This window comes from Arcticibacterium sp. GJ41-1 (genome assembly GCF_055808875.1).
Genome location: NZ_CM147888.1, coordinates 7501 through 65171, shown reverse-complemented (window position 1 = coordinate 65171; position 57671 = coordinate 7501). Strand labels below are relative to the sequence as shown.

General features: G+C 37.3%; 43 protein-coding genes (2 of these 43 only partly in view). 17 read left to right on the top strand and 26 right to left on the bottom strand.

The genetic code is table 11. The features are described 5' to 3' along the window. Window positions 1-776: the 5' portion of an L-fucose:H+ symporter permease gene (fucP, locus tag AC0L6O_RS00245; RefSeq protein WP_473305450.1), read on the bottom strand. 493 nt of this gene lie to the left of the window's left edge; only the first 776 of its 1269 coding nucleotides appear in the window; its start codon is at window positions 774-776; its stop codon lies off the left edge, out of view. Window positions 777-1000: 224 nt separating this feature from the next. On the opposite strand from fucP, the gene AC0L6O_RS00240 reads away from it, so the two are divergent. Continuing rightward, a complete protein-coding gene (locus AC0L6O_RS00240) occupies window positions 1001-1651 on the top strand; it encodes a hypothetical protein (protein WP_473305448.1) in 651 nt (216 codons plus the stop codon). A 220-nt stretch (window positions 1652-1871) separates the two neighbouring features. Here AC0L6O_RS00240 and purB read toward each other — a convergent pair whose 3' ends face one another. Further along, window positions 1872-3215 (bottom strand): adenylosuccinate lyase, encoded by a 1344-nt coding sequence (gene purB, locus AC0L6O_RS00235; RefSeq protein ID WP_473305446.1) that lies wholly within the window; start codon window positions 3213-3215, stop codon window positions 1872-1874. A gap of 66 nt (window positions 3216-3281) precedes the next feature. Between purB and AC0L6O_RS00230 the strand changes: the two genes are divergently transcribed. Next, complete coding sequence (locus AC0L6O_RS00230; RefSeq protein WP_473305445.1) at window positions 3282-3995, top strand: MIP/aquaporin family protein; 714 nt, start codon at window positions 3282-3284, stop codon at window positions 3993-3995. Between the two features lie 80 nt (window positions 3996-4075). After that, complete coding sequence (gene xylA, locus AC0L6O_RS00225; protein WP_473305443.1) at window positions 4076-5416, top strand: xylose isomerase; 1341 nt, start codon at window positions 4076-4078, stop codon at window positions 5414-5416. A gap of 65 nt (window positions 5417-5481) precedes the next feature. Here the strand turns inward: xylA and AC0L6O_RS00220 are convergent, their stop codons facing one another. The 4 genes from AC0L6O_RS00220 to recG all read right to left on the bottom strand — a co-directional run bounded on the left by AC0L6O_RS00220 (window position 5482) and on the right by recG (window position 10207). Continuing rightward, window positions 5482-5844: an SxtJ family membrane protein gene (locus AC0L6O_RS00220; protein ID WP_473305441.1), complete on the bottom strand. Its 363-nt coding sequence runs from the start codon at window positions 5842-5844 to the stop codon at window positions 5482-5484. 1 nt (window position 5845) lies between these two features. Next, window positions 5846-5995, bottom strand: coding sequence for a DUF5989 family protein (locus tag AC0L6O_RS00215; protein ID WP_473305439.1), 150 nt, complete (start codon window positions 5993-5995; stop codon window positions 5846-5848). A gap of 64 nt (window positions 5996-6059) precedes the next feature. Next, window positions 6060-7925, bottom strand: a complete 1866-nt coding sequence (locus AC0L6O_RS00210; RefSeq protein ID WP_473308486.1) for a carbamoyltransferase family protein — start codon at window positions 7923-7925, stop codon at window positions 6060-6062. A gap of 188 nt (window positions 7926-8113) precedes the next feature. Further along, the gene (recG, locus tag AC0L6O_RS00205; protein ID WP_473305437.1) at window positions 8114-10207 is read right to left on the bottom strand and encodes an ATP-dependent DNA helicase RecG; all 2094 of its coding nucleotides are present in this window, start codon (window positions 10205-10207) and stop codon (window positions 8114-8116) included. Window positions 10208-10259: 52 nt separating this feature from the next. On the opposite strand from recG, the gene AC0L6O_RS00200 reads away from it, so the two are divergent. After that, window positions 10260-12032 carry a MutS-related protein gene (locus tag AC0L6O_RS00200; protein WP_473305435.1) on the top strand — a complete coding sequence of 591 codons (1773 nt, stop codon included), beginning with the start codon at window positions 10260-10262 and terminating at the stop codon, window positions 12030-12032. 24 nt (window positions 12033-12056) lie between these two features. After that, on the top strand, window positions 12057-14282 hold the full coding sequence (locus AC0L6O_RS00195) for an FUSC family protein (RefSeq protein ID WP_473305433.1): 2226 nt from the start codon (window positions 12057-12059) through the stop codon (window positions 14280-14282). On the opposite strand, the gene AC0L6O_RS00190 is transcribed toward AC0L6O_RS00195, so the two are convergent. The 9 genes from AC0L6O_RS00190 to AC0L6O_RS00150 form a co-directional block, all read right to left on the bottom strand. Next, window positions 14279-15730: a UDP-N-acetylmuramoyl-L-alanyl-D-glutamate--2,6-diaminopimelate ligase gene (locus AC0L6O_RS00190; protein ID WP_473305431.1), complete on the bottom strand. Its 1452-nt coding sequence runs from the start codon at window positions 15728-15730 to the stop codon at window positions 14279-14281. The two genes, AC0L6O_RS00195 and AC0L6O_RS00190, sit on opposite strands and share 4 nt — an antisense overlap. Before the next feature lie 16 nt (window positions 15731-15746). Further along, a complete protein-coding gene (locus AC0L6O_RS00185; protein ID WP_473305429.1) occupies window positions 15747-17246 on the bottom strand; it encodes a polysaccharide biosynthesis protein in 1500 nt (499 codons plus the stop codon). A 92-nt stretch (window positions 17247-17338) separates the two neighbouring features. Continuing rightward, the gene (locus AC0L6O_RS00180; protein WP_473305428.1) at window positions 17339-20614 is read right to left on the bottom strand and encodes a VCBS repeat-containing protein; all 3276 of its coding nucleotides are present in this window, start codon (window positions 20612-20614) and stop codon (window positions 17339-17341) included. Further along, on the bottom strand, window positions 20611-23877 hold the full coding sequence (locus AC0L6O_RS00175; RefSeq protein ID WP_473305427.1) for a VCBS repeat-containing protein: 3267 nt from the start codon (window positions 23875-23877) through the stop codon (window positions 20611-20613). The genes AC0L6O_RS00180 and AC0L6O_RS00175 overlap by 4 nt, the downstream gene beginning before the upstream one ends. Window positions 23878-23880: 3 nt before the next feature. Then, entirely contained in the window at window positions 23881-24450 is a 570-nt protein-coding gene (locus AC0L6O_RS00170; RefSeq protein WP_473305425.1) for a hypothetical protein, read from the bottom strand. Window positions 24451-24534: 84 nt separating this feature from the next. After that, on the bottom strand, window positions 24535-26031 hold the full coding sequence (locus AC0L6O_RS00165) for a RagB/SusD family nutrient uptake outer membrane protein (RefSeq protein WP_473305423.1): 1497 nt from the start codon (window positions 26029-26031) through the stop codon (window positions 24535-24537). A 24-nt stretch (window positions 26032-26055) separates the two neighbouring features. Beyond that, entirely contained in the window at window positions 26056-29064 is a 3009-nt protein-coding gene (locus AC0L6O_RS00160) for a SusC/RagA family TonB-linked outer membrane protein (RefSeq protein ID WP_473305422.1), read from the bottom strand. A 332-nt stretch (window positions 29065-29396) separates the two neighbouring features. After that, window positions 29397-30713 carry an MFS transporter gene (locus AC0L6O_RS00155; protein WP_473305420.1) on the bottom strand — a complete coding sequence of 439 codons (1317 nt, stop codon included), beginning with the start codon at window positions 30711-30713 and terminating at the stop codon, window positions 29397-29399. Further along, on the bottom strand, window positions 30706-31341 hold the full coding sequence (locus AC0L6O_RS00150; protein ID WP_473305419.1) for a uridine kinase family protein: 636 nt from the start codon (window positions 31339-31341) through the stop codon (window positions 30706-30708). The genes AC0L6O_RS00155 and AC0L6O_RS00150 overlap by 8 nt, the downstream gene beginning before the upstream one ends. Before the next feature lie 349 nt (window positions 31342-31690). On the opposite strand from AC0L6O_RS00150, the gene AC0L6O_RS00145 reads away from it, so the two are divergent. Together AC0L6O_RS00145 and AC0L6O_RS00140 are read left to right on the top strand one after the other, a co-directional pair. Next, window positions 31691-32692 (top strand): LacI family DNA-binding transcriptional regulator, encoded by a 1002-nt coding sequence (locus AC0L6O_RS00145; protein WP_473305417.1) that lies wholly within the window; start codon window positions 31691-31693, stop codon window positions 32690-32692. 93 nt (window positions 32693-32785) lie between these two features. After that, window positions 32786-35755 (top strand): FAD-binding and (Fe-S)-binding domain-containing protein, encoded by a 2970-nt coding sequence (locus AC0L6O_RS00140; RefSeq protein WP_473305415.1) that lies wholly within the window; start codon window positions 32786-32788, stop codon window positions 35753-35755. A gap of 108 nt (window positions 35756-35863) precedes the next feature. Here AC0L6O_RS00140 and AC0L6O_RS00135 read toward each other — a convergent pair whose 3' ends face one another. The 5 genes from AC0L6O_RS00135 to AC0L6O_RS00115 all read right to left on the bottom strand — a co-directional run bounded on the left by AC0L6O_RS00135 (window position 35864) and on the right by AC0L6O_RS00115 (window position 39353). Next, window positions 35864-36175 (bottom strand): type II toxin-antitoxin system RelE/ParE family toxin, encoded by a 312-nt coding sequence (locus tag AC0L6O_RS00135; protein ID WP_473305414.1) that lies wholly within the window; start codon window positions 36173-36175, stop codon window positions 35864-35866. Beyond that, window positions 36165-36452, bottom strand: coding sequence for a ribbon-helix-helix domain-containing protein (locus AC0L6O_RS00130; RefSeq protein WP_473305412.1), 288 nt, complete (start codon window positions 36450-36452; stop codon window positions 36165-36167). Before AC0L6O_RS00130 ends, AC0L6O_RS00135 begins: the two co-directional genes overlap by 11 nt. Before the next feature lie 113 nt (window positions 36453-36565). Further along, entirely contained in the window at window positions 36566-36973 is a 408-nt protein-coding gene (locus tag AC0L6O_RS00125; protein WP_473305411.1) for a hypothetical protein, read from the bottom strand. 87 nt (window positions 36974-37060) lie between these two features. Next, complete coding sequence (locus AC0L6O_RS00120; RefSeq protein WP_473305409.1) at window positions 37061-37678, bottom strand: hypothetical protein; 618 nt, start codon at window positions 37676-37678, stop codon at window positions 37061-37063. A gap of 103 nt (window positions 37679-37781) precedes the next feature. Beyond that, on the bottom strand, window positions 37782-39353 hold the full coding sequence (locus AC0L6O_RS00115) for a glycoside hydrolase family 32 protein (RefSeq protein ID WP_473305408.1): 1572 nt from the start codon (window positions 39351-39353) through the stop codon (window positions 37782-37784). A 270-nt stretch (window positions 39354-39623) separates the two neighbouring features. On the opposite strand from AC0L6O_RS00115, the gene AC0L6O_RS00110 reads away from it, so the two are divergent. The 3 genes from AC0L6O_RS00110 to AC0L6O_RS00100 are packed head-to-tail and all read left to right on the top strand — an operon-like array spanning window position 39624 to window position 43773. Beyond that, window positions 39624-40796: an ATP-binding protein gene (locus AC0L6O_RS00110; protein ID WP_473305406.1), complete on the top strand. Its 1173-nt coding sequence runs from the start codon at window positions 39624-39626 to the stop codon at window positions 40794-40796. Further along, window positions 40793-42250 (top strand): leucyl aminopeptidase family protein, encoded by a 1458-nt coding sequence (locus tag AC0L6O_RS00105; protein ID WP_473305404.1) that lies wholly within the window; start codon window positions 40793-40795, stop codon window positions 42248-42250. Before AC0L6O_RS00110 ends, AC0L6O_RS00105 begins: the two co-directional genes overlap by 4 nt. Before the next feature lie 14 nt (window positions 42251-42264). Further along, window positions 42265-43773 (top strand): hypothetical protein, encoded by a 1509-nt coding sequence (locus tag AC0L6O_RS00100; protein WP_473305402.1) that lies wholly within the window; start codon window positions 42265-42267, stop codon window positions 43771-43773. A gap of 10 nt (window positions 43774-43783) precedes the next feature. On the opposite strand, the gene AC0L6O_RS00095 is transcribed toward AC0L6O_RS00100, so the two are convergent. Further along, the gene (locus tag AC0L6O_RS00095) at window positions 43784-44272 is read right to left on the bottom strand and encodes a methylated-DNA--[protein]-cysteine S-methyltransferase (protein ID WP_473305400.1); all 489 of its coding nucleotides are present in this window, start codon (window positions 44270-44272) and stop codon (window positions 43784-43786) included. Window positions 44273-44346: 74 nt separating this feature from the next. On the opposite strand from AC0L6O_RS00095, the gene AC0L6O_RS00090 reads away from it, so the two are divergent. The 4 genes from AC0L6O_RS00090 to AC0L6O_RS00075 all read left to right on the top strand — a co-directional run bounded on the left by AC0L6O_RS00090 (window position 44347) and on the right by AC0L6O_RS00075 (window position 49063). Continuing rightward, on the top strand, window positions 44347-45636 hold the full coding sequence (locus AC0L6O_RS00090; RefSeq protein WP_473305398.1) for a UDP-N-acetylmuramoyl-tripeptide--D-alanyl-D-alanine ligase: 1290 nt from the start codon (window positions 44347-44349) through the stop codon (window positions 45634-45636). Between the two features lie 195 nt (window positions 45637-45831). Next, window positions 45832-47148: an adenosylhomocysteinase gene (ahcY, locus tag AC0L6O_RS00085; protein ID WP_473305397.1), complete on the top strand. Its 1317-nt coding sequence runs from the start codon at window positions 45832-45834 to the stop codon at window positions 47146-47148. Window positions 47149-47259: 111 nt separating this feature from the next. Beyond that, entirely contained in the window at window positions 47260-48489 is a 1230-nt protein-coding gene (locus AC0L6O_RS00080; RefSeq protein WP_473305395.1) for an endo-1,4-beta-xylanase, read from the top strand. Between the two features lie 10 nt (window positions 48490-48499). Further along, window positions 48500-49063 carry a GNAT family N-acetyltransferase gene (locus AC0L6O_RS00075; RefSeq protein ID WP_473305393.1) on the top strand — a complete coding sequence of 188 codons (564 nt, stop codon included), beginning with the start codon at window positions 48500-48502 and terminating at the stop codon, window positions 49061-49063. Between the two features lie 776 nt (window positions 49064-49839). Here AC0L6O_RS00075 and bshC read toward each other — a convergent pair. Beyond that, the gene (bshC, locus tag AC0L6O_RS00070; RefSeq protein WP_473305391.1) at window positions 49840-51390 is read right to left on the bottom strand and encodes a bacillithiol biosynthesis cysteine-adding enzyme BshC; all 1551 of its coding nucleotides are present in this window, start codon (window positions 51388-51390) and stop codon (window positions 49840-49842) included. 106 nt (window positions 51391-51496) lie between these two features. Between bshC and mnmC2 the strand changes: the two genes are divergently transcribed. The 3 genes from mnmC2 (at window position 51497) to AC0L6O_RS00055 (ending at window position 53623) form a co-directional block, all read left to right on the top strand. Next, window positions 51497-52123 carry a tRNA (5-methylaminomethyl-2-thiouridine)(34)-methyltransferase MnmC2 gene (mnmC2, locus tag AC0L6O_RS00065; protein ID WP_473305389.1) on the top strand — a complete coding sequence of 209 codons (627 nt, stop codon included), beginning with the start codon at window positions 51497-51499 and terminating at the stop codon, window positions 52121-52123. A gap of 58 nt (window positions 52124-52181) precedes the next feature. Further along, window positions 52182-52973 carry a (Fe-S)-binding protein gene (locus AC0L6O_RS00060; RefSeq protein WP_473305387.1) on the top strand — a complete coding sequence of 264 codons (792 nt, stop codon included), beginning with the start codon at window positions 52182-52184 and terminating at the stop codon, window positions 52971-52973. Window positions 52974-53122: 149 nt separating this feature from the next. Beyond that, the gene (locus AC0L6O_RS00055; RefSeq protein ID WP_473305385.1) at window positions 53123-53623 is read left to right on the top strand and encodes a hypothetical protein; all 501 of its coding nucleotides are present in this window, start codon (window positions 53123-53125) and stop codon (window positions 53621-53623) included. 41 nt (window positions 53624-53664) lie between these two features. Here AC0L6O_RS00055 and prfB read toward each other — a convergent pair. The 4 genes from prfB to atpA all read right to left on the bottom strand — a co-directional run. Next, window positions 53665-54742, bottom strand: a protein-coding gene (prfB, locus tag AC0L6O_RS00050; protein ID WP_111373339.1) for a peptide chain release factor 2 whose coding sequence is annotated in 2 segments (ribosomal slippage) — window positions 53665-54690 and window positions 54692-54742 — 1077 coding nt in all. Because the reading frame shifts where the segments join, the coding sequence is not laid out codon by codon here. 124 nt (window positions 54743-54866) lie between these two features. Next, entirely contained in the window at window positions 54867-55748 is an 882-nt protein-coding gene (atpG, locus tag AC0L6O_RS00045; RefSeq protein WP_473305383.1) for an ATP synthase F1 subunit gamma, read from the bottom strand. A gap of 18 nt (window positions 55749-55766) precedes the next feature. Further along, complete coding sequence (locus tag AC0L6O_RS00040) at window positions 55767-56369, bottom strand: class I SAM-dependent methyltransferase (protein ID WP_473305381.1); 603 nt, start codon at window positions 56367-56369, stop codon at window positions 55767-55769. An 89-nt stretch (window positions 56370-56458) separates the two neighbouring features. Further along, window positions 56459-57671: the 3' portion of a F0F1 ATP synthase subunit alpha gene (gene atpA / locus AC0L6O_RS00035; protein ID WP_473305380.1), read on the bottom strand. Its footprint extends 365 nt past the window's final position; the window shows 1213 of its 1578 coding nt (coding positions 366-1578); the start codon falls outside the window, past its right edge — the gene reads right to left on this strand; it ends in the stop codon at window positions 56459-56461.

Below are 57671 nucleotides of genomic sequence, written 5' to 3'. Positions count from 1 at the left end.
GTCCACATGGCTATTTGAGCACCTACATAAAAAGCTTGTGCTATTACACCTTCTTTATACCTTCCGTTTTTCATTAATCGCTGAAAAGTGCCTTTGATATCTAACCCTTTAGAGGTGTCCGCTTCTTTGTATTCTGGCATTTTATAGATCAAGAACAGTACAAACATGATTATCAGAACTAAACCGATAATGACGTAAGGACCTTTGACTATTTCTAAGTCGGCCATTTTTACTGCGTCAAAGTCGGTAGCAGAAAGTTCGCCACGCTCTTGCGTGCCCATTTTGTTCATTTTTCCTAAAATGAAATTAGTAGCAATGTATGCACCAGTAATAGAACCAATAGGATTAAAAGCTTGAGCTAGATTTAATCTTTGCGTACTGGTTTCTTCTTCTCCCATGGCAAGAATGTATGGGTTGGCACTGGTTTCTAAGAAACTTAAACCACAAGTCATGATAAAATAGGCGACTAAGAAAACTTGGAAAACGCCTAGCTGTGCTGCGGGAATAAATGCCAAACAGCCTAAACCATAAAGAGCAAGTCCTATTAAAAGCCCTTTCTTATAGGAGTATTTTTTGATGAAAATAGCGGCGGGAATAGCCATTAAGCAGTATCCACCATAAAAAGCTACCTGCACAAAGGTGCTGATGGTTTGGCTTTGATTAAAAATGGTACCAAAGGCTTTTACCAAAGGATTGGTAATGTCATTGGCAAAACCCCACAAGGCAAAAAGACTTGTGGTGAGAATAAAAGGGATGATGGGAGTTTTCTTTAGCATTTTATATAAGGGTTGTTAATGCTAAAATAGAAATTCTATTTGACTAGAAAGCTGTTCTCTTATGAATCTGCTCAATTTGCATCAGGAAATGCAAAAGGAGTAATAGAGGACGTGTCTTTGTGTGTAAATTATTTTTCTTTAATTTCTAAATTAGATGGTATTGTCATTTTCCTTAAATGAGAAAATATAGGAATATATTTTATGGTAATTATTATTTTATCCAAATGAAATTAAGAGCACTCAGTTGTATAGTAGTAGCGAGTCATTTACTGATTAATTCGCATGTTAATGCTCAGAAGACTGCACCTTTCTCCTCATCAATTAATTTTGTCAAGAAATATTCCATTAATAATGTCTCAGGAGTAAAATCTAAAAGACTTTATTATCGGGAGGATTTTATTTTATCAATTGACACTTACCTCACTGCGAAAACTGTAAACTTAAAAAATCATGATCTTAACTTAAATTATGGATTAAATATTGGTCGATTTGGCGGTTTCAACAATAAGTCGATTTATGAAAGAGGAAATTCAGGGTGGCTTTTGAACCCTTCAATAAACCTAAACTATAACTTAATTAAGTGGGAAAGGTTTAATTTGGATATTTTATTAAATACTAACTTTTTGATAAATCAAAAAGCTTTAAATAAGGTATCTGAGTTTGAAAAATATCGATTTGTAAATTCTTCAATGGGGCTTTTACTTTCTCTGCCCGGTAGAAGTAATACTATTGCACTTAAAATAGAGAATTCTATTAATGTATTTAGTGTTTTGCCTATTGATAACCCGTCGATAAGTAGAAAAAACTATTGGACAAGTATTGGCTTAAATTACTATTGGAATAAACGAAAGAATAGGACTAAAAAAGTAAAATGAGATTTGTTTTTCACTGTGCGGAAGGAAATATCGTTCTCATGTATTAAGAGATAGAGGGAAATAGAAAGTTATTAGGCTAATTAGAGCGGTTCTAAAAGGAAGTCACTCACCGTCATAACTTCGAAGGCTTTGCTGATGAAGTGATTTTATTGGAAAATGGAATCATAAAAAAAGCCGAAACCCAAAAGGCTTCGGCTTGATATAAACATTTGAGATTCTGCTAAACCCCAGTAAAAGTAAAAGGCGTAATAGCCTTTAGTTCGTATTTTACTTTGTCAGAAATGTCTAAAGACTCTATAAATTCTTTGATTGACTTTTCTGTAATCTTTTCGTTTTTACGCGTTAAGTCTTTCAATGCTTCGTAAGGCTTTGGGAAACCTTCTCTTCTTAATACCGTTTGAATGGCCTCAGCCACTACTGCCCAGTTGTTTTCCAAATCTCTATCGATGGCTTCTTTGTTCAGCTGTAATTTGCCAATTCCTTTTTCTAAGGATTTAAGAGCAATTACGGCATGGCCAATAGGAACACCTACGTTTCTAAGAACAGTAGAGTCCGTCAAGTCTCTTTGAAGTCTTGATATTGGTAATTTTGCTGCAAAGTGCTCTAGTAAAGCATTAGCCACACCTAAGTTTCCTTCTGCATTTTCAAAATCGATAGGGTTTACCTTATGAGGCATGGCCGATGAGCCAATTTCACCTGCTTTGATTTTTTGTTTGAAATACTCCATCATTACATAGGTCCAGATATCTCTTGAGAAATCTATCAATATGTTGTTGATACGTTTCAAAGCGTCAGAATATGCTGCAAAATTATCGTAATGCTCTATTTGTGTCGTCTTCTGGCTTCTGTTAAGGCCAAGAATATTGTTCACAAAGTTATTTCCAAAGGCTACCCAGTCGTGCTCAGGATAGGCTACGTGATGGGCATTGAAGTTTCCTGTGGCTCCGCCAAACTTAGCAGAAAACGGAATACTTTTTAATTGGTCAAACTGTACCGATAATCTTTCAACAAAAACGGCCATTTCTTTTCCTAATCTGGTAGGGGAGGCTGGCTGACCATGTGTTTTTGCTAACATTGAAATGTCTTCCCATTCTTTTGACAGGGCGGAAAGGTTTTCAATGATTCCGTTTATCGCAGGAAAAAGAACTTCTTCCGAAGCATCTTTAAGAGACCATGGAATAGAGGTATTATTAATATCTTGAGAGGTAAGTCCAAAATGAATAAACTCAGAAAACTGAGAAATTTCCATCTTTTCAAACCTTGCTTTTATAAAGTACTCCACGGCTTTTACGTCGTGATTTGTAACTTTTTCGGTCTCTTTAATTTCTAAAGCATCTGCCTCCGAGAAATTGTTATATATGTCTCTAAGAGCAGGGAAGAGTGCTTTGTTGAAGTCTGCCAGCTGTGGCAAAGGCTTTTCACAAAGAGCTATGAAATACTCAATTTCAACTTTTACACGATAGTGAATAAGTCCAAACTCAGAAAAGAAAGGAGCAAGACTCTCCGTATGGCGTCTATATCGACCGTCTACAGGAGAAATGGCCGTAAGGGAATTTAATTGCATGCTATTATTATTAAGTCGCGAAATTACTAAATTGCCAAGAATAACAACCCTAAACTTAAAATTGAAATGGAGACAACCAACTTTATCGGCGAGTTAGTCGGAACATTTATGCTGATACTTTTTGGCGGAGGTGTGAATGCTAATACTTCTTTAGCAAAAACTTATGGAAATAATTCAGGCTGGATTGTGACAGCTACAGGTTGGGGTTTCGGCGTTGCTCTTGCAGTTTTTGTGGCACAAAAATTTGGCAGCGAAGGTGCTCACTTAAACCCTGCTGTAACTATTGGTTTAGCAGTTCATGCTGGCGAGTATGCTAATGTGGCTTCTTTTATTCTTGCTCAGTTCATTGGTGCATTTTTGGGTGCTACTATGGTTTGGCTGATGTATTTACCACACTGGAAAGAAACGGACGACCAGGCAACTAAACTTGGTATTTTTTGTACAGGTCCAGCTGTACCACATACTTTAGGAAATATCTTGAGTGAGGTTATCGGCACATTTGTATTGATAGTAGGTGTGATGTCTATTTACGCAGAAGCTGATTCTGGACTGAAGCCAGTTTTGGTTGGGATTTTAGTTTGGGGCATTGGTCTTTCTTTAGGAGGAGCTACAGGATATGCCATAAATCCAGCCAGAGATTTAGGACCTCGTATAGCCCATGCCGTACTTCCAATTGCAGGAAAAGGTGGGAATAACTGGTCTTACGCATGGATTCCGGTAGTCGGTCCTATTATTGGTTGTATAATCGGGGCATATTTTTTATGTGCTTTTGGACTATAAATTGGTTGATATTATTTAGGAATAAATTATTAATTGTATATTTGACACTTATTATTTCATAACACTAAAAAACATTTGTAATGAGCCATTTGAACCTGACCCTAGGTGACAAAGAATTTTTTCCTTTTATAAAGGAGCCAATTAAGTTTGAAGGAAAAGAATCGGATAACCCGATGGCCTTTAAATTTTATGATGAAAATAGAGTGGTAGCTGGTAAAACCATGCGTGACCACTTGAAGTTTGCTGTAGCTTACTGGCATACGTTCTGCGGAACTGGCGGTGACCCATTTGGTCCTGGAACAAAGGCTTTTCCATGGGATAGCAATGCTAACGCAATGACTGCTGCTCATGAAAAAATGGATGCGGCTTTTGAATTTTTTACTAAGCTAGGTGCTGGCTGGTGGTGTTTCCACGATGTGGATATGTCTCCAGAAGGTAATTCTTTGAAAGAATATGAGAGCAACATGGCCACTATAGTACAATACGCTAAGCAGAAACAAGCTGCTTCTGGTGTAAAGTTACTTTGGGGTACTGCTAACCTTTTCTCAAACCCAAGATACATGAATGGTGCATCTACTAACCCTAATTTTGAGGTTGTAGCTCATTCTGGATTACAAGTAAAAACTTGTATTGACGCTACTATCGAGCTTGGTGGTACTGGATATACTTTTTGGGGTGGTAGAGAAGGATATATGTCTCTTTTGAATACTAATACTAAAAGAGAGTTAGACCACTTAGGTCAGTTTTTAAGAACAGCTTCAGAATACGGAAGAAAGCAAGGCTTTACAGGTAAATATTATATAGAGCCTAAGCCAGCTGAGCCATCTAAGCACCAGTATGATTTTGATGCTCAAACTGTAATTGGCTTTTTGAAAGCTCAAGGTTTAGATAAAGATTTTGCTATAAACGCGGAGGTTAATCACGCTACATTGGCAGGTCATACTTTTGCTCACGAATTACAAATGTCTGCTGATGCTGGCATGTTGGGTTCTATTGATGCTAACCGGGGAGATTACCAAAACGGATGGGACACAGACCAATTCCCAGTGGACCTTTATGAGGTTACGGAGTCTATGTTGGTTATCTTAGAAAATGGAGGATTCACTACTGGTGGAATTAACTTTGATGCTAAGACTAGAAGAAACTCAACAGACTTAGAGGATATTTTCATTGCTCACATTGGTGGAATGGATGTTTTTGCTCGTGCTCTTTTGATTGCGGACAACATTTTGACAAAATCTCCTTACAAGAAATTAAGAGCAGACAGATATGCTTCTTTTGATTCTGGTAATGGGGCTAAGTTTGAAAAAGGTGAATTGAGCCTTGAAGATTTAGCTAAGATTGCTCATGAAGTAGGCGAGCCAGCTCAAATTAGCGGTAAGCAAGAGTACTATGAGATGATTATCAATCAGTACATTTGATACTGCGTTTGGATAAGATTTTAAAGAGGCTGTCTCAAAAGTGTGAGACAGCCTCTTTTTCTTTTTTACCAGATGTTTTTAAGGTCTTCAGCCTTGTATTGATGATTTCTTTCAGCAAAAGTAGTTTTTGAAGGCTTTTTAAGGTTAAGCGAACCACCTCCATTAAACAGTTTCATAAGTAGAGCCACAGGGGTCAATACTAAAAAGAAAATTATAGTAAGGAGGATAGAGCCATTGATTCGGCCAAGTACCTCGGCAAACTTAAGCCAAGCCTTGCTTATTAAGTTTGCAAAAGCAGAAGAGAGCAAGCCAAGAAGTCCAATGACTCCAGCGGCATATAATAAGCCTTGAATATCAAAGATGAAAAAGAGGGCTAGAAAGCCAACTACAATGGAAAGGATAATCTCCGAGTTGTTTTGTTTTTCCATATTAAAAGAGCGTATAAATAAACGGAGCTAGTGATGAACCGCCGCCAATAACAATCAGGACACCGATTAAGAGTAACACCAAGATTACAGGTGCTAACCACCATTTTTTTCTTTCTTTTAGAAAATTGAGTAAGTCTTTTAAAAATTCCATGGTTGTGTTCTTCTTTCCTCAAAAAAGAAGATTTTATAGTTGCCCATTTGAGGTGGGTAAAAGTTTAATCTAAAGTAAATTCTTCTTGCCAATTATCTTTTTCAAGCCATTCTGGTTGTTCCGCTTTGCTAAACAAATGATTTCCTATCACAAGATAGTCCATTTCTGTTCTCATTAGGCATTTATAGGCGTCTAAAGGTGTACAAACAATAGGTTCACCACGAACATTGAAACTTGTGTTTACCACTACTCCTACACCAGTTTCTGCCTTGAAATCTGTTATTAATTGATGATACCTCGGGTTGGTCTCCTTATGGACAGTTTGAATTCTGGCAGAATAGTCAATATGTGTTATCGATGGAAGGTCTGACCTTAGGAAGTAAAGTTTTTCCATTAAAGGCAGTTCATCATAGTTTTCTGGAACTTGATTTCTTCGGCTTTCTTTGACTCCATGCACTAATAGCATGTAAGGGGAGGTAGATTTGCATTCAAAGTATTCTTCCACATCATCGGCTAATACTGAGGGGGCAAAGGGCCTGAAGCCTTCTCTATATTTAATTTTTAGGTTCAGCTTTTTTTGCATTTCCGGATTCCTTGGGTCCGCAAGGATGCTTCTTCCACCAAGAGCTCTAGGTCCAAACTCCATTTTGCCCTGAAACCAACCAATGATGTTTCCTTCACTTATTAGTTTGGCTACTTGCTTTGATATATCATCAAAATTTTCTGAGAAATGATATTTGGCTTTAAATTTCTTAGCCATCAATTCTATATCAAGACCAGAATATTCAGGGCCCAGATAGGAGCCTTTCATGGCATCTAGCTTTGAGGTATCAATAAGCCTTTCTTGTTCAAAAAAGAGATGATGTGCCGCTAATGCAGCTCCCAATGCACCTCCGGCATCGCCAGCGGCAGGTTGTATATAAACATTCTCAAATATCTCTGCATTTTGAAGTTTACCGTTGACTACACAATTGAGTGCTACACCACCAGCAAGTACCAGATTTTTGCTTTTTGTGAGCTTTTGAGCCTCCTTAGCCATAAGGATAACTATTTCTTCAGTAACTTCTTGAATAGCTATGGCTAAATCACAGTGATGTTGTTCTAGGTTCGATTCGGCCGGCCTTTTAGGAAAGCCAAAGAGTGTCTCCCATTTGTCATCATAAACCATTCTGAGTCCTGTGGCATAACTGAAGTACTTTTGATTAAGCCAGATGGAGCCATCTTCGTAAATTTCAATTAACTCTGAGGTAATTGTTTTTTTATAATGTTTTACTTCTTCTGAATTTGAACGGCCATATGGGGCTAGTCCCATAAGTTTGTATTCTCCTGAGTTTACCTTGAAGCCTAAGAAATATGTAAAAGCGGAGTAAAGTAAACCTATAGAATGTGGAAACTTTAACTCTTTTAAAATCTCTATTTCCTTTCCTTTTCCATAACCAATGGATGCTGTAGCCCATTCACCCACTCCGTCTAGTGTCATTATAGCGGCATCTTGATATGGGGAAGGATAAAAAGCACTGGCTGCGTGTGATAAATGATGTTCAGGGAAAAGAAACTTTACTTTTGAACTATCATATTCGCCTATCTGAGAGAGTCCTTTTTTTAATGTTCTTTTCAAAAACATCTTTTCTTTAAGCCAAACAGGAATGGCAGTTAAGAAAGAACGAAGTCCATTTGGAGAAAAGGCATAATAAGTCTCTAAGAGCCTTTCCATTTTTAATAGAGGCTTATCATAAAAGACAATGGCATCAAGGTCTTTTAACTCTAGCCCACTATATTGAAGGCAGTATTTAATAGCATTTTCCGGGAAGCTAGCATCCTGCTTTTTCCTTGTAAACCTTTCTTCTTGGGCTGCGGCGATTATTTCACCATCTTCTATTAAAGCTGCTGCGGAATCATGGTAATAAGCAGACACTCCTAAAATTTTCAACATTGGCTAATTTAAATTAGTCGATTAATTGATTGCAAATAAGGAGAGTTTAGAACGTTGATTGCCTAGCCTTAATATTAAAAAATCTAGTTTTTTATTTTTCGGCTATCTCTATCAAATTAGACGGTTAATATAGGGTCTAATTTTCACTCTTAATCTCAAAATCTGATAAACGAAGATAATAGAATTTAACTAATACGACTCCAGTTAAGTCTTGGAGTTTTTCTTTTGTCGACGAAAGCCTTAATCATAGCGTGCTGCTCCAGTGCCAGTTCTGGGTCTTGGTCTAGAATTTCAAGGGCAGATTCTCTAGCAAACTTTAATATGGCTCCATCAGTAGCTAAATTGGCAATTTTTAAGTCAACTAGTCCACTTTGTTGCGTGCCTGACATGTCTCCCGGCCCTCTAAGTTCTAAGTCAACTTCCGATATTTTAAAACCATCATTTGTTTCTACCATGGTTTCTATTCGCTTTTTAGATTCTCTAGAGAGTTTGAAGTCGGTCATTAAAATGCAGTAAGATTGTTCTGCTCCACGGCCTACTCGTCCTCTTAATTGATGTAATTGGGCTAGTCCAAAACGTTCAGCGTTCTCGATAATCATTAAGCTGGCATTGGGTACATTGACTCCTACTTCTATTACAGTGGTGGCTACCATGATGTCGGTTTCGCCTTTTACAAAACGCTGCATTTCATAGTCCTTGTCTTTGGCTTTCATTTTGCCATGAACTATGCTCAAAGCATTATCAGGAAAAGCTCTTGCTATGCTTTCGTAGCCATCCATCAGGTTTTTAAAGTCCATCTGTTCCGACTCTTCTATAAGTGGGTAAACGATGTAGACTTGCCTTCCTTTCAGTATCTCTTCCCTTATAAATTGAAAAACCTCCAATCTTTTAGAATCATAGCGGTGAACAGTTTTGATAGGTTTTCTACCTGCAGGAAGCTCGTCAATTACCGATACATCCAAGTCACCATAAAGTGTCATGGCTAGTGTTCTTGGAATAGGGGTAGCAGTCATTACCAAAATGTGTGGGTGAATTCGTTTATTCTTATTCCAAAGTTTAGCCCTTTGAGCTACGCCAAAACGATGTTGTTCGTCAATGACGCAAAGGCCGAGGTTTTGAAATTGCACTTTGTCTTCTATCAAAGCATGGGTCCCAATGATAATATTTATGCTTCCATTTAGAAGTCCTTCATGGATGACCGTTCTTTCTTTTTTCTTCGTTGAACCTGTCAATAAGGCTATTTTTAGCCCTATTTCTTCAGCAAAAACTTTTAAACCATGATAATGTTGAATGGCAAGAATTTCTGTAGGAGCCATAAGGCAACACTGAGCATTACAGTCTACAGCCATCAGCATACAAATAAAACTCACGATGGTTTTACCGGAACCCACATCTCCTTGAAGAAGGCGGTTCATTTGCATCTTAGATTTAAAGTCGAAGAAAATTTCTTTAATAACTTTCTTTTGAGCGTTAGTCAATTCAAAAGGAAGGTGGTCGGTATAAAACTTGGTGAGTAATTCTGTTTTTGTAAAGAGGTGCCCTTCAAATTCGTTCTTGCGAAGTAGCTTTTGATTGATTAATGAAAGCTGATTGTAAAAAAGCTCTTCAAACTTTAATCTTCTTAGAGCGTGCCTTACGTGGGAGTAGTTTTTTGGGTGATGAATTAGTTGATAAGCCTGAAAACGCGGTATCATCTTATATTTCACCAATAAGCTTTCTGGTAAGTTCTCTGGGATGTTCGTCCCAATGTCTCTAAGTGCGTTTTGTGTTATTTGACCAATAACCCTGCTGTCAATAAATTTTTTCCGAAGTTTTTCGGTCAAAGAATAAACAGGTTTTAAACCCGTAGGTTTTTCTAAGGCAGGTGTTAGAGCCGTTATTTCTGGATGACTAAAATTAAAAGAATGACCAAATATGGTAGGTTTGCCATAAAGAATATAGTCTGCTCCCGTGACTAATTTCTTCTCCACCCATTTGATGCCTTGAAACCAAATAAGGTCTACAGAGCCAGTTCCGTCGGTAAATTTGGCTACTAAGCGTTCTTTACGACCAGTTCCTGCTTTACTTACGCTCGTTATTTTTCCTTTTAATTGAATATTGTCAAGGTCTTCAGAAAGTGAAGAGATTTGATAGAACTTGCTTCTGTCCTCATATCGGAAGGGATAATGCTCTATAAGTTCGGCATAAGTGAATATTCCCAACTCCGTATTTAGAAGGCTGGCTCTTGTGGTACCAACACCTGGGAGGAAGTCAATTTTTTTGTCTAAAACGGAGTGCATAGAACAAAAATAGAAAGGCTTTGGTAATTTCACGTAGAATATGAAAAAGAGCATGACAAAATATTACAAAGAACGCTTAGTAGAAGAAGAAGCTAGCTTAGCGGAACTTGAGAAAAAAAGCAGCACAACGTCCAACATTCGCTTGTTTGCCATCATTGCAGGAGCGGTATTACTTTATTTCCTTTTTAAAACTTCAGCAATTATTGCTTTTGGAGCCATTTTAGGAATATTAGCTGGATTTTACTTTTTGGTGAGATACCATGAAAGTATTCAGGAGAAGGTAGAATTAAAGAAAGTTTTAATTGATGTGTTAAGAAATGAATTAGAAGTATGCACAGGAGGCAAAAATAAATATGCCGAAGGGGCGGACTTCTATGATGAGAAACATGACTATACCGCAGATTTAGATGTTTTCGGTAATTTTTCTCTTTTTCATTTGACCAATAGGGCTAAAACCAGGCTTGGTCAAAAGAAATTGGCAAATGCTTTTTTAGAAACGCATAAGTCTGGAATTATTCAAAAAAGGCAAGCAGCTTCAAAAGAGCTTTTAGGTAAAACTATTTGGCGTCAGAGCTTTCAGGCTTCCCTGTTTGAATTAAGTGGTTCGTCGGTGACGGAGTTAAGTACCTTAGGAGAGCCTCCTGCCATTAAGCTAGAAGGATTGATTAAATACTATACTTTCCTTAAATGGTTTTTTGTGGGTAGTGTGGCAGCAGTCTTTTATTTCTATGGAGTGACCAATGGGATGATTGCTTTGTTTGGATTGCTGGCACTTAATTACTCTTTGGTAGGGATTAATAAAAAAGTTACGGAGCCATATTTCAATAAGATAAAGGGTTTGAGCCGAGACATGGCAAAGTATAAAACTGCCACGCAACTTGTTTTGGAGGAAAACTGGGAGACGGAGTTATTGAAAAATGCTCAAGGTCTATTGCCAGTTGATGGTAAAAACCCCATTGAAGAGTTTCAGTTGATATCAACCAAAATTGATATGAAGAACAACCAGTTTGCGTCATTCTTTCTTTATGCTTTTTCTCCATTTGATTTGGTACAGCTGGTGAAACTTAGAGGATGGGTTAAAGAGAACCCTAGTTTCTTTGAAGAAATCTTTGAGTGCTTAGGCACTTTTGAGCAGTTTGCTAGTGTGGCAACTTTGGCTTTTAACAGACCAGGTTGGACTTTTCCAGAGCTTAATGATGATGCGGGTGTAAGCGTAAATGCAGTAGAAATAGGGCATCCATTAATGCCCGAATCTGTAAGTAATAGTTATGTTTTAAGTCCTCAGAATAGATTGAGCCTTATTACCGGCTCAAACATGTCGGGGAAAAGTACCTTTTTAAGAACTCTTGGTTCAAATATTTTACTTGCCTATGCAGGGGCTCCTGTTTTTGCGGAGCGTTTTGCCTTAAACTCGGAAATTAAGTTGTTTGCTTATATGCGAATTAAGGATTCTTTGGAGCAAAACTCATCAACGTTTAAAGCAGAAATTGACCGAATCAAGATTTTGCTAGAGGCGATGGATACTGAGCCAAAGGCTTTGTTACTGGTAGATGAAATGTTGAGAGGAACGAACTCAGAAGATAAACTGAAAGGCTCAATTGCCTTTTTAGAAAGAGTGATAAAATCGAACTCTTATGCCTTAGTGGCAACACATGATTTAAGAATGACAGATATAGCTGACAAATATCCAGAATCTAGCAAAAACTACTTCTTTGAGTACGACGCTAAAGACGGTGAATTAACTTTTGATTATAAGCTAAAACCTGGCATTTGTGAAAGTTTTAATGCGTCCGAGTTACTTAGGAGTGTAGGTTTAGATGTTTAAAAGTGGTGAAGACTGTTTAAAAACGTGCAAAAGTTAATTAACCAAATATATCAATTCGACTACCTGAAAGGGGCGGTACTTACATTCGCCTTAGTGCTTCCGCTTTATTTGGGGATTCATTTTGACCAAATGGGTTATGGCTTAGCCTTTGCTTTAGGCGTGTTTTTTACCTTTTTACCTAATACGGATGGTAGCAATAAGCACCGCATTTTAGGGATAATTTTTGCTCTTGGCCTGAGTTTATTGATTACTGTTTTATGTCACTTTACTAGAGTGGCTTCCGAATGGCTGTTTTATATCTTTTTTGGTGTTTGCATATTTTGGGTGAGTATGCTTTCGGTGTATGGTTTTAGAGCATCTATGGTGGCTTTCTCTGGTCATTTTGCTATGATTATGAGCTTTGCTCTGCTAAAAACGGATTTGTCAATAGGTGTAAAACTTGGACTTATATTTTGTGGAGGTATTTGGTATTTGCTTTGGGCAAGCCTTTCGCACTGGATTTTTGAAAATAAAAGCACGGCTCAGAAATTAGCAGAGTGTGTGGAGTCGACAGCAGATTTTCTTAAAGTGAAATATCAGTTGCTTTGGAATGAGCCAGATAATAGGTTAGAGCAGGAACAAAAACTATTGAAACTTCAGATTGGTCTTAATGAAAAGCATGAGTTGCTCAGAGAACTTCTTTTTAAGAAAAGGATGGATGAAGGGGAGTCAAATAAGACAAGCAGGCATTTATTGATTTTTTTAGAAATGCTGGACATTTATGAGTTGGCATTAGCAAGGGATACGGACCCTACGGAGTATAAAGAAGCACTGGGTGTCCATTTTGATAAAACCCAAACTTTTAAATCATTTGCGGCAAGCACCATTGTTCATTTATATGCTTTAGCAGAAGCCATTAGAACTGATAAAAAGCTTCCACTGGAAGAAAGAGCTAGCGAAAACCAAGAATTTTGTGAAGCCAGTATTAAGTCTTATGTCAATATAATAGGCCTACCAGAGGCTAGGGAAGGAGCTCTTATTCTCAGAAATTTATTGGATTATGAGCGAAGGAAAGAAGAGAAGACTTTTTCAGCAAAACGAGTTTATGCAAATATTTTAGAAGGCTCAGATAGTCTGCTGAGAAGAAAAGACCGTCAACTTTTTATAACGACCCAAGATTATAATATAAAAACACTCAAGGCTAATTTAAACCTTAAATCCTCTGTTTTTAAGCATGCTTTGCGGCTTACCATTGCCATGTATGTGGCATTATTTGTTGGTAAAGTTTTTGAACATCAAAATGCTTATTGGATTTTATTGACGGTGGCTGTAATACTTAGACCAAACTTTGGTCTGACCAAAAAAAGAGGTTTAAGTAGGGTTTGGGGTACACTGATGGGGGCCGCTGGAGCGGTTGCGGTTATTCTGCTTTTTGATAGTAAAACGGTTTACGGTTGTTTTGCCGTACCGGCTTTGTTTGTGGGTTTTGTGTTTTTACAAAAGAACTATCGAGTGGCTGCCACATTCATAACCGCTGCGGTTATTCTACTTTATGCTATTCTGGTTGAAAATGCTTTGAACATAGTCCAATATCGAGTTATTGACACTTTTATAGGGGCCACTATTTCTTTTCTTGCCATTTATTTATTGTGGCCGGTTTGGGAAGAGGGCGGTATCAAGTCGTCTATTCAAAAGGCGATAGAGGCTTCTATGTCCTACATGGAAAATATTGATAGAATTTATCACTCTAAAGAAACGCCAGATACTGTATATCGATTAGCTAGAAAAAAAGCATTTCTAGAAAGTGGAAACCTGATGGCGGCTTTTCAAAGGCAAACAGAAGACCCAAAATCTAGACAAGTGCATCAAGCACAAGTGTACGCCAATGTGGTTCTCAATCAAACTTTTTTGACAGCTTTAGCGGCACTAGGTACATACATTCAAAACCATGAAACTACGGTAGCGTCAAAGGAGTATGAAACGGTTATGCGGCATATTTTTGAAAACTTGGAAGCGGCACTCAAGACCTTAAAAGGAGAAGAACAAAGCAAAGAGGTAGATATTGATGAGCTATCTGAAGCTACAGAGGTGCTGGATAATAAATACAGCGAGCTCTCCAAAGAAAGAGATATGGAGCTGGAAAAGGGTTTTGTGCCCATGAGTCAAGATATGAGAAATAAGCTTCAGGAAGGAAAACTAATGAAAGACCATTTAAAGTGGCTTCACAGTATTTCTGATAGCATGAAGCAGACGGTACCCGGGCTAAACTAGCTCATAAAAGCTCTTACTAGCTCTTCTTTGTCGTCAAAGTGGCTTTTTACGCCGTTGATGTCTTGATAGTTTTCGTGGCCTTTACCAGCCACTAAAATGATGTCTCCATCGTTTGATAACATCACGGCAGTTTTAATAGCCTCTCTGCGGTCTAAAATTGATAAAACCTTTTTCCTTTTGGTGATGCTTACGCCTTCTTGCATGTCTTTTAATATGTCTTCAGGCTCTTCGTTTCTTGGATTGTCGGCAGTTAGAATTACTTTATCGGCAAGTTCACAGGCTATTTTAGCCATCAAAGGTCTTTTTCCTTTGTCACGGTTTCCGCCGCAACCTACCACGCAAATAACCTGCTGATTTCCTTCCTTCAGGTCATTAATGGTTTCTAAAACATTTTTAAGAGCGTCAGGCGTATGTGCATAATCTACTATGCCTACTTTGTGGTCAGAGGAATGAATTTGTTCAAACCTTCCTGCGGGCGGAGTTAGTTGAGAGAGTTCGGTCAAAATAGCTTCAGATTCTTCTCCAAGCAGAATGGCTGTTCCGTAAACGGCCAATAAATTATAGGCGTTGAATCTTCCAATAAGTTTAAACCAGACCTCTTGCTCGTTAATGGTCATGTTTAAACCATAAAGACCGCAGTCTAAAACCTTTCCTTTAAATGTGCCAACACCTCTTAAGGTGTAAGCACTTTTTGTTGCTTCGCTATTTTGAAGCATCACTTTACCGTTTTTGTCGTCGGCATTGGTGAGTGCGAAAGCAGATTTAGGAAGCCTGTCAAAGAAACCTTTTTTGGCATCAATGTAATTTTTGAAAGTTTCGTGAAAATCTAAGTGGTCTTGCGTGATATTGGTAAAGACACCTCCTGAAAATGTCAATCCAGCTATTCTTTCCATAACCACAGCATGCGAACTTACCTCCATAAAGACATACGTGCAGCCCTTTTTATGCATGGAAGCTAGAAGCTCATTAATTTTTACAGAGTCTGGTGTGGTATGAGTCGATGGAATTATCTCGTCCTCTATTTGATTTTGAACGGTGGACAACAAACCGCAAGTGTAACCCAGTTTTCTGAACAAGTCAAAGAGTAACGTTGCCACAGAAGTTTTGCCATTTGTTCCTGTAATGCCTACTAGTTTAACCTTTGACGAAGGATTGCCGTGAAAATTTGAGGCCGCTAGCCCCATAGAATTAGCAGAGTTTTCAACCTTTAGATAAGTGACTTTATCAGAAAGCTTTTCTGGTAAAATTTCACACATAATAGCCTTGGCACCAAGTTCTATTGCTTTTTGAATAAAATCATGCCCATCAACCTGAGTACCAGGAATGGCAATAAACAAAGAATTGGCGTCTACTTTTCGGCTATCAAACTGGATGTTGCCTATTTCTAAATCTGTTTTACCAGAAACCGTAAGTAGAGATATTTTATAAAGGATATCGCTTAAAAGCATGTCTTATGATGAAGTTCTAGGTTGTCTTTAATTCTGAGAAGGTCTTTCTTTCCATGAAATAAACTACGGTTAAGAAAGCTGCACACAAAATTAAATGAACTGGCACAGAATACTGCAATCCAGCGTATTGTATTTGCGAATCAATTATAATTATTGCTGCCGCCAATACGATGTAAATTAAGACCTTAATAAGGCTATAAGGAACAGGGAAGTGCTTTTGACCATAATAATAACAGGCTACTACCATTAAAAGTGAGCTTATGGCAAAAGTGATAGCACAGCCTAAATATCCATACTGAGGAATCAAAATGATATTTAATATCACGGTAAGAGCCATTCCGCCAAGAGTAATCCAGGTGCCGTAAAAAGTTTTGTCCGTCAATTTATACCAGATAGAGATATTTCCGTAAACGCCTATCATGAGGTTGGCAAACAAAAGAATTGGCACCACAATTAAGCCAGAACGGTAGGTACTGCCAATAAGTAAACCAATCCAATCTAGATTTATAGAAACCGCAATCCAGATAAAAATACAAGCAATGGTAAACCACTTGGTGCTTAGGGCTATCATGTTTGGCGAGTTTTTCTCTCCCATTTTAGAAAAGAAGAAAGGGTCTGCGGCATAGCGATATGCTTGTACCACCAAAGTCATGAATATGGAAAACTTATAGACGTTGGCATATATGGAGAATGCGTCTTCAGTGTTGAATCCAGGATAGAAGCCATCAGGCAATAAACCTCTAAACATTAATCTATCAGCTGTAAGATTGATGGCTCCTGCCATTCCCATTATTAAGAGTGGGTATGCGTAGTTTAAAACGGTTTTGAGCTTCGCCCAATCCCACGTGAATTTGAAGCCAACAAATTCTTTCCAGAGTAATAATAAGGTTACAACGCTGGCCACATAATTAGCCCAAATGATATAGTCAGGACCAATGGCAGGATTATAAAAATATGCCGCAAATGGTTTTAAGTCTGGCAAGAAAAGGTCTTGTAAAATGTAATTACAAAACATTAGGTAGAAGACATTGAGACCGATGTTGATGAAAATATTAATCAACCTAATGCTCACAAATCGTTTTACCTTGTTTTGTGCTCTTAGTTTCACAAAAGCAATGGCAGAAATAGCGTCAACTACCAAAATCACGGATAACCAGATGATTAGTCTTTCTTTTCCTGGGTAGCCAATGGCGTCAATAAGCGGTGTAGCTCCTAGAATAAATAGGGTAGAGAGTGTTCCTCCTAAAAGTATGATAAAGGTGAGGATGATATTGAAATACTCCGACTGGTTTTCTTTTTTGCTGGCGTACCTAAAAAAGGCGGTTTCCATACCGAAGGTATAGATTACGTTAAGAGCAATGACATAGGTATAAAGCTGTGCGTTGTCAGAAAGTAGGCGAGGCTGTTCAAAAACTCGCGTATGGACAATGAACAAAAGCCAATTCAAAAGTCGCCCAACAATGCTACTTAAACCATATAAAACAGTATCACCAACTAATTTTTTTAGGAAATACATTATCTACTTAAAGCCAAATTATGATACAATGAAAATTGGTTTTCTTCGGTTTAAATTGCTCGTGGTCATAAACCGAACTGCAATGTTAACATTTATCTTTCAATCTTTCTTAAAACCATCAAGTCATCATTGTTTCTGGCAACAATATAGTGGGTGGTACCCTTGATTTTAATAGGAGCTATGAACCTGACTTGACCTTTTACTTTTAAGTTGGTTAAACTAGAGTGACTCATGGTGCTATCGTTTTGAAACTGAAGCATTCCACCGAAATCTGCATCATACCTACCTAATTGAATATTGGCGTCAAAGAAATTACCCATTAAGAGATAGTTTTTATCATCAACTTTACTTGCAGCAGCCATAGGTGCTAGCTGAGCGGTGGTAGGGAGTTTTTTTAATTCAAAGTTCCAGTTACCATTATTGACAAGAACCGCATTACTAAAATAATTGGCCTCAAAGCGTGTCGCATTCTTGATTTTATCTTTTCCTAAAATATCTGCAAAGTCGGCATTGGCAAAGTCCCTTGAGAGGTTATAGTTTTTTCTAATGAATGGCATTTGTTTTTCTAGCTCTTTTTTGTCGGCAAATAAACCTTCTTTCCCATTCATGTAATGTGTAAGAATTTGGTCAGGCCTGCCATTTTCATCATAATCATTGACGTACATTCTTACAGGTTCTGTTTCGCTTGCCTTTATTCTGCTGTTTTCCCCTAGGTTGCCTACTATAAAATCCAAGTCACCATCATTGTCAATGTCGGCAGGGTACAGCATGTTCCACCAGGCCTTCTTGTCGGTCAGTGTTTTTTTTGTGAAAGAACCATTCGTGTTTTCAAAACAGTAAATTCCATCCCATTGTACAGCAATTATAAGGTCTAGGTCATTGTCATGATCTATATCAAGCCACTTGGCATCTCTTATCATGCCAATGGTTTTTAGCTCGTTTGGTGTTTTGTCCTGAAAATTACCCTTGCCATCATTTATAAGTAAGTATGAATTTGGCATTTGACCGTAGCCCCATGAGATAGTTTTGCCACCTATAAATACATCAATGTCTCCATCATTATCAAAATCTGCAGTTTCTAAACAGGCTTGGGTCTCAAAAATATTAGGAAATGCATTCTCTTTTTTTGTCAAATTACCTGAGCCATCATTAAGGTAAACTCTAGGTTTAAGAAAGGGCGTTTTACCTGAGTATTCGTTTCCGCCGTCGGCTACTAATAAATCTAGATGACCATCTCCATTAATATCTGCCCAGTTTGCATCGGAAGCTTCAAAAGTGCTGTCTTTTTCTAATGCTTCTTGTTTAAGCTCATCAAATAAACCCGAAGCTGTTTGAATAAATATTTTATCTTTTTCCCACTTAGAGCTGCCTATAAAAAAATCTTCCAAGCCATCATGGTTAATATCTGCTACTGCAATGGCGGGTCCTGGCGTGGAGTTCATACTAGGAATTAAGGCTTCTCTATCAAATTCATTAAACCTATTTTCTTTATGCTCAATTTTTAAACCATATAAAGAAGCTACATCTTCAAAGGTGATACTCGCCTCTTTCTGTTGTAAACTTTCATAATTGAATGTCGGTAGGTCTGTTTTATAGGCTAAAGAAATAATGCTGTCTGTAATTTCTGAGTGTAGCGTTTGATAAGAATTATCAGGCCAAATGATTAATAAAGAATCTACAGATTGACCGCTAGGAATTCCAAAAAGCAAACTTGCTTCTGAACTTGACTGAAAACCTCTTACAGGAAATTTTTCTTGATATTGGATTTTCCCTCCGGCATATAAAATGGCTTTTGAACCTATTGCGTTTATATTTTGGGCGGAGCCTTTAAGATTTATTTTAAGGTGTTTATTGCCCTGATTTAGGTTTTCGTATAAAAAGGCTTTTTCGTTGATGTTGTTTGTTACCACATCCAAATCACCATCATTATCCAAATCGGCATAAATGGCTCCATTTGAGAAAGAGGAAATATTGTTTTGGATGGATGGCGTTAAGTCTAGGTAGTTTAAATCACCTCCATTTTTAAAAAACTTATTGGGGATTTTTACTTCGGGTAGTAGGTCTGTCAATAGTTCATCAGACTCATTAAACTCATTTTTATTGATACGCTCTTGAATGGCATCGTTTGATACATAATTCATATAATCAGTATCATTCATGCGTTTATTTATCCCGTTTGAGATAAATAAATCTTTTAAGCCGTCATTGTCAAAATCAAACAAAAGAGAACTCCAAGACCAGTCTGTGGCATGTACGCCAGAAAACATAGCAATTTCGCTGAAAGAGTTATTTCTGTTATTTAGCTGCAGAGCATTTCTAGAAAATTGGATATTATAGCCTTGGTCTAGTTTGAAGTTAAAATTGTAAAAGACATCTTCTCCGTCTGCCATTTTAATAAGCTTGTAGTCATAAGGCAGCATGTCAAGCGAAACTATCTCAGGAAAAAGGTCATTGTTGATGTCGGCTATGTCTACCCCCATACTAAAACGACTGGTATGTGGCATTTGATTTTCTGTGTCATCTTTGAAAACGCCGTTTCCTTTATTTATATACAGATAATCATTCTCATGAAAATCGTTTCCAATGTATAAATCAGGAAGGCCGTCCATGTTGATGTCGCCTGCGGCAATACCCAAACCGTACCCTAAAGCATTACTATGAATTCCAGACTCTTTGGTTTTGTCAATGTAGAAACCATCTTGGTTCTCATAATATCTATCGCCTGCATCAGGATGAAAAGTGTTTAGAAAGTTCTTTCTAGCTCCAAAAGTGCCGTTTCTATGAGCGGAGTGGTTCAGCAAATAGAAGTCTAGATCGCCATCAAGGTCAAAATCGACAAAAGCGGCCTGAGTAGCGAGTGATTTTATGTTTAAGCCATATTCTTCAGCAAGTTCTTTATAAACTGGAATTCCGTTTTCTATCTTTTGACAGATATAAAGTTGATTGACACCTTTTAGTTTGTCGTAATTTCCTACTTGCGATATGTAAATGTCCAGTAAGCCATCATTATTAATATCTACTATAGAAACACCGTTTGACCAGCCACCATTTGATGTGAGTAGACTTCTTTCTGTAATGTCTTCAAATTTTAAATTTCCCGAGTTCTTAAATATTTTGTTTTCACCCAAATTTGATGAAAACACAAGGTCTATAAGGCCATCGTTGTTTAAGTCACCTGCTCCCACGCCGCCTCCATTATAGAAATATAGGTAATTAAAAATGTTAAGTTCTGGGCCAGGAGTTAAAGTGTTTTCAAAGTTTAATCCAGTTTTTTCTGCTTCTAATAAACGAAAGTCAGGAGATTTAACCTGTTTATTGCAAGCAATCAATAGCGTGAGCAGACAGCAAGAAAGGAAGGCTTTTTTCATTTGAAATGGTACCATTTTGGGGTTTCATTGTTTCTCAAAATTAGTACGTCTTTGTTTTCTAATGGCAGAACCTGTCTTACTTCTCCGCGTAGTTTCAAATCCGAAATGTAAGTAAAGCTATTCCCTTTATTATTAAGGAGTACTTTTCCTTTGCAAGCATCCAAGGTGCCAAATTGAGGAATCATTTGAGAACTATTCCCGCCAATTATTAAATCTTGGTATCCATCATTATCAATGTCTAAAACACCAATATCATTAACACAAGAAAACTGTACTTCGGTAGGAAGTTCTTTAATGGTGAAATGACCTTTTCCATCATTAATAGCGACTATGCTTTTATTGAAATTGACTAATAGTGGTTCAATCTCTCTGTTGTCAATCATTTCAAATAAGTCCTGAATGGTCTTTTTAGCATATTCTGAGTGTTTCAGACTTGTATTTTTTAATGCAGGAAACTGTTCAGTTAAGTCTCTTTTTAGAAACACAGGGCTGTCTTTACCATCTACAGTTTTTGAAATAACCTTGTCTAAGGTGCCGTTTTTATCTAAATCAGCTACCCAGAGTTTTAAAGGTTTTGTTTGAGAAATATCTAGTGAAAAGTTCTCTCCTAGGTTTCCTAATACCAAATCAAAATCTCCATCATTGTCAATGTCTACCGATTTTCCTGAAGACCAAAAACCAAATAGATTTTCAAGTCCGCTGTCTTTCCATTCGCTTAAATCTCCATTCTGATTTTTATAAATCTTAGGGCTCATCCAGTCCCCTAAGATTATAAGTTCATTTTTACCGTCTCCGTCAATGTCTGTCCAGTTAGCGTCATTTACTAAACCTAGCTGAGTTATTTCGGCATGAATGGCAAACTCTCCTTTGCCATTATTTTTAAGAATAAAACTAGAGGTGGCTTTACCATATTCTTGAGGAGTATTTCTGGAGCCAACAAATAAATCTAAGAAACCGTCACCATCTATGTCCTCTGATTTTACTACAGCGGTATTTAAACTAGTAATTGGAAGAGCTGCTCCGTTAATTTTGAAATTACCTGCCCCATCATTTATATAAAGCCTGTCCATTAGTTCTTTACTTCTGGCTTTGTATTCATTTCCTCCTGAGCCAATGTATAAATCCAAGTCACCGTCAGCATCTGCATCAAAAAGTTCTAATGCGGTATCTTCAAATCTCGCAAATCTATCTAAGTCGGCTTGAGTACTTTTAATGAAGCCTTTTGAGCTATTAAGATAGACTTGTGTTGCCTGGTTTGAAGCTCCGCAAATTATTATGTCACTAAGACCGTCATTATTAATATCTCCATAAGCTGCCTTTGGACCTTCGGCAGATAGATTAAATGGTATGTTCTTTTCGGAGTAATAATCTAAATATTCGTTTTCTTGATGCTTCTCAAAAGAGGTTTCTAAAATATCAAAAAGGACTTTCTTAGCATTGAAAGATGCTCTTCTACTGCCTTTTTCTGCGGAAGCAATATCAATTGTTAGTGTGGTATCAACTTTTGTTTCACCTAAGAAGGAATAAGCATCGTTAGGCCAAAGAACCGTGATGGAGTCAATGCTGGTATTTTTTCCTAAACCAAAAGTTAGAACATAGTCGGAAGAAGATTGAAAACCTCGCGAAGGAATCAATTGCTTGCTGTATATCTTATTATCTGCATAAACGGCAATTTCTGAACCTACTGCAAATGTGTTTTGCCCGTCTCCTTTAAGCTTAAGTTTTAAATAATGATTCTCTTTGCTGCTTTGATTCTCGTAAATAAAGCATTCTTGGTTTATGTTATTAACTACCAAGTCTAAATCACCATCATTATCAAGGTCAACATACATTGCTCCATTTGAAAAAGACTCTTCTCTAAAACCAAAATCATTAGAGCTTTCCGTGAATTTGAGGCCACCTGTATTTTTGAAAAAACTATTGACAATAGGCTTGCTAGGCATTTGCTCTAGAATTTTATCAATGCTCTCTTTTTGACCAGAAAGAGCCATTTTCTGGTTGAGTTCATTTGTGAAAAAGTCTATAAAGTCTTGGTCTATGACGTCATGTCTAATTCCATTACTCACATAAATGTCATTCAGCCCGTCATTATCAGCATCAAAGAGTAATGCTCCCCAGCTCCAGTCACTTTTTGAAACGCCGGAAAACTGTCCAATTTCAGAGAAGTAACCATTGCCGTCATTTAACTGAAGGCTATTTTGCATGTATTGGTTATAGAAGCCTCTTTCTTTTTTTAATGTTTGTATGTAGTGATTTTCATAAGAAGCGGTGGTTTTTAGCCTTTCTTCTGTTCCAGGCAGCATGTCTGTTACAAAAATTTCAGGTTTGCCATCTTGGTTTAAATCTGCCATGTCGGCACCCATGGAAGCCATGCTTGTATGCCCAATTCTGTTTTCTAAATCTTCTTTAAAAGTGCCATCTTTTTGATTAATGTAGAGGTAGTCTTTTTCAAAAAAATCGTTCGACACGTACATGTCAGGCCAGTTGTCATTATTTACGTCACCTACGGTAATCCCTAAGCCAAAACCTATTAAGCTACCGTAGATTCCCGATTCTTCACTTACATCTACAAAGTGGCCATCATCATTTCTAAGAAGTTTATCTCCACCGCCCTTCATGAAATCTTTTACTGGCCAATCTTTGGCTCTTAGGTCTCTGTTGTTTGCGTAGTTTAGGGTGTTTACAGGGATAAAACTATTATTTAGTACATAAGCGTCAAGGTCGCCATCTTTATCGTAGTCGAAAAATGCTGTATGTGTGGTGTAGCCATTTTCATTTAAGCCATATTCGGCTGCTTTTTCTGTGAAAGTTAAATCTCCGTTGTTAATAAATAAGGCATTCTCTGTGCTTATTCCTTTTCTGTAACCGGCGTTGCAAACGTAAATGTCTAGCAAATTGTCGGCGTTTATGTCAACCATGACTACGCCAGTACTCCATTTCTCTATTTCTCCTATTCCTGCCTTTTCGGTAATATCTTCAAAGGTCATGTTGCCTTTGTTAAGATATAATCTGTTTGAGCCCATATTGGCCGTAAATAGTAAATCAGTTAAGCCGTCATTATTAATATCACCAGCAGCTACGCCACCTCCGTTATAAAAGTTACGATAGTTGAAGATGTTAAACTTATCCGTATTGTAAATGTCGTTTGAAAACGAAATTCCAGTACTTGAACTTTCTAGAAGGGTGAAAATACTTTTTTTCTCTTCTTTGCAGGCAGAAAGAGTCAGAAGGAGGAATATGGCTATGAAGGGTTTTCTAAGCATGTTTTAATTGAAGAAGAAAGTTTTAGCTCTTTCGTTTGAGGTTAATGGAGCTGGCTTTTTCCAAACAATGAATCCTTCAATAGGTTTTATGATGGCATCATCAAAAGGACTTTTTACGGTGCCGATTACTGTGATAATACAGGCTTCATTATTTAATTGTTTAAGCTGGAAGTTACCATCATTTAAGACATAGCCCTCGCCCTTTAATTTGTCTTTTCTACCAATCAAGAATGAACCGTGCAAAGATTTTGTTTCTGTTAAACCGCCTTTGAAAAGAATCTTTTTTTCATTCGCCATGTACCATTCATGCCCTTCAATATTTACAACTACGTTTCCTCCATCTAGGTTTCTAAGATTTACAAAACAAGATGGTTCGTTTAGAGTGATGGTGCCACCAAAAGGAACCTCTTTATTATAAAAGTCTTCATTTCCAATCTTAATTTCTACTAAGATTTTATCTGCTTCTAGCTTTTGTAGTGCCTCAAAAATTTGGGTATCCCATTTTGACTCTGAGCTACTTTGGCATTGGCTTAGAAGAAATAAGGAGAAAAGAAAAAAGAGGTAGTTTTTCATCTATAATTTGGAATTCATCTCAAATAAAATAAAAATGCCCGAAACTAGTTCGAGCATTTTTAAATATTAAAGAAAGAGGTATTGTTAATACCCTTCGTTTTGCTCTAAGTTAGGGTTAGAAACTATAGCAGAAGAAGGAATTGGATATAATACTGTATAGTCGTCCTGAATTAATGCTCCAGTACCTGTAGTGAATTTTCCGAAACGAATTTCAGTAGTTCTTTTTCCGCCTTCCCAGTATAGTTCACGGCCAATCTCATCAAACATTGAATTTTCATCAAGGTTAGACAATGACTGAGCGTCACGTTTAGCTCTTAAGTCATTGATCATAGCTAATGCTGCTGAAGTGTCTCCTGAACGCATCAAAGCTTCAGCTTTCATTAAATAAGCTTCAGCATATCTCATTAAGATATATTTTCCAGCTTTGGCAGGATGATATTTAATTACACGAATTCCCTTATCAGTAGGAGCCCCAGATAAAGAGACGTCACGTGTGAACTTCAAAAGATTTTGAGATCTTGAATCTGTTATAGGCTCTCCATTGTCATCGTATTGCTGACCAATCAAAAAGCCATATGCAATACCAGACATGTCTGTTCCATCTGCATCAGCTGGACGGCCTATTCTTACATCACCCTCTTCAAAAGTATCATAGAAGTCAGCTAGTGTAGTGAAACCATTCCATCCAGAAGGATTTTGATCATAATGCAATGTCATCATCCATCGGTTTTGAGGAGTACCCTCAGCAGAATTTAAAATTGTTTCAGTGTTTGCCTCGTTTTCAGTAAAGTTACCAAAAAAGTCATCACTGATAGAGTAACCATCAGCTGTTATAGCGTCTACATAGCTTATGACCTTTGCCATATCGGCATTGTCAAAAGAATATGGTCCTGCTGGAGATGCCGCAGTATAAACTGCTTTGTTAAGATAAAGCTTTGCCAATAAGAAGTTAGCTGCTGCTTTGTTTGCTTTAGCTTGTAGAGGTTGAGGTCCCATAGCATCAAGTCCAGAAACGGCAGCTTCTAAGTCAGAAACGATAAAGTCAAAAGCTTCACTTCTTGACAATACTCTAGGGTCTACATCAACACCTTCGGTTACCTCTCTGAAAGGTACCTTTCCAAAATAGTCCATTACATGGAACATATTAAGGGCTCTTAAAAATTGAGCTTCTGCTTTTTGAGCAGGAGAAGGGTTAGAGGCAATAATCTCATTACACTTATATGCTCTTTCGTTTAATTGGTTCCAAGAACCTAATACTGCAGAGTGCGTAGCATCCCATGTATGCTGGTCTAAAGTTCTCCAAACACCATTGTCACCCCAGTCAACTCCTCTAGTAGGAGGAATCATTTCTGCTGATGTATGTTGACCTAAAGCGTAAATGTTGTTTTGGTCAGTATAAGCTCCTAAATCTTTATATGCAGAACTTAAAAGTTCAGTAGGGTCTCCAGCGGCAAAGCCCCCGCTTCCGTCGCTCGCTGACACAATAGTGTCTTTTTCGTCGTTTATTAGGTCAGTACATGCAGTCATCATAAAGACCCCACAGCTGGCTAATAGAATATTTTTTAATTTTATATTTTTCATCTTGTCTAATTATTAAAGTTTATCTTAGAATGAAATATTTGCTCCGATAGTCCAAGTTCTAGCTCTAGGATATGCGGTGTAATCTATTCCAAAAGAAGGTATTCCATTGATAGATTTGTTTGTACTTACTTCAGGATCCTGACCACTATACTTTGTGAATGTCATTAAGTTTTGACCAGTAACAAATAATCTAAGGCTAGATATTGCATTGCCACTACTTAGAGGTACGCGATATCCTAGATTAAGGTTCTGAAGTCTAACAAAATCTCCTTTTTCTAAGAAACGGGTTGAAACATCAGGAGCATTCCAAGGACCTTCATTGTTTTCTACTACTTCTTTTGTAACGTTTCCTCCATTTGTTAAAGCACCTTTTGTGAAGAATGCATTTCTGGTGTTTGAGTATATATAGTTTCCAAATACACCGTTAAAGAATATGCTTGCATCAAAGTTTCCAAAAGTAAAATTGTTTGTTAAACCTGCTGTAACTACTGGTAGCGGACTTGCGTCAACAAAGTTTTGGAAGTCACCATTTGGATAAATAGAGTTTCCGTTTTCGTCAAAACCGCCAAACTCACGTAAGAAGTATGCAAACATCGGTTGTCCTGCAGCTAAACGCTGAGCAAATGCTCCAGACAAACCCTGTCCGTTAATTTCACCTGTGTCATATACACCTGTTAAATTTTTGATAAGGTTTTTATTGTAGGCTGCATTTCCAAGCACTTCCCATGTGAATTTCTGATTGTCAACTGCAATTACATTTAAGCCTAACTCAACACCTCTGTTTTGAACATCGGTATCTAAGTTTTCCCAAGAGAATGGATTTGGAGCTGGCTGAGCAGAGTTTACTTGGAATAATAAGTCTTTCGTATGCTTGTCATAGAATTCGATATTACCACTCACTTTGTTATTTGCAAAAGCAAAGTCTAAACCAATGTTAAGAGCGGCAGTTGATTCCCATTTAAGATCTGGATTTTGGAATGCAACGAAAGATTGGCCTCCCCCTGTTATAGTAGTAGCACCCTGGTCTGCAGCCCAGTTACCATATCTAACTCTTTTTTGATAAAGGTTGTGAGGAATGTTTTGATTTCCTACTACACCATATCCAACTCTAAGAGCTAAATCAGAAAATACATTTTTAGGAATGAAGTCTTCGTCTATCAACTTCCATTTGAAAGCTCCAGAAGGGAAGTAACCATATTTGTTATTTCCACCAAACTTAGTAGAACCATCTACTCTCAAAGTACCGGTAACTAAGAATTTACCCATGTTTAAGTTTAAACGTCCAAAGTAAGACTGTAATTCGTCTCTTTCTGAAGAAGAGTTAGAAACAAAGTTACTTACTGCAGAAGATGCATCAGCAGAAGCAAGATTGTTAATCATTAGGTCTAAATCAGAAGTGTTGAAATTCGCAAGGTTTGAGCTCTTGTAGTAGCCATCAAAGCTTTGGTAAGAGTACCCTAGTAAAGCGTTAAGTGTTACGTTACCTAAATCTTTGTCGTAAGTGAAGTAGTTTTCCCAAAGATTGTTGTCAGATTCGATGTCGGTGATATAAAGACGACCAATTCCATCAACTCCTTGTAAAACTAAGTCTCTTGATAAAGCATTCTTTCTACTTGAAAAAGATTTGTCAAAACCTAAGACTGTTTTGAACTTTAAGCCTTCAACTATTTCTAGTTCTGCAGATAAGTTACCTAAAGCTCTAAGAGAGTTTGTTCTGTCTTTGTTTAAATTAACTATTGCTAATGGGTTAGCAAGCGTGATACCTAATTGTGTAAATTCACCATTGGTACGAACCGGCATTGTTGGGTTAGTTTTTAGTATATTACCCAATAGGTCACCAGTATTACCAGAGTTCTCAGATATTGCTACACCACTATCCTGCGTGTTTGCTAGGTTAATGTTAGAAGTAATGTTCAGTTTATTATTGATGAACTTCTTTCCTCCTGAAAAACCAATTGAGTATCTTTTAATAGACGAAGTTTCTATGATACCATTTTGGTCTAGGTACCCTAAAGAAAATCTATAGTTTCCAGTAGCATCTCCGCCACCATAAGATAGGTTGTGCTGATGTGCAATACCTGTTCTGAATAGTTCGTCTTGCCAGTCAGTGCTAGCACCTAAATCTTGTACTGGGTTTGCTGCTGCAAATTCTTCTGAAGATAGTAGGTCGTATTTCTTAGTAATGTTACTAATTCCTAAAGAATACCCGTAATCAAGAGTTCCTTTTCCCTTCCCTTTTTTGGTAGTAATTAAAACTACCCCTTGAGCTCCACGAGCACCATAAATGGCAGTAGCAGATGCATCTTTGAGGATGTCGATACTTGCGATATCAGCAGGGTTTAAAAAGTTTAAAGGATTTTTAGCAGACTGACGACCCAGGCCTTGAGTTTCTCCACCAGCTGACGTATTACCACCACTAAGTGGTACACCATCAATTACAAATAATGGGTTATTACCACCATATACTGAAGATGTTCCTCGTATACGAACGTTAATTCCACCACCTGGCTCACCTGAGCTTTGGGTGATTTGAACACCGGCTACTCTACCTTGCATTAATTGCTCAGGAGATGTAACTACACCTTTTTGGAAATCTTTAGTTCCGATGGCATTAACTGCTCCGGTTAAATCTTTCTTTTTTACTGTACCATAACCTACAACTACAACTTCTTCTAAAAGTTGGTCATCGTTAGCTAAAGTAACATTAATAGTAGTACGTCCTTGAACAGCAACTTCTTGAGCTTCCATTCCAACAAAGCTATATACTAGCGTGCCGTTTGTAGGTACATTATTAATGGTGTAATTTCCGTCAACACTTGTTGAAGTACCTGTTGTACTCCCTTTTACTTGGATACTGACACCCGGCATTTCTTCGCCAGTTGTATCAATTACCTTTCCACTTACATTGATGTTTTGAGCAAACGAGGTAAATGAGATGATGCATAATGTTAGTGTTGTAAAAGCTAACTTTGATAATGACATCCCACTCTTCTGGAGTGTGCTCAGGCTTTTCTGGTAGAGCTGATTAATCATATTTTTTAATTTTGTTTAAATTCAAGTTATGACACGAACCTATAGGGGTTTTCATACCTATAATTTCAAGAACAAACCTACGAAAAGAAGAGGGCAAGAAGCAAACATCAGGAGTGCTAAAATTGGATTTTTTGTAGAAATAATGTTTGCAAACGATTGCAATTTTCCGCAAACGATTGCATAAGTTGAATTTTAAGAAGGAAATATTACAGAATTTGTAGAAATTGTTCTTTTGTAGGTTAAGGTCTAATGGAGGTTTGAATAAAAAGAGGATTGCCAAAATTAATTGACAATCCTCATTACCTAGAAAAGGGGTTTTATTTAGGTATGTTTTACTCTTCTATTGAGGAGTTTGTTTTTACGAAGCTTACTAAGACACCAGCAATAAACAAGAAAGCACCAGCTCCCATAAGAGCTAATTGAGGGTCACTCTTTAATAAGTTTTTATAGATAAAAGGGAACGTGAAAGTTTCAATTAACATGGGTATTACAATGAACAAATTAAAGATTCCCATGTATACGCCCGTTTTGTTTGATGTGATGGCATTTGAGAGGATGATATAAGGATTTCCCATCATACTTGCCCAAGCTAAACCAAGCCCAACCATAGGGATAAATATTTGCCATTGTTCTTTTAGAAAAGGAATTGATGTTAGGCTAAGACCAGCCAATATTAGGCAAACTTGGTGGAGGTATTTAGGGCTAAATCTTTTAGCTACTGCTGCCATTCCAAATGCTGCGGCAAAAGCAATAAAATTATAAAAAGCCCCAATTTGTCCCGTCAATAGTTCTGAACTTCGGAAGCCTACAGTTGAAGGGTCAGTAGTACCATAAAAAGTTTTTGATAAGCCCAGTGTGATAAACTGCCAATAGATAAACATAGCGTACCAACTGAAGAACATCATTGGTGTCATTAGTTTCATATTGAGCGGCATTGTTTTGATAGCTTCCCATATTTCACTAAAGGTTTTGGCTACGCCACCTTTTTCTGCTTTTATCTTTTTTATTTCTTCTTCTGTTAATGGAATTTCCTTGGTGGTTTTTAAAGACCATAAAATACTACCAATAGAAACTACAGAACCTATCAAAAATGCAATGTAAGTAGTAGTTGGGATACCGCTTTCGCTTTTTGCGGCTTGACTCATTCCGAAGAATATTAAAATACTAGGTGTTAGGTAAGATAAAGTTTGCCCTAATCCGGTAAATGCACTTTGAGAAAGGTAACCCAAAGAGTGCTGAGATTTGTCAAGTTTGTCACTTACAAAAGCTCGGTATGGCTCTTGCGTAATATTATTAGCAGCATCAAGAATCCAGAGAACACTGGCAGCCATCCAGACAGTACTACTAAATGGCATGATGAATAGCATTAAACTACACAGAATAGCACCTACAAAGAAATAGGGCCTACGTCTTCCCCATTTAGAAACCGTTTTGTCAGAAATAGCTCCAATAATTGGTTGGACTATTAAGCCTGTCATAGGACCAGCTAACCAAAGGAAAGGTAAATTATGCTCCTCAGCTCCCAAATAGGAGTAAATAGGGCTCATGTTAGCCTGCTGTAAGCCGAAACTGTACTGCAAACCAAAGAAGCCAAAATTCATATTGATAATTTCTCGAAAGCCAAGTAAGGGTTTTACCTTTTTAAGCATAATTTTTTTCTATGTTATAATTGCTGTCGATAACTATGTTAGAATGCGATTTATATTTCTTTATAATGTTATGTTCAATGTCCAAAACCTTTTCTATAAATGGGTCAAAAGCTTCACGTCCTCGCTCCATTCTATTTTTTAGAGTTTCCTTATAGTCTCTGTCTATAAAAACTAAAACATCTAATTTTTCTAGTTCTCCTATATAGGTGCCTTCTACTATTAAAACGGTTTTGTCCTTAAAACTAATTGTTTTTTCTAGAAATTGATTTTCTGAAAATACGCATTCACGTCCAAGCGTTTCTTCGTTATTAAAGAATGAGGTAATATGTTTTTCTAATTCTTGTAAATCAACTTCGTGTGGGCCAATATTATCGAAGCTTTTTTGTCGATTTTGATGATTAGTGAGCGGCGGTAGATGGAAATAATCATCCATCTGTAAGTAGGCAACTTTTAAACCTTTTGACTGAAAAGCTTCCTTTAACCCTAAACCTGTAACAGATTTTCCACTACCAGATTCTCCTGTAATGCCAATGACCAGTTTGTCTTTTTTCCATTCAGAACTAATTTTATTACAGAGCTTTAAAGCAAACTCCATATAGTCTTTCTTTAGAGAAATTCTTTCTTCCATTTATATAAGTCAAAGTATTTTGGGTCTTAATAAAGACTGTTTTCTGATCTTTACTTTTTGGTGGTACTTTTTATTGGTACGCTTATTTTAATGGCCTTTAGAAAAGAAAAAGCTAGATTTCTCATAAGACTTTTCTGAGAGAAAAAATCTGCGGTAAAAAAAACCGCAGACTTTAAATTTTGCAACGTAAACTATTCTCTAAATTGAAAACAATTCATTTATTCAACCATTAGATGGTAAAACTAAATCTTGAATATGTACTAAAAAAAAGAATTACATTGCAAACGATTGTGCAAACGTTCCTTGTGGGAAACTTTTAGGATAAATATTCATTTAAGAGAAAAAATCAATGAAAAGAGTTACAATTAAGGAGTTAGCGAAAGCTTTGAACCTCTCTATTTCAACAGTTTCTAGAGCTCTTTCAGACCATCCAGACATTAGTCAAGACACTAAAAAAAAGGTTAGGGAAGCCAGCGAGCTGTATAATTATACGCCAAATTTAAGGGCCAGGTACCTTAGAACTAAAAGCTCAGGACTTATTGGCTTGATTTTGCCAGAATATCACATGTTTTTTATTCCGGAGATGATGAAAAGTATCTCTGAAGTTGTTGGTCAAAAAGGTTATTCTCTTTTAGTGTTTCAATCGGACGACTCTTATCAAAAAGAGTTGGACTTGATAGACTATTGTAATCAACTGTCGGTGGATGGTATTATGATTTCTATCAGTTCGGGTTTTAGTAACTCTGAAGAGCTTTCAAAACTTAATAGTGACGGAGCACCAATAGTGCTTTTAGATAAGATTAGGGAGAATGATGATATGAGTTCGGTGGGTATTGATGGAGCGGGTATAGCCGAAGAATCCATCAATTACCTTATCAAAAAAGGACACAGAAAAATAGGTGGAGTATTTTCTCACAGTAGTCAAATGATTACAGAAACACGCTTAGCTGGCTTCAAGCGGGCTTGTGAAGAAAATAATATAGAACCGCTTATTTTAATGATAAGTGACCTTGACCGTTTTGACGAAACATTATTGAATTTCCTTAATGTGAACAAGGACGTTTCTGCTCTTTTTGCCATGACAGATGAACTCATGATGAGATGTCACAGCGGTTTACAGCGGCATTCTTACAAAATTCCAGAAGATATTTCTCTCATAGTTATTAGTGACGGCGTGATGCCTAAAATATTACATCCAAGAATTACACATTATTTTCATTCACCTAAATTGGTGGGAGAAACTGCTGTGAATCTCCTTTTAGAAAGAATCAAAGATAAAACCTGTCAAACAAAAACACTGAAGATAGATTGTAATTTGGTAGAATTGGAGTCGGTAAAAGACCTAAATTAAAATCGAAATTAGCTTTATCTATTTAGCAAGAATATTTAGTGTCTAAACTTTTAGCAATACATTTGCTTTAGGAAATCTAACGGACATTTATACATGAACTTCAGCCAAATTACCAATAACTTCAAGGGGAAATTTTTAGACGATAGTATTACTAAGACGCTATATGCCACCGACGCTTCGGCATATAGAGAAATCCCATTGGCGGTAGCTTTTCCGGAAGATGGGGAAGATATTAAAACGCTGATAAAATTTGCCAATAAAAAGAAGGTGACATTGATTCCTAGAACTGCTGGTACATCGCTAGCAGGTCAGGTAGTAGGTAAAGGTATCATAGTAGATGTATCCAAAACCTTCACCAAAATTTTAGAAGTAAATAAGGAAGAGTCTTGGGTAAGACTGGAGCCAGCTGTGGTTCGTGACGAGTTAAATCACTATTTAAAAGATTTTGACCTTTTCTTTGGGCCAGAAACATCTACCGCTAATAGAGCGATGGTAGGCGGTATGGTTGGTAATAATTCTTGTGGAACTAATTCAGTTTACTACGGAAGTACCAGAGACCATTTACTTTCTGTAAAAGGTTTTTTGAGCGATGGTTCTGAAGTTGAATTCAAAAGTTTGACAACGGATGAGTTCGAAGAAATAATTGAGAAAAAGAGAGTTATACCTACGGCAAAACTAACCTTAGAAGATAAGATTTACCTGAATGTGTTTGATACACTTTCAAACAGTGAAGTAGCTAAAGAGATTAGGGAGCAATTTCCTAAAAGAAGTATTCCGAGAAGAAATACGGGCTATGCCATTGACGAGCTCTTAGAAACAAAACCGTTCACGCCAGAGGCTAAAGATAATTTTAACTTTTGTAAACTAATAGCGGGTTCTGAGGGAACGCTCATGTTTATCACAGAAATAAAGATTCATGTAAATGAAATGCCGCCTAAGCACAAAGGCGTGGTGGCAGGGCATTTTGAAACCATTGACGATTCTTTAAAAGCCAATATTATTGCTTTGAAATATAATCCATCGGCTGTAGAACTGATGGACCACTATATTTTAGAATGTACCAAAGCTAATAAAGAACAAATGGCGAATAGGTTCTTTGTAGAAGGAGACCCTAAAGCGTTGCTTTGTATAGAACTCTTTGGCGACAGCATAGAAATAGTAAAAGAGCAAGCTTCTGCCATGGAAGCGGAAATGAGAGCAGCTGGTTATGGCTATCATTTTCCTATTTTGTTTGGTGATGATATCAAGAAAGTATGGACTTTAAGGAAAGCGGGTCTAGGGCTATTGTCAAATCTTCCTGGAGACGAGAAAGCCGTTCCTGTTATAGAAGATACGGCTGTAGATGTAAATGATTTGCCGTCCTTTATAGAAGAATTTAATGTCACCTTAGCCAAAAGAGGACTTAGCTGTGTGCATTATGCTCATGCGGGCTCTGGGGAATTACACTTGAGACCAATTATTAATCTTAAGACCAAAGAAGGAAATCAGCAGTTTAGAGATGTGGCTCAAGACATTTCTACGCTAGTAAAGAAATATAAAGGCTCCCTTTCTGGGGAGCATGGCGACGGTAGACTGAGAGCGGAGTTTATTCCTGAACAAATAGGGGAGAAGAACTATCAGTTGCTTCGCAAACTCAAATATACATGGGACCCAAAAGGCGTTTTTAATGCCAATAAAATAGTGGATACCCCAGCCATGAATGAGATGCTGCGGTATGAGCCGGGTCAAATAACATCTAAGTTTGAGACTATTTTTAGGTTTAAGGACCAAGATATTCTACAGCACGCCGAGCAGTGTAATGGCTCTGGCGACTGCCGTAAAACGGAGATAAGCGGAGGTACTATGTGCCCTAGCTTTATGGCTACCAAAGACGAGAAACATACTACCAGGGCCAGAGCAAATATTCTGAGGGAATCTTTGACAAGAGCAGACGGCGTGGTGTCTTTTGATAATATTGTAGGGAATGGCGAAGAGCGTTTTGATAATAAGGAAGTAAAAGAAGTACTTGACTTATGTTTGCTTTGCAAAGGATGTAAATCTGAATGCCCAAGTAATGTGGATATGGCGAAGCTCAAAATGGAGTTTATGTACCATTATCAGAAGAAAAATGGCGTGCCTGTTAGGTCAAAAATGATAGCCAATTTCTCTAAAATGAGCAAATTGGGTGCTATTATGCCAAGTGCTTATAACTTCTTTTTCAAAAACGAGCCAATTAGGAGGTTGGCAAATAAAGTAGTCGGTTTTCACCCAAACCGTACTATGCCGTTGCTGCATAGTACCACGCTATTAAGTTGGTATAAGAAGAATGCTTCGCAATTTCAAAACGGCGATAAAGGCAAAGTATATTTATTCTGTGATGAGTTCTCTAATTATAATGATGTGACCATAGGTCAAACTGCGATTAAGCTCTTGTCAAAATTGGGTTACGCTGTCATAATTCCTGACCATGTAGATTCTGGAAGACCATACCTATCAAAGGGAATGCTAGACGAAGGAAAAGAGAGAGCAAACTTAAATGTGGAAATGCTTCACGAGCTTATTTCTGAAGAGACGCCTTTAATTGGTATAGAGCCATCTTGTATTTTGGCCTTTAGAGATGATTATCCAGAACTAGTAAATCTAGAACTGGCTGAAAAAGCAGAGAAGTTGGCAAAAAATGCTCTGATGATAGACGAGTTTATTGCCAGAGAAATAGATAAAAAGAAGCTAGACAAGTCCATTTTCACAGACGAAGAAAAGCTAATCAAATTGCATGGTCACTGCCAACAAAAAGCGGTGAGTTCTATGGTACCTACCAAGAAAATGCTTTCTCTTCCGCCTAACTATAATGTCCAGTTAATTCCGAGTGGCTGCTGCGGCATGTCAGGTTCTTTTGGATACGAAAAAGAACATTATGACATCTCTATGAAAATAGGGGAGTTGGTACTTTTCCCAACCGTACGTGAGCAACCAGAAGAAGTAATCATAGCTGCACCAGGAACCAGCTGCCGTCACCAAATTCATGATGGTACAGGCAGAAAGGCTTTACATCCTGTGGAGGTGCTTTGGGGGGCTTTGAGGTGAGAGGGAAATGGGCATATCATTATGAATTTTGGATTCAAGTAATAAATGCAAAGGCATTTATCATCCTAGAAAAAAAGTGTGATTCAAAGTTGAAATTGCCCAATGTGCTTAGTCCATTTGGAACTGAAATCGAAAATCCATTTTATTATGAAGCACTCTTACTAAATAAATAATGGAGTCCTCTATTCTGTAAATGAAAATATGTTCGCCAACTGGCCAAGCTAAATATTCGTTTGGGATATCCGGTCTAGAATGACCAATTCTTGGGTTGGAACAAATCAATAATAATGCTTCATTAAGAAGGGATTCATATTTTATCAATTGGTTTTCTCCAAAGGTTTCAAGGGTATATTGTTGGATATCAGTTAAATCATCGTAGGCATCTTGGGATATATTTAAAACATAATTGTTATCTGACATCCTCTTTTACCTTTTTGCCAGAAAGTGAATTCTGTCTAGCTTTTTCAGAAATCTCTTTCATAAGGTTGTCGGAAAATTGAACTACATTACCACTTTTTATAGAAGCTTCGCCTTTCGCTATTGCAGCATATACAGAAGCTATTCGGTTTTTTTCATCTTCCAGCATTTGCTTTCTAATAGCATCCTCAGCTGCCGCAGTTATGGAGCGGTACAAGCCAGAATCTACCTGTTTTTTGAGGTATAATTCATAAGGTTCACTTAAATCTATCCTTGCCATGATTTTCAATTTATTGTCTAAATATAAACATTTACTGTAGTGTTGCTGCAGTAAATGTTAGGTTTTTATGAAAGAAGGGATTTAGAGAAGTGGTGTTCCTAAGGTTATTTCACTTACTCTTTCCTATACTCCAGCATCTTAAAGTTCGTTACCTCCCAGTTTGAGCCATCCTTTTTGCATTGGATTATACCGCTCATGAAATAGTTTATTTCTGTGTTATAATCCACTAAGTCGAAGTCAACTTTTGCTTCCCAATAGGTTTCATCCTGTTTTTCTTCTATGATTCTTAAATCTAGGAATTCCGAAAGGTCTACGAAAGTCCACTTGGTCTCACCTTCGCCTCTTGGCGTATAATACACGGTTTTGTCTAGCAGGCCTTCTTTTATATCATCTTCAGAGGGTTTTTCAGAAGCTATAGTGTCTTCTTGATATGATTGTTCTTCTTTGGTTTCATTGTTCTGACATGCAGAAAACCCGATTAGTAGAACTAAAGATGAAAGAGAAAGTATTTTTTTTAACATTGGAATAGGTGCTTTTATGATTCGAAGATACTTAATAAAAAGCGGAGGTTTGTAATTTGGTTTTCCTATAAATCAAACATAAAAGATTCAGTCAGCCACATGATGAAACCTAAACTTCAAAACTCCTTGTAGATAAAAACCCATTAAGTTTCTTCCTAAACCTGGGGTATATTTGAGGCTCTGTAATTGATTATTAAAAGGACTAATTCCTACTTGTATTCCAGGCTCAAGACCAAAAGGCGTATTTTGAGGAGGATTTATGCCAAGCGTGAACCCTAAGCCGCTGATATAAGAGATTTTATTGGCTTTTTCACCTTCACCTGGTGTTGGATATGGGCTTTGGGGTTTGTAGGTCGCTTTTTCAAAACCCAAGCCGCTGCTTATAAAAACACCGAAATATGGGCCAAGTTTATCTTCGAATTTTCGTGCTATAAACTTCTTAGAAACTTTTAAGTAAAGTCCAGATCGTTGAGTTATTTCATAAGATACGTCCGCTTTATGATATTGTTTGAGGTAATTGCTATTGATGACTATCCCGGCCGCAATGTCAATTGGCTTATTTGGCTTGACAGTATATTCTTGTCCCACTTCAATTGACGTAGCGATTAGCGGAGGCAAATTAATATAAGTTGCACGTAAATTTTTCTGTGCATTGACGGTAGTAATTGAAAGCAGAGCAAAAACTACTTTGACAAAATGCTTCATAGTTAAAAGCTTGTGTGAGTGAAATTATACAGTTAAAGTTAATAGTATGGTTTCATTTTCACAATTTCGTCATTCCACTTAAAAAGACCCTGGGCTATTTACCTCACCAAATACTCTTTAAAGGATATACTTTAGCATTATTGATGTTCCAGTTTCCGTTTTTAGTAAAGTACGAGATGGTATCAAAGTTTTTAGTAGGGAAGAAAATACTCGTGAAGTTTAACTCGCCATCATTGATGAAAATCTCTATGGAAGCAGCATCAATAATAATGCGGACGTCCATATTTTCCTTACCAAAATCTAGCGGTGCAGAGTGAATGTTTTTGAAGAAATCCTCAGAAAACTTGTCCTTGCTTGAATTTGTTCTGTCTACTTCTAATGTTCCTTTTTCTTTATTGAAGTTGACTAAAAGGTGCTCTCCTAAATCATTTTGAAGTTTTATTCCGAAAGAATTGGCTGTTGTTTGCTTTAAATTAACCGTAAATTCTAGTTCCGTTTGCGAAGCCGAAAAAGAACCCTCCAAAACCTTTTGTTCGCTAATGTTCATCTCATCAAAATTGGTGGCTTTTCCTCTTAAAGTTTCAAACTCCTTTGTGAGAGTGCTGTGCAAAGCATAATTAGAGGCTTTTTTGACCAATTTCAATTCCCTAGGTAAGGTCATGGCACTTCTCCATTTTTCGGTAGGTACTATTTGAGCGTATTGCCAATTTGACATCCAACCAATTCCAAGGACTCTACCATCTTCTTTTGGTATGTTGTTCCAGGTAACAAAAGCATAATTGTCTGTGCCCCAGTCTAGCCATTTTTGGGTTTTAATGTCACTTGTAAACTCCTTTCCATTAAAGTCACCTACAAAATATGAGGTGGCCGTGCCTTCGTTAGGAGCATCTTTTTGGATACTTACTATCAAAACCCACTTCATTTCATCTGTATCATCTACTTTAATTGGAAACAAATCTGGGCATTCCCATAAGCGTTCGTCACCTTTTATTCCAAAGTCAGAAAGAAACTCCCAGTCAGTAAGGTTGGGAGAAGAGTAAAACTTTACCTTATCATAGGCGGCAAGCGTCAAAATCCATTTTTTTGATGGCTCATGCCAAACCACTTTTGGGTCTCTAAAGTCTTTAATTTTCTCAGTATTTGGAATTACAGGATTGCCCTTAAATTTTGTCCATTCTGTGCCACCATCTAAGCTGAAGGCCAGACTTTGTGTTTGGAAATCATTTGTTTTAGCCTTTTCACCTTCAAAATTGTGATGGGTAAATGCGGCTACTATTGGGGGGGTCTCTGAAGTGCCTAATCCGGAAGTATTATTATTGTCAACCACAGCACTACCAGAAAAGATACAACCTAAAGAGTCTGGAAATAAGGCTATAGGAAGCTCTTCCCATGAAACTAAATCACTAGACTGAGCATGTCCCCAGTGCATTGGCCCCCAAACCGTACTGTCAGGAAAATACTGATAAAAAAGATGATACTTCCCTTCGTAGAAATACATTCCATTTGGGTCATTCATCCAATTTGCGGCAGGAGTAAAGTGCAATTGAGGCCGATGCATTTCTTGATACAAGTTTTGAGCCGTTGGCTCTTTCGTTTCTTGTTGATTATTGCATCCTAAAAGAGCAAGAACTGGAGTGATTAGGAATAGTATTCTTAAAGTAAAATAATGTTTCATGTTGACAAACAGATTTATAGTAATAGGACTGATAGCTTGAGAAGCCTTTTTCATTCTACCATACCCTTTATTTAGTATTCTAGTTATACAAAAAGATACCGCTAAATTAAGTTTATTTTTTTAGTCAAATCTTATTCTATTAGCAGGATAGCCATGGTATCCTTTAAAACTGTCTAAATTTGGAATTCAATTCCAGAAAAAGACAAAAAGTATTGTAATATTTTAATAAAACTGTCTAAATTTGGAATTCAATTCCAGAAAAAGACAAAATTGATAGAGCGAATAGCAGCAAAGAGATTACTATATTTGGCCGAAACGTTTAAAAGTGTAGCGGTGGTAGGGCCTAGGCAGTCGGGTAAGACGAGCCTTTTGAAGTTCCTATTTCCAGATAAGGAATATGTTTCTTTGGAAAATCCAGATACTAGAAGGTTTGCATTAGAAGATCCAAGAGGCTTTTTGTCAAAATATGAGTCTGAAGGAGCCATTCTAGATGAAGTTCAACGAACGCCAGAACTTTTCTCCTATATTCAAGAAATACTAGATAACAGCAAGAAAAAAGGGCTGTTTATACTGAGTGGTTCTAATAACTTCTTATTACAAGAGTCCATTTCTCAAAGTTTGGCAGGTAGAGTGGCTTACCTAAACTTGCTTCCCTTTACTTTATCGGAATGGTTAAGCGGGGGCTGGGACACTAATTTTACAGATGATCAATTGATGCTAAATGGTTTTTATCCTCCGGTTTATGACCAAGAAATTCCGGTGAACGACTGGGCAGAAAACTACATCAAAACATATATAGATAGAGACGTCAGGTTGATAAAGAACATCACTAATATTCTTCAATTTGAGAATTTTGTGAAACTTTTGGCAGCAAGAACTGGCCAGGAATGGAACGCAAGCCAACTAGCTGTGGCCGTAGGAGTAGATGTTAAAACTATTCAATCTTGGTTGGGGGTTTTAGAAAGTAGCTTCATTGTTTTTCTGTTAAAACCGTATCATAAAAATTTTAATAAAACCATTATAAAAAGACCGAAAGTCTTTTTTTACGACACATCCTTGGTTTGTTATTTATTAGGTATTTCTTCAGTTAGCATTTTAGAAACGCACCCTTTACGAGGTTCAGTTTTTGAAACAATGGTGGTTTCTGAAGCTTTAAAACAAAAATATCACTCAGGAGATAAATCAAAACTATACTTTTGGCGAACCAAAACAGGTCAAGAAATTGATTTAATAATAGAAAAGGATAACGAGGTAGTGCCTATAGAAATAAAATCAGGGTCAACCGTTATCCCCAGCTATTTTAAACATATCAATTATTACAATAAAGTTTCAGGAAATACGGCTGGCAATATATTGTACGCAGGTCAGCTTAATCAATCAAGAAGCTCAGGAATAGAAGTGATTAATTGGAGAGAATATTTCCATAAAAAAGACAAAAAATGAAGATAAACACTATCACCAAATTAGAATCAGCTAAAACACTCATCATCCCATTTATTAAAGATGATATGTTAGAGGAGCAATTAATCAAAAGAGCAAAAATTATTGGTTATGAAATGGAGGAGTTGGGTAATAGCTTTTCTGCTGCCGCTAAGGAAACATTGATAGTGGCTACTCCACGTAAAAAGTATAACAAAGTCATATTCTTTGGTCTTGGGAAAAAACCTACCAGTAAAGAAGTTATAACTTCTTTCAGGTCATTGCTTAAAAACAATAAGAAGAAACTTAGCGGTGAGGTAGTGGTTGATTTAAAAGGGAATGCCGATTTAGCAGAATTAATTGCCAACGGAATTTGCCTTGCTTCTTATGAATTAGGAATGCTCAAAACGCGAGAGAAGGAAGAGAAAACTGTTTTTAATAATGGAACAAAATTCAGTTTCTGGATAACAGCAAATCAAGAAGAGAAAATTAAGAAAAGTATAGCGAGAGGTTTGGCAACCGCCGAAACGCAAATGAATATTATGGGGCTGGTGGATGCTCCATCAAACTATAAGACGCCACAAATGATGGCGGATTTTATAGAGAAATCAGGTAAGAAAAATGGTTTCAAAGTCACTGTTTACGATGAAAAAGCCTGCGAGAAAAAGGGCTTTCATGCCTTGTTGGCTGTAGGGAGAGGAAGTATAGACAGGCCAGCTAAAATGGTGGTGATGGAGTACAAATCTTCTAAAGATGCAAAGAAAGTTGGTTTGGTAGGGAAAGGAGTAACCTTTGATACTGGTGGCGTTTCTTTGAAACCAGGAAGCGGCATGGAAGACATGAAAATGGACATGGGTGGTTCCGCGGCCGTAATTGGAGCGGTAGAATTGGCTTCCAAATTGAAATTAGATGTGAATCTTGTTGGAATAGTGGCAATCACAGAAAATTGTATTGACGCATTGGCAATAAAACCAGGCGATGTTATCAATTCTTATGCAGGAAAAACCATTGAAATTATCAATACAGATGCTGAAGGAAGATTAATATTAGCAGATGCTGTTCATTATATGGCTACGGAATTTGAGCCAGAAGTAATGATAGATTTAGCAACGCTAACAGGAAGCTGTATCAGAACCTTAGGTCATGTAGCGGCCGGAATGATGACTAAGAATGATAAACTTGCCACTCAACTAGAAAAAGCAGCGGAGTCAACAGGTGAAAAAGTTTGGAGACTTCCACTTTGGGATGATTTCAAATCAGAACTAGATTCTGACGTAGCAGATATTAAAAACCTAGGAGGTCCTTATGCAGGAGCCACCACGGCAGGTAAATTCATAGAATACTTTACGAACGAACACCCAAACTGGGCTCACCTTGATATTGCTGGTACAGCTTTTCATAAAGGAGAATTCTCCAAAGGCGGTTCTGCTACAGCTTATGGTGTTCGGCTTTTGACACAGTTTATAGAGAAATATTAAATTTTGAGGTAGGAATGAATTGGAAATTATTGGTTTTACTTCAAGTGTTATCGGGAGCTTTAGTAGCCCAGTCGAATGTTATTAAGGACGGGTATGAGCATGCTCCTCAAATAGAGTGGCAGAAATGCATAGGAGGCAGTGACGAAGAGACATTGATTGATTTTAAGGATTCTGGGGATGGTAACTTTCTCATACTCTTTACCAGTAAATCCTCTGATTTCGATATTGATTCAATAAATGCGGGATATCATGACCTAATTCTTTTTAAAGTGTCGAAAGCTGGTGTGGCAATTTGGAAAAGATACACTAGGACTAATCGTGGTGATAACCCTCATCAAATTGTTGTTCTCCCCAATAACGAAATCGTTGTGTTATCAGATAAAAGTGAGAATCAATTTAGATTTCAAAAATTTAATCAATCTGGAGATTTACTTCGAGATTATTCTTCCAATTCACTAAGCATATTTGCGAACGGTTCCACGGCCTTGTCCAATACAGAGTTTGTTGTTACTGGCTCATCTTATAGCTCGGCAAGGATGGTTATTGAAACTTTTGACTCCATGGGAAATAAGTTATCAAGTACTACTAATTTTCCTTATGACGGATATAACACTTCACGAGGTTATGACTTAGTTTTACTTCCAGATTCTTCCTTAATATGTGTTGGTTATTACTCAGAGAGGGGAGCAACTCAGTTTCCAGATAATTACTCTGGAGGCTTTGATGGATTGGTTTCAAGAGTTTCCAAAGAGGGGGCTGTTTTATATAACAAATGCTATGGAGGAGTTTATGATGATTATTTAAGAAGTGTGACAAAAACGGCAGATGGCAATTTGTTACTGGTCGGTTATAGCTCATCTGTTTTTAGAAATAATTATTATACGCCTTACAATACGTGGGTAATTAAAGTAGACTACAACGGGAATGTGATTTGGGAACAAAAATATGGTGGCACTGGCCAGGAGTCTGGTTTGAATGTTATTGAATTAAATAATTCCGATATTTTAATTAGTGGTTATACGGCATCTTCAGATGGGCAGTTTTCAAAAACTGGAAATACCGGAGGAGTTTACCCTTTCTTGATATATTTACGTTCAGATGGGCACGTTAAATGGCAAAGACGACTGGGACCTTCACAGTCATGGGTAAATAACAACACAACAAATAACTCCAATCTAAAACTTCTAGTTGATGGGGATGATATTTATTTGTGTGCCTTTGCTAGAGGTAACTTAGGTGACGTTACTGGACACAAAGGAGGAAGTGGTTGGCATAGTAGTGATATTTGGTTGGTTAAGCTGAACTTGTTAAGTTATCCTTGTGAAGGTAATTTACTGTACGCTGGATTGGAGGCAAAAGATTTGTTAATTAATTCTACTAATCATATTATTTCAACCGGAAAAGCAAAAGGTAATTTTGGGAATTTGCTTTTTGAAACAAACGACTTTATCCAACTTGATGAGGGGTTTGAGGTTTCAAACGGTGCTGTGTTTGAAACAAAATTGCAAAGTGGTTGCGAATAGAAAAATATTTTCAAAACAATTCCAAAACCCCATTTGCTAATCTATTTTCATGGTCTAAAAGCCATTTCTTTCTGTGTAAACCACCGGCATAGCCGGTCAAACTTCCATCTTTACCTATCACTCTGTGGCAGGGAATAATTATGGAAATTGGGTTTTTGCCATTGGCAGATGCTGCCGCTCTAATTACCTTAGGGTCGCCTAACTTGATGGCCATATCCATGTAGGAGGCATTTTTTCCAAAAGGAATGTTTGTTAATTCTTGCCAAACTCGCTTTTGAAAATCAGTGCCTTGTGGGTCTAGTTTTAAGTCAAATTCTAGAAGGTTTCCTTCAAAATACTGGTTTAACTGCTTTTGAAGATTTAATGCTATTGCAGGGAGTTCGCTATCTGAAGTTTGAGACTCGTCTATAAATTCAGCGGACAGTACGGCGTCTTCACTAGTAGTTAGCTTTATTGGCCCGATAGGGCTTTCAAAATACGAAGTGAAGATTTTGGGCATTTATTCAAAGTATTGAATCTTCAAATTAGAAAAATTAAGCGAACTTTGGGCGAAAGAATAGCGTCAATAATTTTATGAGCATAGAGGAGATATATCAGCGATTTAAAAACTCAAATAAAGTTTGTACCGATACAAGGAAAATTGAAAAGTACGACCTCTTTTTTGCTTTAAAAGGAGATAACTTTAATGGGAATGAGTATGCCGAGAAGGCTATTGCCGCTGGAGCTAATTATGCCATTATTGACGAAGAAGCTTTCAATACTTCTGACCAGTGTATTTTGGTGGATGATGTTTTAGAGACGTTACAGTTATTAGCAAATCATCATAGAAAAACTTTTGACATTCCTGTAATTGGTTTGACTGGGTCAAACGGAAAAACAACGAACAAGGAATTGCTGAAAGCCGCACTTTCTACTAACTATAAGGTTCACGCTACTTTGGGTAATCTGAACAATCACATTGGCGTGCCTCTTACATTGCTTGCTATGCCGGCTGACACCGAAATGGCGATTATAGAAATGGGAGCAAATCATCAAAAGGAAATAGCGGAACTTTGTAAAATAGCAGAACCTAGCCATGGTTTAATTACCAATATTGGTCTGGCACATTTAGAGGGTTTCGGAGGAATAGAAGGAGTAAAAAAAGGGAAAGGTGAGCTGCTCGACTATTTGAAAGAATCAAACGGATATGTATTTGTCAATGAGAATGATGCCACTTTAATCAGTATGGTGACGGAAAGAGCTATGATGCAGGTGGTTTATCATGGTAAATCGCATCATGTTTTAGCATTAAAGGCGGTGAGCCCGAATATCTCTTGGTTTTGCGAAGCGTCAAAAAAGGACTACACCGCTACTATTTCAGGAAAGTATAATTTTGACAACATTCAGGCGGCGTATGCCATCTCTATGTTTTTTAATGTTGATGCTGATTTGGCATGTCAAGCTTTGGCAACTTATGCTCCTGATAATAATAGGTCTCAAATGACCGAAAAAGGGAGTAATACTATTTTCTTGGATGCTTATAATGCTAATCCATCTAGTATGGCGGCGTCTCTTGAAAACTTCAAGGCTTTAGAAACAGAAAAGGGCAAGGTGGTTTTCTTAGGTGATATGTTTGAGCTAGGAGAATTCTCTGAGGCAGAACATGAGAGCTTAGGAAAGCTAGTGGCTCAAGGAAATTTTGAAACGGTGGTGCTTTATGGTGAGAATATGAAGTATGCTTTGAAATATTTGCCAAAGGCCTATTATTTCACAGATAAATTCTCTGTGCACAATTGGGTGAACGATAAGAAGTTTGAGAATAAGGCTATTCTTATTAAAGGGAGTAGGGGAGTAAAGCTGGAAACTATCCTAAATTTTATCTGATTATATTTTAATTATTAGTTCTAATCTGTCTGCTTTTTGAGGCTGTGGGATAACTATGTCCCATCAATAGTAGTCTTTCAAATAGATAAAAAAATTACCCAAGTTTGATTTTGTAGGTAATAAAACGTAATTTTGGCACTGTATTAGATAATTTGTTTGTCGATTACCAATTTTAGTAGATAAAATAACTTTTATATGTCTGTAGCAACAAAAACTTACGTTCCTTACAAGGTCAAAGACATTTCTTTGGCAGATTGGGGTAGAAAAGAAATCACATTAGCTGAAGCAGAAATGCCAGGTCTAATGGAAATTAGAAAAGAATATGGTCCTTCTAAGCCTTTAGCGGGTGCTAGAATAGCTGGATGTCTACATATGACTATCCAAACTGCCGTTTTAATTGAGACTCTTGTAGAATTAGGAGCTGATGTTACTTGGTCTTCTTGTAATATATTCTCTACACAAGATCACGCTGCTGCTGCAATAGCCGCTGCGGGTATTCCAGTTTATGCTTGGAAAGGCATGAACGAAGAAGAGTTTAACTGGTGTATTGAGCAAACTATTTTCTTTGGTGAAGATAGAAAACCTCTTAACCTTATCTTAGATGATGGTGGAGATTTGACAAACATGGTACTTGACGAATTCCCAGAATTAGCTGCAGGTATTAAAGGTCTTTCTGAAGAAACTACTACGGGAGTTCACAGATTGATCGAAAGAGAAAAGAATGGAACGTTGGTTATGCCAGCTATCAATGTAAATGATTCTGTAACTAAATCTAAATTTGACAACAAATACGGATGTAGAGAATCTTTAGTAGATGCTATCAGAAGAGCTACAGATTTAATGCTTGCTGGTAAAGTAGCTGTTGTTGCTGGTTTTGGTGATGTTGGAAAAGGTTCTGCAGAGTCTTTAAGAAATGCGGGATGTAGAGTATTGGTAACAGAAGTAGATCCAATATGTGCTCTTCAGGCAGCTATGGAAGGTTTTGAAGTAGTTACTATGGAAGAAGCTTGTACTAGAGCATCTATCTTCGTTACAGCTACTGGAAACTATAACATCATTCAGCCTAAGCATTTCAAAGCAATGAAAGACAAGTCTATTGTTTGTAACATTGGTCATTTTGACAATGAAATAGACATGGCTTGGTTAAATAATGAGTCTGGAGCTACTAAGGTAGAAATTAAGCCTCAGGTAGATTTATATAACCTGGACGGTAACGACATCATCGTTTTAGCAGAAGGACGTTTAGTGAATCTTGGATGTGCTACTGGCCACCCATCTTTCGTAATGTCATGTTCTTTCTCAAACCAAACTTTGGCTCAGCTAGAGCTTTGGAATAATACAGATGCTTATGAAAACAAAGTATATGTATTGCCTAAGCATTTAGATGAGAAAGTAGCTGCTTTCCATTTAGCTCACGTAGGTGCAAACCTTACGAAGCTGTCTACAGAGCAAGCTGAATATATCGGAGTAACAGTAGAAGGGCCTTATAAGCCTGAAGCTTATAGATATTAAGAGTTTCTTAATAAGATATATTTTAAAAGACCTCTTTCAGGAAACTGGAAGAGGTCTTTTTTGTCACAATCTTCTAGCTTATTTTTGAAGAAAAATTCAACCATTCCCATCATGAAATTCAAACTAGTCGCTCTCCTCCTTGTAGCCTTTACAAATCAAACCTTCGGTCAATATCAAGGAATTGAAAAAGACATTAATAAAAACCGAAAAGGCCAATTAATTATCAAAGCAAAACCAGGAGCTAAAGTCACTGTTGAGCAAATAAGCCATGATTTTTGGTTTGGTGCAGCTATCAGTAACGGTCTTGCTGGTGATTATTGGTCTGCGGAAGACCAAAAGCAATACAGAGAGAAATTTCTAATTAATTTCAATTCTGCCGTGACAGAAAATGCCGTGAAATGGCTGAGTATGGAGCGTAAGCAAGGAGAAGTGAATTATGCTACCGTAGACGGAATTTTAGAATGGGCAGATGCAAATGAGATCAGAATTCGTGGTCATAATATCTTTTGGGGCATTGAGAAGTTTGTGCAGCCTTGGCTCAAAGAAATGGATGATAAAGAACTTGAAACCACTTTGAAAAATAGAGCCTATGATGTGGCCGAAAGATATAAAGGTCGTTTTGTAGAATATGACCTAAACAACGAAATGATTCATGGCAATTTTTATGAAGACAGACTAGGCGATGGCATCACAAAGAAAATGACGGATTGGTTTCATGAAAAAGATCCAAATGCTAAGCTTTGGTTAAATGATTATGATATTCTGACAGGAAAACGATTGGACGACTACATGGCACAAATAAGGAAATTCCTTAGCCAAGGTGTACCAATAGCCGGAATAGGTGTTCAAGGGCATTTACATGCTGAAACGTTTGACAGATCTGAATTGAAAAGGTCTTTGGATTCTTTATCAACTTTTGGTTTGCCAATTAGAATCACAGAGTTTAATACACCTGGCCAGCGTTCAAAATGGGTAGACAATAAAACGGACAGATTAACACCAGAGCAAGAACTAGTAAAAGCACAAGAGATAGTAGATTATTATAAAATTTGCTTTGCTCATCCTTTGGTTACAGGAATCTTGCAATGGGGTTTCTGGGAAGGTTCAAACTGGATTCCAGCATCTTCTATGTATAGAAAAGATTGGTCGCCAACACCGGCAGCGGATGCCTATCAAAATCTAATTTATAAACAATGGTGGACTAAAACGTCTGGTGTGATGGCTACCGATGGTCAGTCTAAGATTCCTGCGTTTTATGGTGAATATAAGATTGTGGTAGACGGGGTAGAAAAAGTGGTTTATTTAAGTAAAGAAGAGAAAACGTTAGAAGTTGAGTTCTGATAGAATAAGAATGACTGTTCAAATAGTAAAAGCAAAAACGGACGAAGAATTAAAAGGAATATTAGCTCTTCAGACGGCCAATTTACGTCAGAATCTTAGTCAAGAAGAGATGGATACACAAGGTTTCGTAACCTTGGAATATGACTTTGACTTTCTGAAGGTAATGCCAGCAGAAAATCATCATATTATCGCAAAAGATGGGGATAAAGTGGTGGGTTATGTTCTTTTAATGGATAGGTCTACCAATCACTTGATGAAAGAGGGAGCAAGCATTTTCCCTATTTTCCATGAAATAGAGTTTAAAGGAAAGCGATTTGGTGACACCAACTATGTTTCTGTGGGTCAAGTATGCGTTGATAAAGATTATGCAGGGCAAGGGCTAATGCGTAGGATGTATAATATTTATAGAGATAGCTATAAGGATGTCTACGATTTGGCCATGACTGATGTCTCTAGCAAAAATGCTCGCTCACTAAATGCTCATCTGAAAACAGGCTTTGAAATTGTCAAAACCTTTGACGAACCTGACGCAGGCGAGCCGTGGGAGATTATTATTTGGGACTGGAGGGAGTAGGCTTTGATTTTGTAGGAATGTTTCGATCTTCAGAATGATATTAAGTTATATATTGGAAAGAAAGTTTTTAAATTAAGAAGATTTTAGAGGCTTATGACTTAATTGGTGGTGAAAGATGAAGAGTTTTAGCAGGTACGGGGCAAACTGATACTTTTTAAATATCCATGTAAGAACTGTTATTGGTGGTCTTATCGGAGCGATTAGTCTCTATCTTCACTCATATAGAGCCAGTATGATGTGTGAATCCCACGGCTTTACGACCTATTAATAAAGAACATTATGGCGACTAGTTTTATCATTAATATTTACTTGGGCACTTATTACTGGATAAAAAAAATTGATGGTCTCACAATTGGAGCTTACACGATAATTCCAATTTTTGTAGTGCTTCTTTCAGTTGGATTAATTTGTTCAATGATTCTAATTTCGTGTAATTTAAACCCAGCTATTGCTATGTTTTTAATGGTTGCATTGTTTGCATTTACTAGTATTGTCTATTTGATAAAAGAAGACTCTATGGATAGAATTATTAGAAAATTCAATAGAGGAAAGTATAAAATTAATTCAGTTTATATTTACATAGGATTAACAATGCATTGGATTATTCTAATTTTTATAGTTTCAATGTTTTATTTAGGATTATAAATACCTAATTCCGAAATCTTCCTCAGGCTAGCTCTGCCATTAGTTTAGCAATTGCATACAGCATTTTTTGCCTGAAATATTGGAACTAATACGTTGAAAAGGCTCCCTCTCCACCGGAGAGGGGGATGAGGTCAAATAGACACCACATTAAATTGATACTCCAGTGGGTCAAAACTTGCTATCAACTTCTCAATTAGCTCATTCCCTTCTCCATAAAAGTTAAGCATGTTGTCCTTTCTTTCCTGTAGTCCTCCTGCTGGGCAAAGGTGTTCTCTTAATTTTTCAATTTTAGAAAGAGCTTCACTATAATTTCTTTTCTCAGCTCGGAGTAATTTTTTCTCTAACCTTTCTAGCAAGTCAACACTTTTCGTTTCAAAAGCTTTAGTGGTTCTGCTAAGGGTAATGTCAATTTTATCAGCCTTTTTTAGTATTTCTGCATAAAGGCTATGCAAGCTTTTTAGCTCAGCTTGAAGGTCTAGCTCTTTTTCTGATTCACTTTTTACGTGTTGAGCTTTAAGTGTATCCGTAGCTTTGAAAATATCTTCTAAGTTTAAATTTAGCTTCTCTAAATTTTGAGCACTCCTTTCGTCCAATAAAAGACCAAAGTTTCTTGGCATTAAAGTCGGAAATGCTTCTTTATAAAAGTCAAAAACTGGCTTCAACTGTAACCAATACGGAACCTCCGATGGACCACCTATGTAAGCTAAGTTTGGTAAAATCCACTCCTCATATAAAGGACGGAGAACCACATTCGGGCTTATTTTTTCTGGTTCATTCTCTATAATGGAAAGAATTTCTTCTTCCGAAAACGTGATCTCCGTATTTAATACTTCAAAACCAGTCTCGGTTTTAACTATTCTTTCTCTTAAACCATCTTCTAAGAAAAAGAAATTGATTTCGCGTGGAGTAATTTGAGTTTTATACCCTAGTGCTTCTATTTCGGCAGTTCTAGTATTGACTAAATCAAAGGAAGTATTATTAAGAATGTCATCTTCCATGACAGAAGCAAACTGAGATTTAAGAGCACGAGAGTCTGCATCTAGCGTTATTAAATCATATTGGCCAAAAAGATGATGCATGTAATCGCGTACAGCATCGGCTAGGTTATCATTGTTTTGATAAGCATTTTTAAAGAAATCAGCTCCTTTCCCTAATTGAGCGGCTAGTTGAGGTAGGCCTTGCGTAGTCATTCTTCCTACGGCACCGGTTTGTGGAGTAGTCCATTTCCTTTTCTCCCCAAAAGCTCTGCAAACTTGTATCTCTTCTAAATCGTGATCTTCTGTAGCCATCCAGTAAACAGGTACAAAATTGTATTCAGGGTAAGCCTCTTTTAACTTTTTGGCTAGGTTTATAACTGTGACAATCTTGAAAATAATGTAAAGCGGACCCGTAAATATATTTAACTGATGACCCGTAGTTACCGCAAAAGTTTTATCAGATAGCAGTATGTCAATATCAGGCTTTGAGTCTAAGTAAGCATATTGTTTGTGAAGTTCAGCTACCAGCGTTTGCCTTTTTTCTGAACTAAAAGATTTTTCTTCAATCAACTTTTTGAAATTCTCAATTTCAGGATATTGATTATAAAATGGTTTTAGAGAATCTGATTTATTGATATAATCCAAAAATAGTTGCGAAAACGCTCCTATTTTTTCTAATGGTAATTTTTGACAGCCTGGTTCCACGTAATAGCTTTTGATTGGATTGTAAACGATTCAATTTACTTAAGGGTTCACATATTACAATGCTTGTTGCATAAGGTTTGTAATTTTGTGTATAAATATTCTGGAAATGATTAAACTAACGGCAGACGGAACCACCACTATTTACAGTGAATGTTTCAATCAATATTACCATTCTATATTTGGAGCGAGGTTAGAAGCGGAGAAAGTATTTATAGAGTTGGGTTTGGAGTATGCTTTTGAAAACTTCAAGGAAGTTAACCTTCTTGAAATGGGTTTCGGAACAGGACTGAATGCTCTTTTGACATCGCAAATGGCAGAACAGCAGAAAAGGCAGGTAAACTATACTACGTTAGAGGCGTTCCCTATGAAAGAAGGGCTAATAGCGGAGTTAAATTTTGATTCAAAAGCTTTTCACCAAGCGGAGTGGGAGGTGTGGACTTTAGTCAATGAGTATTTTAGATTCGTAAAACATAAAGTAGCTGTAGAAAGCTTTGAGAGCCAGTCAAGGTTTAATTTAGTTTACTTTGATGCATTTGCACCTTCTTCTCAGCCAGAACTTTGGACCGCAGAAATATTTCAGAGAATAGCAGATTTAATGGAGAAAGATGGCATATTGGTAACCTATTGTTCTAAAAGTTACGTACAAAGAAATCTTCGTGCTGCAGGCTTTACAGTAGAAAAACACCCAGGACCACCAAGAAAACGTGAGGTGCTCCGTGCGATTTTAAAATAAGACTTGCATTTGTTATGCAAGCATACTAATTTTGACTACAAGCTAATCTATTAAAATAATGACAGAAGAACTAACTTTCAAAGTGCCTACAATGGCAGACCTTTCGGCAGCGGGAAAAGAACCTGAGATACTTTTTTGGGTAGGTTGTGCTGGTTCTTTTGATGATAGATATAAGAAAGTGACAGTAGCTTTTGCCAAAATTTTGAATAAAATTGGCGTTGACTTTGCCGTTTTAGGAACGGAAGAGGCTTGTACGGGCGACCCAGCTAGAAGGGCAGGGAATGAGTTTAGTTTTCAAATGCTTGCTATGCAAAACATTGAAGTTCTGAATTCGTACGGCATCAAAAAGGTTGTTACAGCTTGTCCTCACTGTTTTAACACCTTAAAAAACGAGTATCCTGAATTGGGAGGGAACTATGATGTAATTCATCATTCACAGTTTTTGCAGCAATTATTAGATGACGGCAGACTTGTAATAAAAGGCGGTGCTTTCAAAGGAGAAAAAATAACTTTTCACGATAGTTGTTACCTAGGCAGGGCAAATGACGTATATGAAGCTCCGAGAGAGTTGATAAAAGCTCTTGATGCGGAATTGGTAGAGATGAAGCGTTGTCGCTCAAATGGCCTATGCTGTGGGGCTGGTGGAGGTCAAATGTTCAAAGAGCCTGAGGCTGGAAAGAAAGATGTCAATGTAGAACGAATTGAAGACGCTTTAGAGACAGGAGCAAAAACTATTGCAGTAGGTTGTCCATTCTGTATGACCATGATGTCTGACGGAGTGAAAAATAAAGAGAAAGAGCACGAAGTAAAAGTTTTTGACTTGGCAGAGTTGCTCTTAGAGCAAATCTAGTATGCGTGACGTATATAACAAAAGATAGATTGTAAGGCTTAGCCGTTCATTTATCCACACTTTACAACCTTCTTTGAATAATTCGCTTCCTTAGAGAATGAAATCAGTAACAATTGCGTTTAACTGACTGGAAGTAAAAAACAGAATTTATGTATCAAGACTTTGATAAAATGCCTATCCAATCTAGAGTTTGGATTTATCAGGCGGATAGGAATTTAAGTGCTAAAGAGGAAAATATCACCGCGTACTTTCTGAAAAACGCCATACAAGACTGGGCTGCTCATGGTGCACCTTTACTGGCATCGGCATCGGTGCTAGAAAATCGCTTTGTGGTTATAGCTCTTGATGAGAATCAGAATGTGGCAAGTGGTTGCTCTATTGATGCATCTACGCATTGGTTGAAAGAATTAGGAACACAGCTCAGTGTTGATTTCTTTGATAGGTCAATAGCCTATTTAGATGATGTTGAGGTGAAAACAGTTCCAGTATTTAAAGTGAAAGCAGCGGTAGAAAACGCTTTAATTTCAGCTGAGACCGTAGTCTTTAATAATAACGTTATGACGCTTCAAGACTTTAGGTCAAACTGGAAAACTACGGCCGAAAAATTGCCATTTTTGGCAAAGCATATTAAAAAGATATCAGTAGCGTAAAAAACGTCTCCTTTTAAAATCAAAAAGAGACGCTTTTTTTGTCAATCCATCATCAAATATGCTTTGATGAAGTCATTAATATTTCCATCCATGACACTTTGAATGTCAGAGGTTTCGTGGGCTGTTCTAGCGTCCTTAACCATTTTATATGGGTGGAATACGTAGTTTCTGATTTGAGAACCCCACTCTATGTTTTTCTTCGAAGCCTCAATATCAGCTCTCGCTGCATTTCTTAAATCTAATTCTGCTTGATACAGTTTAGACTTAAGCATGTTCATAGCGTGCTCCTTATTTGCCAACTGGCTTCTTTCTGCAGAACAAACGATAACTATACCGGAAGGTTTGTGCGTAAGCTGAACCTTGGTTTCTACCTTATTTACATTCTGTCCACCAGCTCCACCTGAACGAGAGGTTTGAATTTCTATATCAGCTGGTTTTACTTCTATCTCAATGGTGTTATCTACCAGTGGATAGGCATATACCGATGCAAAAGAAGTATGCCTTCTAGCATTACTGTCAAATGGCGAAATGCGAACTAAACGGTGTACACCATTTTCTGACTTCAAATAACCATAGGCTTGAGGTCCATCTATCTGCATAGAGGCAGATTTAATGCCTGCTCCGTCACCATCGGTCCATTCTAGTTGGCTTACCTTGTAACCATTCTTCTGAGCCCACATAAGATACATACGGTATAGCATACTCGCCCAGTCTTGGCTTTCTGTTCCACCTGCACCAGAGTTTATTTCAATAATGGCTGAGAACTGGTCTTCTTCTCCAGAAAGCATTTTCTTGAGTTCTAATTCCTCTATTATTGCTTCTGTTTTTATGGCTTCAGCATCTATTTCAGATTCTTCTACCTCACCCATTTCATGAAACTCATATAGTGTCTCTAAGTCACTAATACTGGTATCCATTTTTTCATAGGCTTCCGTCCAGTTTTTTAATGTCTGAATTTCTTTCATAACTCGCTGAGCATGCTCAGAGTCATTCCAAAATTCAGGTTGGGCTTGTTGATTTTCTAAATCACCTAGTTTAACTACTCTATTATCGTAGTCAAAGATACCCCCTCAAAGCCGTCACCCTGGCTCTCAAACCTTTCAACGCATCTGTTGTCATGATTTCCTTTTGGTTAATAATAATTTTATTGTTGCAATTTAAGTTAAAGCCGTTAAACTAGTCATTAGACAAACAAAAAACCACAGCTTGCAACTGTGGTTTTCGCCAGGAAAATATTTCTGTTTTAACTATCTTTCAATGCTTCTGCACCACCAACAATCTCAAGGATTTCTTTGGTAATAGCAGCCTGTCTTGTTCTATTGTAAACTACTTTAAGGTCTTTAAGTAGATCGCCACCGTTTTCAGTTGCTTTATCCATTGAACTCATTCTAGCACCATGTTCAGAAGCATTTGACTCTAATACAGCTTTATAAAGGTGCATTTTGATTGCCTTCGGCATCAAATCTAGAATTATTTCTTCTTCGCTTGGCTCAAAAATGTAATCAACATTACTTGCAGATGACTCGTCAATTTTATTGACTAAAGGAAGCATTTGTTCTGTACGTATAATTTGGGTAGCTACATTTTTAAACTCATTAAAAACTATAATTACCTCGTCATATATACCCGCCTCAAAAGCATCCATTGCCTCTTCTGCAGCTTCTCTAGCCTCAGCAAAACTTAGCTTAGTGAAAATGTCAGAATGATTAGCGTTTACAGTAAATCCTAACCTTCTGAATCCGTCAAATGCTTTTTTTCCAAGAGCCTTGATTGTGACATTTCCGGCCGCCAATTGGCTTGCGTATTTTTCATCAATCAAAGCATTGGTTGCCTTAATTATGTTTGAGTTAAATGCACCGCATAGCCCCCTATCAGAAGTCACTGAAATAATCAGGACTTTTTCTACAGGTCTTACTGCGGTGAACGGGCTTTGACTTCCGGTTTCGCTATTAGCAGATACCGTAGCTATTAACTGGTTTAACTTATTGGCATAAGGACGCATCTGCGTAATAGCATCTTGAGCTCTACGAAGCTTAGCAGCCGCCACCATTTTCATGGCTTTGGTGATTTGCATCGTTGAGTTAACTGATGTAATTCTATTCCTTACTTCTTTTAATGAAGCCATTTATATAAATCGTATTAATTATTTCTCTGCTTCTACTAACAATGTCATTGGGAAGTTTAAATCAGTTTCCCACTCTTTTCCTAAAACATTTTGGTCTACTATTTCAGGGAACCTTGTCTCTTTTGTGGCAAGGCAAACTTTCACATTTTTAAAACCAACACTTTCAAGGTTTTCTTTTAGAAATGAAGGCGTAAGAATTGTTAGGTGCTCTTGCCTGCATATTAAGAAATTCTCCAGCTTTCCACCTATACTCTCTCTTTCATCAGGGAAGTTTATAAACCAAGCATGATCATTTTCTAAATACTTTTTCATAGCGGTATCACCGTTGGGCCCGCCAATTCTGATTTTCCCGTCCTTTTTAAGAGCTCTATACATATCTTTCAAATGGGAAATTAGATCTGGAAGATGCTCAATCACATGGTGAGAATAAAAGAAGTCAACCGATTCATCCTTAAAAGGAAGGGTGTATCGTATGTCGGACCAAACGTCTACCTTTGCCGTAAAAAGGTTTGAGTCTACGTTTATCCAGCCATCTAAATAATTCTTTTGACCAGGTCCTAATTGAACTTTAACCAGATTCGTATTATTTTTTCTGGGTGCCCTTATTGTCCTATATAACATCCCATTCATTCTCATAACAGGACTGAAAAAGGTATAAAATAATTCTTTACTTCGCCTAGATAACATAGAGTTTTACAAAATGGTTAAGTTTAAGCGTATTTACTCGCAAGGTTTTTGCCTTCCTTAAGAATCCACTCGGTAATTTCTTTTTCTAATTTTCCAGCGGCTAAAGTTGCAACAAACTCAGGCTTGCTAGCTTTCATTAATGAAATGAACTCTCCTTCAAATTCCTTAACACGTTCTACAGGTACCTTATCCATGATTCCGTTAATAGAACCATAAATCATTGCTACTTGCTCTCCTACTGGAGCTGGTTGGAATTGACCTTGTTTTAGAATTTCTTGGTTTCTTCTACCTCTATCAATTACTAGTTTCGTAGCTGCATCCAAATCAGAACCAAACTTAGCAAATGCCTCTAGTTCACGAAACTGAGCTTGGTCAAGCTTAAGTGTTCCAGAAACTTTCTTCATTGATTTAACCTGAGCATTCCCCCCCACACGTGATACCGAGATACCTACGTTAATGGCTGGTCTAATACCTGCGTTAAATAAGTTTGACTCCAGGAATATCTGACCATCTGTAATCGAGATTACGTTAGTTGGGATATAAGCAGAAACGTCACCAGCTTGTGTTTCAATGATTGGAAGTGCTGTTAAAGAACCGCCTCCTTTAACTTTTCCTTTTAATGAAGGAGGTAGGTCGTTCATTTGCTGAGCAATCTCATCAGAAGAGTTCACTTTGGCAGCTCTTTCCAATAATCTCGAGTGAAGATAGAATACATCACCAGGATATGCTTCACGTCCTGGAGGACGACGAAGTAATAAAGACACCTCACGGTATGCTACAGCTTGCTTTGACAAATCATCGTAAACCACTAATGCTGGTCTTCCTGTATCTCTAAAGTACTCACCTATCGCAGCACCTGTAAATGGAGAGAAGAATTGCATGGCAGAAGGGTCAGCAGCACTGGCCGATACAATTACTGTATAGTCCATAGCTCCATATCGTCTTAAAGTTTGTTCTACCGCCTTAACAGTAGAAGCTTTTTGACCACAGGCAACATAGATACAAAATACAGGCTCGCCTTTATCGTAAAATTCCTTTTGATTAAGAATCGTGTCAATACAAACTGCTGTTTTCCCAGTTTGACGGTCACCAATTACTAATTCCCTTTGGCCACGACCAATAGGAATCATAGCATCAATTGCTTTAATTCCAGTTTGAAGAGGTTCTGTAACAGGCTCTCTATAAATAACACCAGGAGCTTTACGCTCAAGAGGCATTTCGAAAGTCTCTCCAACT

Coding starts and splice junctions, on each gene's coding strand:
- AC0L6O_RS00150 (WP_473305419.1), bottom strand. CDS start 31,341: ATGGAAGAAAGAATTTCTCTAAAGAAAGACTATATGGAGTTTGCTTTA.
- mnmC2 (WP_473305389.1), top strand. CDS start 51,497: ATGATTAAACTAACGGCAGACGGAACCACCACTATTTACAGTGAATGT.
- AC0L6O_RS00190 (WP_473305431.1), bottom strand. CDS start 15,730: ATGCTTTTAAGCGATATCCTTTATAAAATATCTCTACTTACGGTTTCT.
- AC0L6O_RS00055 (WP_473305385.1), top strand. CDS start 53,123: ATGTATCAAGACTTTGATAAAATGCCTATCCAATCTAGAGTTTGGATT.
- AC0L6O_RS00145 (WP_473305417.1), top strand. CDS start 31,691: ATGAAAAGAGTTACAATTAAGGAGTTAGCGAAAGCTTTGAACCTCTCT.
- AC0L6O_RS00115 (WP_473305408.1), bottom strand. CDS start 39,353: ATGAAACATTATTTTACTTTAAGAATACTATTCCTAATCACTCCAGTT.
- AC0L6O_RS00095 (WP_473305400.1), bottom strand. CDS start 44,272: ATGCCCAAAATCTTCACTTCGTATTTTGAAAGCCCTATCGGGCCAATA.
- atpG (WP_473305383.1), bottom strand. CDS start 55,748: ATGGCTTCATTAAAAGAAGTAAGGAATAGAATTACATCAGTTAACTCA.
- purB (WP_473305446.1), bottom strand. CDS start 3,215: ATGCAATTAAATTCCCTTACGGCCATTTCTCCTGTAGACGGTCGATAT.
- AC0L6O_RS00100 (WP_473305402.1), top strand. CDS start 42,265: ATGAATTGGAAATTATTGGTTTTACTTCAAGTGTTATCGGGAGCTTTA.
- AC0L6O_RS00230 (WP_473305445.1), top strand. CDS start 3,282: ATGGAGACAACCAACTTTATCGGCGAGTTAGTCGGAACATTTATGCTG.
- AC0L6O_RS00200 (WP_473305435.1), top strand. CDS start 10,260: ATGACAAAATATTACAAAGAACGCTTAGTAGAAGAAGAAGCTAGCTTA.
- AC0L6O_RS00180 (WP_473305428.1), bottom strand. CDS start 20,614: ATGAAAAAAGCCTTCCTTTCTTGCTGTCTGCTCACGCTATTGATTGCT.
- AC0L6O_RS00130 (WP_473305412.1), bottom strand. CDS start 36,452: ATGGCAAGGATAGATTTAAGTGAACCTTATGAATTATACCTCAAAAAA.
- AC0L6O_RS00140 (WP_473305415.1), top strand. CDS start 32,786: ATGAACTTCAGCCAAATTACCAATAACTTCAAGGGGAAATTTTTAGAC.
- AC0L6O_RS00160 (WP_473305422.1), bottom strand. CDS start 29,064: ATGATTAATCAGCTCTACCAGAAAAGCCTGAGCACACTCCAGAAGAGT.
- AC0L6O_RS00060 (WP_473305387.1), top strand. CDS start 52,182: ATGACAGAAGAACTAACTTTCAAAGTGCCTACAATGGCAGACCTTTCG.
- AC0L6O_RS00120 (WP_473305409.1), bottom strand. CDS start 37,678: ATGAAGCATTTTGTCAAAGTAGTTTTTGCTCTGCTTTCAATTACTACC.
- AC0L6O_RS00240 (WP_473305448.1), top strand. CDS start 1,001: ATGAAATTAAGAGCACTCAGTTGTATAGTAGTAGCGAGTCATTTACTG.
- AC0L6O_RS00135 (WP_473305414.1), bottom strand. CDS start 36,175: ATGTCAGATAACAATTATGTTTTAAATATATCCCAAGATGCCTACGAT.
- AC0L6O_RS00090 (WP_473305398.1), top strand. CDS start 44,347: ATGAGCATAGAGGAGATATATCAGCGATTTAAAAACTCAAATAAAGTT.
- xylA (WP_473305443.1), top strand. CDS start 4,076: ATGAGCCATTTGAACCTGACCCTAGGTGACAAAGAATTTTTTCCTTTT.
- ahcY (WP_473305397.1), top strand. CDS start 45,832: ATGTCTGTAGCAACAAAAACTTACGTTCCTTACAAGGTCAAAGACATT.
- AC0L6O_RS00175 (WP_473305427.1), bottom strand. CDS start 23,877: ATGCTTAGAAAACCCTTCATAGCCATATTCCTCCTTCTGACTCTTTCT.
- AC0L6O_RS00220 (WP_473305441.1), bottom strand. CDS start 5,844: ATGGAAAAACAAAACAACTCGGAGATTATCCTTTCCATTGTAGTTGGC.
- AC0L6O_RS00185 (WP_473305429.1), bottom strand. CDS start 17,246: ATGTATTTCCTAAAAAAATTAGTTGGTGATACTGTTTTATATGGTTTA.
- AC0L6O_RS00075 (WP_473305393.1), top strand. CDS start 48,500: ATGACTGTTCAAATAGTAAAAGCAAAAACGGACGAAGAATTAAAAGGA.
- AC0L6O_RS00040 (WP_473305381.1), bottom strand. CDS start 56,369: ATGTTATATAGGACAATAAGGGCACCCAGAAAAAATAATACGAATCTG.
- AC0L6O_RS00080 (WP_473305395.1), top strand. CDS start 47,260: ATGAAATTCAAACTAGTCGCTCTCCTCCTTGTAGCCTTTACAAATCAA.
- AC0L6O_RS00125 (WP_473305411.1), bottom strand. CDS start 36,973: ATGTTAAAAAAAATACTTTCTCTTTCATCTTTAGTTCTACTAATCGGG.
- AC0L6O_RS00215 (WP_473305439.1), bottom strand. CDS start 5,995: ATGGAATTTTTAAAAGACTTACTCAATTTTCTAAAAGAAAGAAAAAAA.
- AC0L6O_RS00155 (WP_473305420.1), bottom strand. CDS start 30,713: ATGCTTAAAAAGGTAAAACCCTTACTTGGCTTTCGAGAAATTATCAAT.
- recG (WP_473305437.1), bottom strand. CDS start 10,207: ATGCACTCCGTTTTAGACAAAAAAATTGACTTCCTCCCAGGTGTTGGT.
- AC0L6O_RS00105 (WP_473305404.1), top strand. CDS start 40,793: ATGAAGATAAACACTATCACCAAATTAGAATCAGCTAAAACACTCATC.
- AC0L6O_RS00165 (WP_473305423.1), bottom strand. CDS start 26,031: ATGAAAAATATAAAATTAAAAAATATTCTATTAGCCAGCTGTGGGGTC.
- AC0L6O_RS00170 (WP_473305425.1), bottom strand. CDS start 24,450: ATGAAAAACTACCTCTTTTTTCTTTTCTCCTTATTTCTTCTAAGCCAA.